The following is a 57,389-nucleotide window of genomic DNA, read 5'->3' as shown; positions in this document are numbered from 1 at the left end:
GGCAGGGGCCGTAAGAAGAATTCGGCGGCGTCCTACTCTCCCACAGGGTCCCCCCTGCAGTACCATCGGCGCTGAAAGGCTTAGCTTCCGGGTTCGGAATGGAGCCGGGCGTTTCCCTCTCGCTATGACCACCGAAATGATCGGGCCGGGCAATTGCTCGAAAGCACTGCCTACGCCTCGCTGTAAATCATAGCAGGAGGAAAAGCGAACGGATTCCGCGGTCCCGAGGGGCCGGTCGCGTCCGGGGGGTCGGGCCGACCGGCGGGCGGTGTCCACCCACCGGCTCGCGTCGACCCGCTCGGAGGGGGAGCCGGCACACCGAGGGGGCGCGTCACGCAGCATGCGCGCCCTGTCCGTCGTGTCCACGCCCGTGCGCACACCACCGACCCCACCCCTGTGCGCCGACCGCCCAAAAACCGACCGATAAGGTGTTAATCCAACATTCATCCATGCCGCATAGCCTCCGGGGGCTAGCCTCATGCTGAACGTCATCGTCCGACCGGGAGGCGAAAGCCCCGTGCAAGGCACTGTCACCACACCAGGCGGTTCCACGGTGCCCGGCGGCCAGGGCGAGGCGTTCCTGCTCGTCGTGGACGACGAGCCCAACATCCGCGAGCTGCTCTCCGCCTCGCTGCGCTTCTCCGGCTTCCGCGTCGCCTCCGCCGCCACCGGCACCGAGGCGCTCGAACTGGTCGCCGCCGAGCGCCCGGACCTGGTCGTCCTCGACGTGATGCTCCCCGACCTCGACGGCTTCACCGTCGTCGAGAAGCTGCGCGAGCGCACCAGCCGCGGGCAGATAGCCGGGCCGGCCCACGGGCACCCCGCCGACCACCTGCCGGTGCTCTTCCTCACCGCCAAGGACGGCGTCGGCGACAAGGTCCAGGGCCTGGCCGCCGGGGCGGACGACTACGTCACCAAGCCCTTCAGCCTGGAGGAGCTGATCGCCCGGATCCGCGCCATCCTGCGCCGGGCCGGCGGGCCCGCCGAGGACGGCCGACTGGTCGTCGCCGACCTCAGCCTCGACCCGGTCGCCCACGAGGTCACCCGGGGCGGCACCCCGGTCTCGCTCTCCCCGACCGAGTTCAAGCTGCTGCACTACCTGATGGCCAACGTCGGCCGGGTGGTCTCCAAGTCGCAGATCCTCGACCACGTCTGGGCCTACGACTTCGGCGGGGACCTCTCCATCGTCGAGTCGTACATCTCCTACCTGCGCCGCAAGCTCGACTCCGGCCCGGCGCACGGCCCCAAGCTGATCCACACCGTGCGCGGCATCGGCTACGCCCTGCGCCGCCCCCCGCAGGGCTGACCGGTCCCGCTCGTGCCCGCCCGCTTCTCCTCCCGGCTGTCGCTGCGCGCCCGGCTGCTGGTGCTCGTGTTCGCGCTGGTCGCCACCGGGCTCGCGGTCAGCGACACCTTCGTGCTCGGCGCCGTACGGACCCAGCTGGTGGAGCAACTGGACGAACAGCTCCAGCGGTACGGGCTGCCGCTCTCCCGCAAGCCCCCGAGCCAGGTGGTCGCGCCGGCCGCGGGGAAGCCCCTGGTCGCCGGGCGGCGGGTCAGCCTGCCCAGCCAGTACCTGGTGCAGTACCTCTCCTCGGACGGCAAGGTCCAGGCGCTGATGCGCCAGCCCGTCTCGGACAGCGACCCGGCGCCCCAGCTGGCCGGACTGGACCCGACCCGGACCGCCCCCGACGTCCCCTTCGACCTGCCCGACCAGCGCGGCCGGCACAGCTGGCGGGTGCTGGTGCTGCCGCTCCAGGCCCCCCGCGGGCAGGCCGCCAACCCCAGCGCGTACGCCTCGCCGGCGGTCACCCCGACCTACGTCATGGTGGCGGTCTCCCGCGAGGACATCGACGCCACCATCGGCAGGCTGAGCACCTCCTTCCTGGCCATCGGCGGCGGCGTCCTGGTGCTGATCGCCGCGCTCGGCTTCTTCGCGGTGCGCGCCGGGCTGCGGCCGCTGCGCCGGATCGAGGCGGGCGCCGAGCGGATCGCGGCCGGCGAGCTGTCGCACCGGATGCCGGAGCTCTCCCCGGGCACCGAGGTCGGCCGGCTGTCGATCGCGCTCAACGGGATGCTCACCCAGATCGAGGCGGCCTTCGCGGCCCGCGCCGAGTCCGAGGCCCGGATGCGGCGCTTCGTCGCGGACGCCTCGCACGAGCTGCGCACCCCGCTGGCCGGCATCCGCGGCTTCGCCGAGCTGTACCGGATGGGCGCGCTGCCCACCGAGGCCGACGTCAAGCGGACCATGACCCGGATCGAGAGCGAGGCCGACCGGATGGGCGCCCTGGTCGAGGACCTGCTGGTGCTCGCCCGGCTGGACGAGGAGCGCCCGCTCGACCTCGCCCCGATGGACCTGCGCACCCTCGCCGCCGACGCGCTGCACGACCTCACCGCCCTCGACCCGAGCCGCCCGGTCGCGCTCACCGGCCCGGCCGGCACCGGCGCGCCCGGCGCGGCGCCCGTCCTCGGCGACGAGGCGCGGCTGCGGCAGGTGGTCACCAACCTGGTCGGCAACGCGGTCAAGCACACCCCGGCCGGCACGCCGGTCCGGATCGGGGTGGGCGCCGGCCCCGGCGGCGTCTGCCTGCTGGAGGTCGCCGACTCCGGCCCGGGCCTCACCGAGGAGCAGGCCCAGCGGGTCTTCGACCGGTTCTTCCGGGTCGACGCCTCCCGCAGCCGCGACAACGGCGGCGGCGCCGGCCTCGGCCTCGCCATCGCCACCGCCCTCACCCGCGCCCACGGCGGCACCCTCACCCTGCACACCGCCCCGGGCGAGGGCGCCACCTTCCGCGTCGAACTCCCCCGGCAGCGCTGACCGGATTCCCGCGGGGCCGAATGCCGCGAATTCGGCCCCGCCGACCCGAATGCCACGAATTCGGCCCCGCCGACCCGAATGCCACGAATTCGGGCGTTCGGGGCGCGCTTTTGCCCCGGCTTTGTCGACTCGTCAATTCCCCGGCGAACCCGGAAGGTTCGGCGCCCGGTCATTGCCGGAATCCGGCATGGAGCGTTAAGAATGCGTGTGCCTATGATCGGCGTCGTCCGGCCGTGAGGAACCCTCCGGCCGTGACCCTTGCTTTTCCTTTCGACCCGAAAGGGGTCATCGTGAACCTCCGCCGTTCGCTGGTCTCGGCCGTCCTCGTCGCCGCCGTCGTCTCGCCCGCCGCCGTGCTCTCCGCCGCGCCCGCCTTCGCGGAGTCGGCGTCGGTGACGCAGACCCGGAGCGACAGCGGCTCGATCGCCGAGCTGGAGCAGGCCGCCGCGGCCGCGGCCAAGGCCCACACGGCGGCCGTCGCGAACGAGGCCGAGGTCACGACCGAGGCCACCGCGTTCCTGAAGGACCCGCAGCCCTACCAGGGCAGGCTCCAGGAGGCGCGGGCCGCCGCCAAGCAGGCCGCCGCGACCAGGGAGACCACCGACAAGGAGGCCGAGGAGGCCGCCCGGGCGTACGGCACCGCCAAGGAGGAGGACCTCCCCAAGGCCAGGGAGCGGATGCTGAAGGCGTTCGAGGCCGCCAACGCCGCCACCGCCGCGGACGAGAAGGCCAAGGCCGCCGTGACCGCCGCGGGCAAGGCCCTGGACGACGCCAAGGTCGAGGCGTTCCGGCGGATCTCCACGGCCCAGGAGGCCACCAAGGCCGCGGCCGCCACCAAGGCCGCCGCGGACAAGGCGCTCGCCGACGCCCGGGCCGCCGCCGCGAAGCCGGTCGAGAAGCCCGTCGAGAAGCCGGCGGAGCAGCCCGCCGCCGGCACCCCGGCCTCGGACACCGCCGCGACCAAGGCGTCCACCGCGACCAGGGCCACCACCGCCTCGAACAGGTCGACCACCTCGACCAGCACCGCGACCACCACGCAGGCCGCCACCACCGGCTCGGCCACCGAACTCGCCGACACCGGTTCCAACCCCGCCACCCCGTACCTCGCCCTGGGCTCCGGCCTCGCCCTCGGCCTCGGCGCCGCCGCCCTCTACGTCTCCCGCCGCAAGCCGGCCCGCTCGGCTTCCTGACCCACCAGGTCCGCGCCCGCCCGAAAGGCGGGCGCGACCACCCCCGAACCGCAGGACAGGCCCCGGCCCGTCCTGCGGTTCCGGCGTTCCCGGCCCCGAAACTCCTCGATCGAGTGAACCCGTTGCCGTTCACCCGGCCGACCCCCAGGTCGCGTGCGACCGTGCTGCCGTTGCTCGCGCGGGCTCGCGCGGGCTGATCACTGGACGGGAAATTGGGGTGTTCCGATGAGCGCGGTTGCTGTTGAGGAGACCGGCGTGGACCTGGACCAGGCGCTGTGGGAGATGTGGAAGTCCATGGACGTCCCCCAGGGCTACCGCGTGGAGATCATCGAGGGGTTCGACGCCGTCACCGTCCTCACCGGCCCCGACCCCGAGCGCCGTGCCTACGCGACCTCGACCCGGGTCCCGTACGGCAAGGAGGCCGTGATCCCCGAGGGCCCCGCCAAGGGCTTCGTGATCGGTCCCGAGATCACCGGTGAGCGCCGTGGCTGAACGCGGCGCGTCGTTCAGGCGGGACCTGTCGGAGTGGCGGATCGTGCTGGTCGCGTGGCGGCTGCTGGTGCTGCAGGCGGCGGATCCGGTGGTGGCGGCGGGGATGGCGGAGCACTCGACGTACCGGGCGCACCCGTGGCGGCGGGTGGAGCACACGCTGGGCAGCGGGCGACGGCTGTTCTACCAGGACGCGGACGCGCTGCGCCGGGAGGTCGCGCGGCTGGAGCGGGCGCACAAGCGGATCCGGGGGACGGGGCCGGACGGGCGGCCGTACGACGCCGGGGACGCGGCGACCAGGGCGTGGGTGCTGCTGACGCTCTTCGAGGGCGTGGTCGCGATGCGCCGGCTGGGCGGGGACCGGTACGACGCGGGGGAGTTGGCGCAGGCGTACGCGGAGTTCCGGGAGGCGGTCGCCGTCTTCGACCTCCCGAAGGGCGAGATCCCGGAAACCGTGGGGGAGTTGCCGGCCTACTTCGCCCGGTACGCGCGGGAGCGGCTGGAGCACACCGAGGCGGCGCGCCACCTGTTGGACGACCTGCTGCGCGAGGCGCCCGCGCCGCGCCGGCTCCGGTTCCTCGGCGACGCGGGTTGGCGGGTGGTGCGGGTGGTGGTCGCCCGGGCGATCCGCGAGCTGACGGTGGCGGACCTGCCGCCGGCGGTGCGGGAGCGGTTCGGGCTGGTCCGGACCCGGCGGGCCGCGCTGCTGTCCGCCGTGCTGCACCGCGGTGCCGGTGCGGTCGTCCCGCTCCTCCCGGACCGGCTGCGCTACCGCTCCCCGGAGGAGCACCGGGCGCCGAAGCGCCACCGCCCGCACCGGGACGGCCGGGGGCCCCGGCTGGACCGCTTCTTCCGCGAGGTGCTCGACCAGACCGGCGACGGCTTCATCACCGCGCACGACCTGCGGGCGATGGCGCACAACGTGTGCTGGCAGCTGGAGTTGGACGAGGCGGGCGAGGCCCGGGTGTACGAGGCCTTCGACAGCTGGTGGGAGCAGCTGCGCGCGGTGATGGACGCGAACGGGGACGGGAGGGTCAGCCGGGAGGAGTTCGTGGCGGCGACCCTGGCCGGCCTGGACCGGGACGAGGCCTACCTGGAGCGGGGGCTGCTGCCCGCGCTGCGGGCGGTGTTCACCGCGGCCGACACCGACGGCAGCGGCTTCCTGGAGTTCGACGAGTACCGCGCGGTGTTCGGCGGGCCGCGCGTGCACCCGGCGGAGCTGTCGCACGGTTTCCGCCGGCTGGACGCCGACGGGGACGGGCGGATCACCCGGGAGGAGTTCCTGGCCGGATTCACCGGGTTCTTCACGGCCCGCGCCGATTCCGTCCCGGGCACCGAGCTGCTCGGCCGCCCGTAGGGCGTGGCCCGCGGGTCCCGGCCGACTCGGCCAGACCCGCGGGCCCCGGCGGCGGCCCGCAGAGGCGAGTCCGAGGACAGGCCCTAGCACGCGGATCCCGTCGGGGCGACCGGGTCGCGGGCCTGTCAAGCGCCGGTTCGGCCAACAACTTCCGGCCGTCCGCCCGGTCGTTCGTTGCCCCGGCCCGCGGTGGGTCCGCAGACTGTGCGGACCGCGCCGCGGCCCGTGACGCAGCGCACAGCCTGTCAATCCCACCCCACCTGCGGTTCCCCCGTAAGGATGGTGGATACTGCTCCTTGTGAACGTGTTCACGTTCACAAGCGGACAAGCTTGCGTGGTTGAGCAACGGTCTACGGCTATAGATGAAGTTTGTCCGGAAGATGCCCGTCGTCACGCGGGCAGGTTGGGAGAGAGGGCGACGTGGAACTGGCAATCGCTCACGAAACCATCGCGCGATGGCAATTCGGCATCACCACCGTCTACCACTTCCTCTTCGTCCCGCTCACGATCAGCCTGGCCGCGATCGTGGCCGGTCTGGAGACCGCCTGGGTGCGGACGAACAAGGAGAAGTACTTCCACGCCACCAAGTTCTGGGGAAAGCTCTTCCTCATCAACATCGCGATGGGCGTGGTCACCGGCATCGTCCAGGAGTTCCAGTTCGGCATGAACTGGTCCGACTACTCCCGCTTCGTCGGCGACGTCTTCGGAGCCCCGCTCGCGATGGAGGCGCTGATCGCCTTCTTCTTCGAGTCCACCTTCATCGGCCTGTGGATCTTCGGCTGGGACAAGCTGCCGAGGAAGATCCACTGCGCCTGCATGTGGATGGTGGCGCTGGGCACCGTGCTCTCGGGCTACTTCATCCTGGCCGCCAACTCCTGGATGCAGCACCCGGTCGGCTACGCGATCGACCCGGTCACCGGCAAGGCCCAACTGACGGACGTCGTCCGGGTGCTGTTCCAGAACACCACCCTGGTGGTCGTCTTCCACACCCTGACCGCCGCCTTCCTCACCGGCGCGGCCTTCGTCGTCGGCATCGCCTCCTTCCACCTCTGGAAGGCCAAGCGCAAGCCCGAGACCGCCGACCCGAAGAAGACCGCCGCGATGCGCACCTCGCTGCGGCTCGGCCTGGTGCTCGCGGTCGTCTTCGGCGCCGGCACCGCGCTCAGCGGCGATACCCTGGGCAAGGTCATGTTCGAGCAGCAGCCGATGAAGATGGCCGCCGCCGAGGCGCTGTGGGAGACCCAGGCGCCGGCGCCGTTCTCGGTCTTCGCGGTCGGGGACGTCAGCAAGGGCCACAACTCGGTCGCCCTGGAGATCCCCGGGATACTCTCCTTCCTCGCCCACAGCGACTTCAGCTCGTCCGTCCCCGGCATCAACGACACCGCCGCCGCCGAGGCCGCCCAGCACGGCGGCGACCCCAAGGACTACATCCCGAGCATCTTCGTCACCTACTGGGGCTTCCGCCTCATGATCGGCTTCGGGATGACCTCCTTCCTGGCCGGCCTGATCGGCCTGTGGACCACCCGGAAGAAGCTCTTCCTGCACCCCGAGTTCCGCACCGGCGAGACCGAGGTGCCCCGGCTGATGCTCACCCCCAGGCGCGAGCTGGGGCCGCAGCTGACCAAGTGGAGCTGGCGGATCGGCATCCTGACCATGGGCTTCCCGCTGATCGCCAACAGCTTCGGCTGGATCTTCACCGAGATGGGCCGTCAGCCCTGGGCCGTCTTCGGCCTGATGACCACGGCCAGCGCGGTCTCCCCCAACGTCAGCGTCGGCACCCAGATCGGCGCGCTGGCCACCTTCACCACGCTGTACGCGATCCTCGCCGTCATCGAGGTCCGGCTGCTGGTCAAGTACGCCAAGGCCGGCCCGGTGGTGACCGAGCAGCCGCCCACCAAGGACCCGTCGTTGCGCGGACCGTCCTCGGACGAGGACGCCGACAAGCCGCTCGCCTTCGCCTACTGAGGCGCCGGGACACCGGGGAACTGAGGATCTGACATGCAACTCCACGACGTCTGGTTCGTGCTGATCGCGGTCCTGTGGATCGGCTACTTCTTCCTGGAGGGCTTCGACTTCGGGATCGGCGTGCTGACCAAGCCGCTGGCCCGCAACACCGCCGAGCGGCGGGTGCTGATCAACACCATCGGCCCGGTCTGGGACGGCAACGAGGTCTGGCTGCTGACCGCCGGCGGCGCCACCTTCGCGGCCTTCCCGGACTGGTACGCGACGCTCTTCAGCGGCTTCTACATCCCGCTGCTGGTCATCCTGGTCTGCCTGATCGTCCGCGGGGTGGCCTTCGAGTACCGGGCCAAGAACGACGGCGCCCGCTGGCAGCGGAACTGGGAGGAGGCCATCTTCTGGACCTCCCTCCTCCCGGCCTTCCTCTGGGGCGTGGCCTTCGCCAACATCGTGCGCGGCGTGGACATCGACGCGCAGAAGAACTACGTCGGCACCCTCTGGGACCTGCTGAACCCGTACGCGCTGCTCGGCGGCCTGGTGACGCTCGCCCTGTTCACCCTGCACGGCTCGGTGTTCGCCGCGCTCAAGACGGTCGGCGAGATCCGCGAGCGGGCCCGCAGGTCCGCCCTGGTCTCCGGCCTGGCGACCGCCGTGCTGGCGCTGGCCTTCCTGACCTGGACCCAGGTCGACCACGGCAACGGCCGCAGCCTCGCCGCGATGATCGTCGCGGTGGTTGCCCTGCTCGGGGCCCTGGCGGCCAACCAGCTCGGCCGCGAGGGGTGGGCGTTCAGCCTCTCCGGGGCGACCATCGTGGCCGCGGTCGCGATGCTCTTCCTGGCGCTCTTCCCGGACGTCATGCCCTCCACCCTGAACCCGGAGTGGAGCCTGACCGTCAGCAACGCCGCGTCCTCGCCGTACACGCTGAAGGTGATGACCGTCGTGGCGGCGATCTTCACCCCGCTGGTGCTGCTCTACCAGGGCTGGACGTACTGGGTGTTCCGCAAGCGGATCGGCGTCCAGCACATCCCCGGGCACAACCCGGCCGCCCCGCTCGACCAGGCCTGACGCCGTGAAGCCGGTCGACCCCCGACTCCTCGGGTACGCCCGCACCACCAGGGCCTTCCTCGCCGGATCCGTGCTGCTCGGCGCGGTCGGCGCGGCCCTGGTGGTCGCCCAGGCGAGTCTGATCGCCGAGATCGTCGTCCGCGCCTTCCAGCGCGGGGCGACGCTCGGCGAGCTGACCACGCCGCTGCTGCTGCTCGCCCTGACCGCGGTCGGGCGCGGGCTGGTCGGCTGGCTCACCGAACTCACCGCCCACCGGTCCGTCGCCCGGGTGAAGTCCACCCTGCGGCGCCGGCTGCTCGACCACGCCACCGCGCTCGGCCCGTCCTACCTGGCGGGCCGGCGCACCGGCGAACTCACCACCCTCGCCACCCGCGGCATCGACGCGCTGGACGACTACTTCGCCCGCTACCTGCCGCAGCTGGCGCTGGCCGTGGTCGTCCCGGTGATCGTGCTGCTGCGGATCGTCGGCGCCGACTTCACCTCGGCCGCGGTCATCGCCGGGACGCTGCCGCTGATCCCGCTGTTCATGGTGCTGATCGGGATGGCCACCCAGTCCCGGATGGACCGGCAGTGGAACACCCTGTCCCGGCTCTCCCACCACTTCCTCGACGTGGTCGCCGGACTGCCCACCCTCAAGGTGTTCAACCGGGCCCGCACCCAGGCCGCCACCATCGCCCGGATCACCGCCGACTACCGCCGGGCCACCCTGCGCACCCTGCGGATCGCCTTCGTCTCCTCCTTCACCCTGGAGCTGCTCTCCACCCTGTCCGTCGCGCTGGTCGCCGTCACCGTCGGCTTCCGGCTGGTGGACGGCACGCTCGACCTGGAGACCGGGCTGCTGATCCTGGTGCTCGCCCCCGAGGTGTACTTCCCGATCCGCCAGGTCGGCGCGCTCTACCACTCCAGCGTCGAGGGGCTGACCGCCGCCGACGAGCTGTTCCGGGTGCTGGAGACCCCGCTGCCCGCCGCCGGCACCACCCCGGCGCCCGACCTCGCGAGCGCCGTGATCGCCGCCGAGGGCCTGGTCGTCCGGCACCCCGGGCGCACCGAGCCCGCGCTGGACGGCGCCGCGCTGACCCTGCGCCCGGGCTCCAGCACGGCGCTCACCGGCCCCAGCGGCGCCGGCAAGTCCACCCTGCTGGCCGTGCTGCTCGGCCTCACCGCCCCGTCGTCGGGCACCGTCCGGATCACCGCCGCCGACGGCCGTACGACGTACGACCTGGCCGAGCTGGAGCCGGAGAGCTGGCGGCGGCAGATCGCCTGGGTGCCGCAGCACCCGCACCTGTTCGCCGGGACGGTCGCCGAGAACCTGCGGCTCTACCGGCCGGAGGCCACCGACGAGCAGCTGTGGACGGCGCTGCGGGCCGCGCACGCGCTCGACTTCGTGACCGACCTGGCCGCCGTCCTGGGGGAGGACGGCGCCGGGCTCTCCGCCGGGCAGCGCCAGCGCCTCGCCCTCGCCCGGGTGCTGCTCGCCGAGGACCGGCCGCTGGTGCTGCTGGACGAGCCGACCGCCAACCTGGACGGCGCCTCCGAGGCGGCCGTGGTGGACGCCGTCCGGGCGCTCGCCGCCGACCCGGCGCGCACCGTGCTGGTGGTCGCGCACCGGCCCGCCCTGCTGGCCGTCGCCGACCGGCGGGTACGGCTGGCGGGAGCCCCGGCGGCCGCCGCCCCGGCCGCCCCGGTGGCGCCGCTCGCCCACAGCGGCCGCCCCACGCCCGCCCCCGCCGTCGCCGAGGAGCCCCGGCCCGAGGGCGGCGGCACCCCCCGGCTGGCGCTCTCGATCCTGCTCGGCGCGCTCGCCCTCGGCTGCGCCGTCGCGCTGATGGCCACCTCCGGCTACCTGATCTCCCGGGCCTCCGAGATGCCGCCGGTGCTCTACCTGATGATGGCCGTCACCTCGGTACGGGCCTTCGGCATCGGCCGCAGCGTCTTCCGCTACGCCGAGCGGCTGGTCTCGCACGACGCGGTGCTGCGCACCCTCGGCACCCTGCGGGCCGCCGTCTACCGGCGGCTGAGCGCGCTCGCCCCGGCCGGACTGCCCGCCTTCCGGCGCGGCGACCTGCTCTCCCGGCTGGTCGCCGACGTGGACGCCGTCCAGGACCACTACCTGCGCTGGCGGCTGCCGGCCGCGGTGGCCGGCCTGGTCGCGCTGGCCTCGACCGCGGCGATGGCCGCCTTCCTGCCGGCCGCCGGGCTGGTGCTCGGCCTCGGACTGCTGCTCGCGGGCGGGCTGGTGCCCGCCCTGGCCGCCCGCTGGTCGGCCGGCGCCGAGCGGCGCCAGGCCCCGGCGCGCGGGCGCCTGGCCACCGCCGTGGTGGACGCCTTCACCGGCACCGCCGAGCTCACCGTGGCCGGCGCGCTGCCCGGCCGGCTGGCCGCCGTCCGTAGCGCCGACGCCGCGCTGACCGGGCTGGCCGCCCGCTCGGCCGCCACCACGGCGCTCGGCACCGGGCTGATCGCCCTGCTCACCGGGCTGACCGTGACCGCCGCGGCCGCCGTCGGCGTCCAGGGGGTGCGCGACGGGGTGCTGGCGCCGGTCTGCCTGGCCGTGGTGGTGCTGACCCCGCTGGCCGTCTTCGAGGCCGTCACCGGGATGCCGCTCGCCGTCCAGGCCCGCCAGCGCAGCCGCGCCGCGCGGGCCCGGCTGGACGAGGTGCTCTCCGCCGAACCCCCGGTCGCCGAGCCCGCCGAACCGGTGGCACTGCCCGAGCGGCCGCTGCCCGTCGCGGTGCGCGGGCTGACCGTACGGCACCCCGGGCAGACGGCGGACGCGCTCGCGGGGGTGGACCTCGACCTCGCGGCCGGCCGCCGGATCGCCGTGGTCGGCCCGTCCGGCTCCGGCAAGACCACCCTCGCCCAGGCGCTGCTGCGCTTCCTGGAGCCGAGCGCCGGGACGGTGCGGTTCGCCGACGGCCGCCCCGAGGCCGTGGACAGCCGCGCGCTGGCGGGCGAGTCCGTCCGCCGGGTGATCGGGCTCTGCGCCCAGGACGCCCACGTCTTCGACAGCTCGCTGCGGGAGAACCTGCGGCTGGCCCGGCCGGCGGCGGGGGAGGAGGAGCTGCGCGCCGCGCTGGCCGCCGCCCGGCTGCTGGAGTGGACCGAGGGCCTGCCGGACGGCCTGGACACCATGGTCGGCGAGCACGGCGCCCGGCTCTCCGGCGGCCAGCGCCGGCGGCTGGCGCTCGCCCGGGCGCTGCTCGCGGACTTCCCCGTGCTGGTCCTGGACGAGCCCGCCGAGCACCTCGACCTGCCCACCGCCGACGCCCTCACCGCCGACCTGCTGGCCGCCACCGCGGGCCGCACCACCGTGCTGATCACCCACCGGCTGGCCGGGCTGGACGACACCACGGTGGACGAGGTGCTGGTGCTGGACGGCGGACGGGTGGCCGAGCGGGGCCGCTGGTCGGAGCTGGTCGCCGACCCGGACGGGCGGCTGCACGCGATGTGGCGGCGGGAGCGGGAGGCGGACGGGCTGCTGGAGCCGGTTCCGGCCGCCGCCGGCCGGGCCGTCACCCGTTAGTCGCGCCGTCCTTCGGCTGAAAAGCGTACAAACGTAGGCTTTCTTCATGGACCCCACGCCGGACCTCCCGCCCGACCCCGCTCTAGGCCTCCCGTCGGACCCCGTTCCGGGCCTTCCGTCGGACCCCGCTCCGGGCCTCCCGTCGGACCTCCCCGGGGCCGCCGCCGAGCAGACGCCCCACCAGGTGCCGGAGATCGCCTCGCTCGGGCTGGACACCCTGGTCACCGAGGTCGCCGAGCGCCTGCAGTCGGCCGCCGCGGTCACCGACCGGATGCAGCGGCTGCTGGAGGCGGTGGTCTCGATCGGGGCCGGGCTGGACCTGCACGCCACCCTGCACCGGATCGCCGTGGGCGCCGCCGAACTGGTCGACGCCCGCTACGCGGCGCTCGGCGTGATCGCCCCCGGCGGCACCGGCCTGGCCGACTTCATCCACGTCGGGGTCGACGACGAGACCGCCGCCGAGATCGGCGAACTGCCCGCCGGCCGGGGCATCCTCGGCGCGCTCATCGACCGCCCCGAGCCGCTGCGGCTGGCCGACCTCCGCACCGACCCGCGCTCCTCCGGCTTCCCGCCGCACCACCCCTGCATGAGGACCTTCCTGGGCGTGCCGATCCGGGTCCGCGCGGAGGTGTTCGGCAACCTCTACCTCACCGAGAAGAAGGGCGGCGGCGCCTTCACCCCCGAGGACGAGCAGGTGGTGCACGCGCTCGCCGCGGCGGCCGGCGTGGCCATCGAGAACTCCCGGCTGTACGAGGAGGGCCGCCGCCGCGAACGCTGGATCGCCGGCGCCGCCGCCGTCGCCACCGCCCTGCTCTCCGCCGAGCAGGCCGAGAGCGCGCTGACCGTCGCCGCCGAGCAGGTACGGGAGCTGGCGGACGCCGCGCTCGGCATGATCCTGCTGCCGACCGGCCCGGAGGGCGGCGGCGAGGGCGACGGGCAGATGCGGGTCGCGCACGCCTCCGGCGAACTGGCCGAGTACGTCCGCGGCGAACTGCTGCCCAGGGAGAGCTTCGCGGCGCGGCTGCTCGCGGGGGAGAGCGTCTACCTGGACGACATGTCCAGCGACCCGACCGTGGTGATCCGGCTCGCCCGCCGCTTCGGCCCGTCCATGGCCGTGCCGATGGTCGCCGCCGGGCGGGTGCTCGGCGGGCTCTGCGTCTGGCGCCCGCACGGCGCGGTGCCGTTCACCGACAGCGAGAAGCAGCTCGCCGAGACCTTCGCCTCGCAGGCCGCGCTGGCCCTGCGGCTCGCCGAGGGCCAGCGCGACCAGCAGCGGCTGGCCGTCTTCCAGGACCGCGACCGGATCGCCCGCGACCTGCACGACCTGGTGATCCAACGGCTGTTCGCCACCGGGATGATGCTGGAGAGCGCCGCCCGGCGGGCCGTCGTCCCCGAGGTCAGGGTCGGCATCGGCAAGGCGGTGGACGAGCTGGACGCCACCATCCAGGAGGTCCGCACCACCATCTACGCCCTCCAGCACGACGACCACGGCGACGCGCCGGACACCCTGCGCACCCGGGTGCTGCGGGAGGCCAGCCAGGCCGCGGCCGCGCTCGGCTTCAAGCCCTCGGTGAGCTTCGTCGGGCCGGTGGAGAGCCTGGTCGGGGAGAAGACCGGCCGTCAACTGCTCGCCGCCCTGCGCGAGATGCTCTCCAACACGGCCCGGCACGCGCGCGCCTCCCGGGTCGGTGTGGAGATCGACGCGACCACCCACCTGGGCGAGGACGGCCGCCCGGTGGGCGGCGACCCGGACTCGCTGGACCGGGGCGGCCGGCCCGGCGTGCTGCTCACCGTGACCGACGACGGGGTGGGCATCCCGGCCGGCGGCCGGCGCAGCGGCCTGCTCAACCTCACCCGGCGCGCCGAGGCGCTCGGCGGCGACGCCTGGCACGAGAGCGGGCCGTACCGCAAGGGCACGATGGTGCGCTGGACGGCCCGGCTCTGAGGGTTCCGACCGGGACTACCACCAAGAACCGGTGAAAGTTAAACGAGAGAGAACTTCCCGACCAACAGCGCAAGTTGTGAACGTTCTGGGCTTTCGGGGGCTCCGTGTGCACACATAGCTTTGCTCCGCTCGGAGGGGAAACCGGAGGGCAACCGGACGGAGGGGGCAGTGAACGCTGCCGGCCGCGGTCACACCGCAGCAGGGGCAAGTCGAGGGGGTTTCCGCGCCGAACGGGCAGCGGACGGGCGCTACCGCTGGCAACTGAAGGCGTCCAACGGCCGGGTGGTCGCGATCACCCCGGCCGCGTTCGAGACGGCGGGCGAGGCCGAGCGGGGCTTCGACGGCCTGCGCGCCGCGGCGCCCGGGCTCACCGCGCGCATCACCCACGTACGGGAGGGCATCGGCTGGATCTGGGTCGTCCCGGGCTCGCGCGCCCTCCCCGAGGTGCGCTCCAGCCGCGCGTACGAGCGGTACGCGACCTGCCAGAACGCCTTCCGGCGGTTCGTGGTGCTGCTCTCCAAGCAGCCTCCGCACGAACTCCCGGAGCCCGCCGTACCGTTGAGACGCCCCGATGGCCGCTGAGCGACGCGGCCCGCGACTGCTGATCGTGCCGGCGGCCGACCGCTGCCTCGGCTGGGCACTGCGGGCCGCCAACGGGAGGCCGCTCGGGGTCGGCGTACGGACGTACCGCAGCGAGGACGAACTCGCCGAGGCCGTCCGGGTGCTGCTGATCGAACGGGCCGCGCTGCGGTGCTCGGTCGGGCAGTCCGAAGGGCGTCAGTGGGTCTGGGCCGCCTACCTCCCGGTGCGCAGCACCCGGCCGGGGGCGGCCGACGCCGTCCCGGTCGCCCGCAGCGCCCGGGGATACCTGCGGCGGGACCAGTGCCAGGCGGGGATCGAGGGGTTCCTGGCCGGACTGCAGTGGGTGGGGCAGGAGTTGCGGCGATCGGGGCGGGACGGCCGCCGGCCGTTGTAGGAGACCGTGTGCATGGCGGTCCGTCGAACGCGACGGACCGCCATGTCGGCGTGTCCGGAGGCGTGTCCGGGGCGTATCCCGGGCGTATCCGGAGCATGTCCGGGGGCGGGTCCGGAGGCGGCGGTTCCGTCCACGGCCCCCGTCCGTGCAGTTCCGGTGAAGGGCAGGTTTCCGGCAACACCCCGAGCAGCTTCCTGGAGAAGAACGTCGACCGGGTTCGGAGGGCCGGTAGTGCCCCTGTCACGTGCACGCTGACCAGTGGCTAAACCTCGTCGAACCGATGAGTCGACATTCCCCGGCCGGACCCGGCCTCCCTTCCGGCGGAACCTCCCCGCCGGACAGGATCGGCACTGCCGGCGAGGCCGCAGCGGACGCGGCCACACGGCCCCGAACTCCCGAACGGAGTACGGGTTTCACGCGATGTACGTCTCTCCCCCGGAGGAAGAGGAACATGCGTAAGACCGCTGCCAAGCTGCTCACCGTCGCCGCCCTGGCGACCTCCATCGCGACCGTCGCCGGCGGCACCGCCGTCGCCGACCCGGCCGCCGGCGTGACGCCGCGCGCCATCGACTTCGTGGGCACCGGCTCCGACACCACCCAGGCCGTCGTGAACCAGCTCGCCGCCGACTACAACGCGTCGCTGACCGACCCGAACGCCCCCCGCGTCTACAGCTGGGACGCGACCCCCACCGGCACCACCATCACCCCCAAGGCCGGTTCCGCCGCGATCGCCCGCCCGAACGGCTCCGGCGCCGGCATCAAGGCGCTGACCACCTACACCAACACCACGGTGGACTTCGCCCGCTCCTCGCGTGGCCCGCAGGCGAGCGACCCGAGCAGCGACGACTTCGTCAGCCTGGCGAAGGACGCCGTCGCCTGGGCCGCCCCGGCCACCGGCAACGCCCCGGCGAACCTGAGCACCGCGAACCTGAAGGACATCTACACCTGCGCGGTCACCACCTGGAACCAGATCGACCCGTCGCTGCCGAACGCCACCATCAAGCCCTTCCTGCCGCAGGCCGACTCGGGCACCCGCTCGTTCTTCCTGACCACCATCGGTGGCGGCGCCGCGGTCACCCCCGGTGGCTGCGTCACCAGCGGCACCCAGGAGAACCAGGGCAGCGACACGGCCCTGGCCGACGTCAACGCGCTGGTCCCCTACTCCGTGGCCCACTACATCGGCCAGGTCTACTACGGCAAGGGCACCGGCGCCGACGTCCAGGGCCCGCTGACCATCCGCAACGTCGACGGCGTCACCGGCGGCCCGGTGGACACCACGGCCAAGACGATCAGCGCTGCCTTCGCGGCCACCCCGTACTCCCGCGTGGTCTACAACGTCTTCCGTGACAGCGAGTGGACCTCGAACGCCACCCTGCGCGCCATCTTCGGCAAGGGCGGCTGGCTCTGCACCAACGGCGCCAACGACATCAAGAGCTTCGGCTTCCTGCCGCTGTCCTCCTTCGCCTGTGGCTCCGTCACCCACTCCTGATCCACCCCGCACCACACCGGCGGCCGCGGGGCCTCGCCCCGCGGCCGCCGGGCCACCCTCACCACGACCGGACGCCGGAGGCGGGCCGATGCGCAGGGCCATGACCATGCTGGGCGGTGCCGCCGCGATCGCCGTCCTGGCGACGACCACCGTCGGCGGTACCGCGCTCGCCGACCCGGCGGCCGGTGTCACACCGCGTGCCGTCGACGTCGTGGGTGTCGGCGACGGGGCCACCCAGATCCTGATGAACCGGATCGCGAGCGGCTACAACGCCTCGCTGACGGATCCGGCGACACCGAGGCTGTACAGCTGGGACACGCGTCCGAGCGGGACCATCACCACCAAGTCGGGTGCCACGACGATCGCCCGGCCCGCGGACCAGCACGCCGGCATGGTCGCGCTGAACGGCCGCACCGGCACCACCGTGGACTTCGCCCGCGCGTCACGCGGCCCGCAGCAGGACGACCTCTCGACGGACGACTTCGTGGCCATCGCCTGGGACGCCGTCGCCTGGGCCGCCCCGGCCACCGGAAACGCCCCGGCGAACCTGAGCACCGGGAACCTGAAGGACATCTACACCTGCGCGGTCACCACCTGGAACCAGATCGACCCGGCGCTGCCGAACGCCACCATCAAGGCCTACCTTCCCCCGTCCGGGACAGGTCTGAGGGCGCACTTCCTGCTCACGATCGGTCGCGGCTACGCGGTCACCCCCGGTGCCTGCGTCACCAGCGGCATCCGGGAGAACCAGGGCAGCGACCCGCTCCTGGCCGACCCCGACGCGTTGATCCCCTACTCGACGGGCTACTACATCGGCCAGGCGTACCAGGGACAGGGCGGTGGTGAGGACGTGCCGGGTGCCCTGACCCTGAGGTCCGTCGACGGCATCGCGCCCATCGACCCGCAGACCAGGACGATCTCGGCCTCCGTCGTCACGGCGCCGTACGGGGTCGTGCTGTCGAACGTCCTGCGCGACGCGGAGCTGTACGCCGACAACACCCGTGGTGCCGCGCTGCGCGGCATCTTCGGCCGCGGCGGCTGGATCTGCCGCAACGGCGCGGACGCCATCAGGAAGTCCGGCTTCGTCCCGTTGCCGCAGATCGCCTGCGGCTCCGTCACCCATTCCTGAGCCCCGCCGAACCGCACCACCCGCACATCACCTCTCCCTCTCCCAAGGAGTCCAGCATGTCCCGCATCAGCGCCCGCCTGGCCGCTACCGGTGCCGCCGTCGTCCTCTCCCTGACCGCCGTGAGCGGCGTCGCCGTCGCCGACACGGCCACCACCCCGGCCGCCGGCCAGGCCGTGATCACCACCGACGTCAACTTCCTGACGAACGCCGCGCTCAACGGCATCGTGATCATCCCGCTGCAGCCCGCGGACCCGGCGTACGACCAGACGGCGGGCCTCACCGTGACGCTTCCGGTGACCGGCGGCGCCGCGAACATCCCGAACTTCTACGGCGACGTGCAGTTCGGCGGCGGCCTGCTCTTCCTGAACCTCAAGACCGGCAAGAGCGTGGCCTTCAAGCAGCTCGACTTCTCGGTCGACAACGGCTACTTCACCGCCGTTCCGAACGGCTCGACCACGCCGGTCCCGCTGCTCGACCCGTCCGGCGACAACGTGATCACCCGCAGCGGCCTCACCCAGAACCTGACCTCCTCCAGCTTCGAGGTGGACGCGGCCGGCGCGCAGTACCTCGACACCAAGCTGGGCACCGGCTACTTCACCGCCGGCCAGAAGATCGGCAAGCTCGCGCTGTCCTACACCCCGGCGCACTGAACCACCCGGTACCGCTCACCCGGTACTGAACCGCAGGTCGGCGGGCCCGCGCCTCGGCGCGGGCCCTTCGCTTGCGGAGTTCCCAACTCCGGTACGGAGTCGTCGCGTTGTGGTCTCGTACATCTGGTCGACCGGATCCCGCCATGTCCGGCTGGCCGAATAGTACGCACGGAACCGTCCGTCCCCAGCGCGATCGACGCCCTCGTGCCGCCTCCCTCGGCGGCCCGCATCTCCCGGAGGCCTCGCCATGAGAAACCGCGTACCCGACCCGAGAGGCCCAGGGAGGTGGCGCCGTCGACTACCGGCCCTGGTCCTCGCCAAGGCCGTGGTGGCGGCGCTCGCCGTCATTCCGATCGGGTTGGGCGCGGCGCCACAGGCGCACGCCGACTCGGCGGTGACCGTCCCGGGCCCGAAGGTCTGGATTCCGTCCGCCAAGAAGTACGGCACCGAGGGCAGCGTGACCGTCTCCCAGACGGCGAACCTGACCAACCAGGTCCTCCAGGTCTCCTGGAGCGGCTTCACCCCGACGGTCTACCTGGGCACCAACGATCCCGCACCGACGGCACAGTCGCTGTCGACCCACATCCTCTACGCGGTGCGGATCTACCAGTGCCGGGGCACCGACCCGGCGGTGACGGACTGTTACGGCAGCACCCTCTACGGCGGCGACCGGACGAAGGGCTTCGAGCAGCCGCCCCGGCCGACGCGCACGGAGGTGCCGGAGTGGCCCACCAACCAGGTGATCGCCGCCACCGGCCCGGACGGCTCGGGCAGCGCCTCGATCGAGGTGTGGAGCGCGAAGGAGAGCTCCACGCTCGGCTGTGACGCGACCCACCCCTGTTCCCTGGTGGTCGAGCCGAACTACGGCGGCGACCCGCTGGACCTCTTCCAGGTCCTCGACGGCAAGGCCGACTGCGAGTTCCACGATCTGGACGCCGACCCGGACGGCTACACCGCCGCCGACGGGATCATGACCCCAGGCAACCAGAACTGGAAGACGGGCAACCGGACCAGCGAGCAGTGCGCCTGGCAGCACCGGACGGTGGTCCCGCTGTCCTTCGCGCCCACGGCGGACTCCTGCACGGTGAGCAACCAGGCCTTCGGTGCCGCCGGTCTGGAGATGGCCAACCGGGCCATGCAGCAGTGGCGGGCCGGCCTGTGCCTGGGCGACTCGCCGATGACCGTGGGCTACGTCCCCTCCGGTGGTGAGCCGCAGGCCCGTGCCGCGTTCCTGGGGGGCAGCAGCAGCACGGAGGTCGCGCTGACGGCGCGGCCCGACCGGTCGCCGCCCACCCGTCCGTACGTCTACGCTCCGCTCGCGACGACCGGCATCTCGGTCACGTACCTGATCGACGACCCGAAGACCGGTCGGCAGATCCGCGACATGAAGCTGAACGCCCGGCTGATCGCCAAGCTGCTCACCCAGTCCTACGCCTCGCCGGGCATGAGCATCCCCTCCGTGGCCGGCAACTCGACCTGCCTCTACACCGACCCCGAGTTCAAGCAGCTGAACCCGGAGACGGCGGCCAACGGGATCCACTGGCCGACGAGCTGCGGCGGCACCCTGACGGTCTACCCCGGTGTTCCCGGTGGCACCACCGACTTCACCTACCAGCTGACCTCGTGGCTCGCCGCCGATCCGGACGCGAGCCGCTTCCTCGACGGTGAGCCGGACCCGTGGGGCATGCGCGTCGACAGCTTCTACCTGAAGCCGAAGTTCGCCGGCTACCCGGCTGAGGCGTTCCAGGTCCAGGACTACTCCGGGCCCGCGCAGGGCAGTGCCGGAGTCGACTTCAAGCACTGGAAGCAGTACGAGTGGAACCCCTCGCTCGACGGTCTCGGGCGGGTGGCGCGCAACCTGATGCAGTACCAGCCGAACTGCCAGCAGCCGAACAGCGAGTCCGACGGCAGCCACAAGCCCTGTTTCACGCAGATCCCCGGCGTGCGCTCGCTGCTCGCCATCATGGACACCGCCCAGGCCAAGGCGTTCTCGCTCCCCGAGGCCTCGCTGCTCAACCCGGCCGGCTCCTTCGTGTCGCCCGGCACGGCCGGCTTCCAGGCCGCCGTCGGCGACATGCCGACCGACGCCGCCACCGGGGTCCAGCAGCTGCCCTACGGCACGCCGGACACCGCGTTCTCGCGTGACCAGCGGGCGTACCCGCTGACCGCGGTGCAGTACGCGATGGTGCCGACCGGCGGCGTGCCCGCCGAGAAGGCCGCGTCGATCTCGCAGTTCCTCAAGACCGTGACCACCGACGGCCAGACCTACGGCCTCGCGCCGGGGCAGCTCGCCCAGGGCTACCTCGCGCTGACCGGCGCCCAGCGGCAGCAGGCCCAGGAGGCCGTGCAGCACGTCGCGGCCCAGGACGGCAAGCTGCCCGGCAACCAGACCGCCCCTCCGCCCGGCGGCGAGCCGGGCACCCCGGAGAGCGGCAACGGTTCCTCCGGCTCCGGCGGCACGGGCGACGGCACCACCCCGGTGAGCAGCTCCGGCACCGGCGGCACCACCGCCGACGGCAACTCCGGCGGCACCGGCTTCGGCTCCTCCGACGGCCTGTCCGGCGGCGGCCTCTCCGGCACCGGCTCCACCGGGACCGGCACGGCCGGCGGTGCCGCGGCTCCCGGCGCGGCCGGCGGCGCCAAGCCCGGCGCGGGCGCCGCGCCCTCCGGCAACGCGATCGCCGCGGCCCCGGTCGGCACCCCGGTGCCCGACCGTCCCGGCACCGCCCGCCTGCTGCTGCCCGTCGCGCTGATCGCCGGCCTGGTGCTGCTGGTCGGAGGACCGGCCGCGCTGGTCCTGGGCGGTACCCCGGCCGGGGCGAAGGTGCTGACCGGCGCCCGCGCCCAGTGGTCGCGACTGCGCCGCAAGTAGGAACCCGCGCTCGGCGGGGCCGCCGTTCCGGCCCCGCCGAGCGCTTTCCCTCCCGCCGAGGCAGCGCCCCGGTCCCTCACCGAGCACGCCCGTTCCCGAGCACGGAGAGCACACCATGACATCCGCCGCCGAGCCCGCGGCACCGTACGCCGGGGCACCACGCCAACCCGACCACGGGCCCGACCAGGACGTGCCCCGCACGATCACCTCCCCCGCGACCCCGGGCGACCGGGTGTTCCGCGGCGTGCTGCGGCTGGCCGGCTTCTCGGTCTTCGCGATCATGGGACTGATCGCCTTCTTCCTGATCCTGCGCGGCTCCGACGCGCTGCGCGCCGTCGGCCTGTCCTTCCTGACCGAGCAGAAGTGGCAGACCGCCGCCCACAACTTCGGCATCGCCGCCGTCCTGCCCAACGGCCTGCTGATCGCGGTGATCGCGCTGGTCATCGCCGTCCCGGTGGCGATCGGCACCGCGATCTTCATCTCCGAGTACGCCCCGGTGCGGCTGCGGGCCGCCCTGGTCTCGCTGATCGACCTGATGGCGGCGATCCCCAGCATCGTCTACGGCCTGTGGGGCCTGTTCTTCCTGCAGCCGCGGATCATCGGCTTCGTCCGCTGGCTGGCCAACCACCTGGGGGAGTACATCCCCTTCCTCAAGGTGCGGACCGGCGACATCGGCACCTCGTACACCTCGTCGACCTTCATCGCCGGCGTGGTGGTCTCCCTGATGATCATCCCGATCGTGACCTCGCTCAGCCGGGAGGTGTTCTCCCAGGCCCCGCAGGGCGAGCGGGAGGGCGCGTACGCGCTCGGCTCGACCCGGTGGGGGATGGTCCGCGCGGTCGTCCTGCCGTTCGGCAAGGGCGGGGTCATCGGCGCGGTGATGCTGGGCTTCGGCCGGGCGATGGGCGAGACGATCGCCGTCGCGCTGATCATCTCGCCGAACTTCAAGGCCATCACCCACATCCTGGAGAACGGCGCCAACTCGATCTCCGCGCTGATCGCGCTGCGCTTCGGCGAGTCGGACGCGCTGTCGCTCTCCGCGCTGATGGCCGCCGGCCTGGTGCTGTTCGCGCTCACCCTGCTGGTCAACGTGCTGGCCGGGATCGTCATCAACCGCTCGCGCTCCGGCGCCGCGACGGCGGACTGAGCATGACCGACCGTCAGTCCGCCCACAGGGCACGCAGCCGTCCGCACCGTGAAGGGACCATCCGATGACCACGCTCGACCTGCCGCCGGTCGCGGCGTCCGGGCCCGCCGGCGAGCCCTCGCCCCCCGCGTCCCCCGGGCCCGCCGGGCCCGCCGCGGCCGGGACCCCGGGCCCCGAGAAGAAGCTGCGGATCGGCGGCGTCACCCGCGACGACGTCCTCACCGTGGCGGGTGCGGCGGTCGGCTCGCTCGCGCTGGACTGGGTGCTCTACGAGCGGGTGCTGCCGTTCAGCGGCGCCTTCGGCTTCCTGCTCTGCTGGTACCTGCTCTTCCTGGCCGGCTACTACCTGCTCGGCCGGCTCCAGTGGAACCCGATGATGGTGCGGGACCGGCTGGTCGCCGTGGTCGCCTGGAGCTCCGGGCTGCTGGTGGTCGCGCTGACCGCCGACCAGATCGGCTACGTCGCCAGCCGGGGCTGGGAGGCGGCCCAGCACCTCAACTTCTTCACCGAGTCGATGGAGCGCACCGGCCCGCTCGACCCGCTCACCTCCGGCGGCGCGCTCAACGCGATCGTCGGTTCGCTCGAACAGCTGGGCCTGGCCTCCCTGTTCGCCGTTCCGCTGGGCATCGCCGCGGCCGTCTTCATGTCCGAGGTCGGCGGCCGGGCGGCCCGCCCGGTGCGCACCCTGGTCGAGGCGATGACGGCGCTGCCGTCCATCGTGGCCGGCCTGTTCGTCTACGGCATCGTGATCCTCACCTTCGGCTTCGAGAAGAGCGGCTTCGCGGCCTCGCTCGCGCTCACCGTGATGATGATGCCGATCGTCACCCGGGCCGCCGAGGTGGTCATCCGGCTGGTGCCCGGCACCCTGCGGGAGGCCTCCTACGCGCTCGGCGGCAGCCAGTGGCGCACGGTGTGGAACGTGGTGCTGCCGACCGCCCGGCCCGGTCTGGTGACCGCGGTGGTGCTCGGCATGGCGCGCGGCGTCGGCGAGACCTCGCCGGTGCTGCTGACCTCCGGCTTCACCCCGCGGTTCAACGCCAGCCCGTTCGACGCGCAGCAGGTGTCGCTGCCGCTGTACATCTGGAACTACGTCAAGCAGCCGTACGACGGGATGATCGCGCGCGGCTTCGCGGCCGGCCTGACCCTGATGGCCGTGGTGCTGATCCTCTTCGTCACCGCGCGCATGCTCGGCGGCCGCCGTCCCGGGCAGCTGACCCGGGCCCAGAAGCGCCGGATCAACCGGGAGGCCCGCCGCCAGGAGGCGGCCGCCCTCGGGGGCATCGCCCGTCCGTACGCCCTCCACTCGCAGGCGAAGCACTGATGTCCAGACCAACCACCCTCCGTACCAGAGGAGTTCACATGTCCAGGGGCCTCAGTCGCTCCGTGGCCCGGCTGCTGGCGGGGACGATGTCCCTGATGCTCGCGGCGGCCTCCCCGCTGCTGGGGCAGTCCCCGGCGTTCGCGGCCTCCGTCTCGCTGAGCGCGGACGGCTCCAGTTGGGCCGGTCCTGCCATCGACCAGTGGCGGCAGGACGTCTCCCCGCAGGGCATCCAGATCAACTTCAGCCCGGTCGGCTCCGCGGCCGGCCGCACCGCCTGGTCGAACGGGCAGGACGACTTCACGGCCTCGGACGTGCCGTTCCGCTCGGGGCAGGACAGCGGGGTGGGGCAGGGCGGCCAGGCGTCCGGGACCGGAAGCGCGGAGAAGCCCACCTGGGGCTTCTCCTACGTCCCGATCACCGCGGGCGGCACCACCTTCATGTACAACCTGGTGGTCGGCGGCAAGCAGGTCCGCGACCTGCGGCTCTCCCCGCAGACCGTCGTGGACATCTTCACCAACAAGATCACCAACTGGAACGACCCGAAGATCACCAACGACTACGGCAAGCCGCTGCCCAGCCTGCCGATCACCCCGGTGGTCCGCTCCGACGGCTCCGGCGCCACCGCGCAGTTCACCCGCTGGATGGAGCACACCCACAAGGACCAGTGGGACGCCTACTGCAAGTCCGTCAACGGCGTGAGCTGCGGTGACTACACCGAGTTCTTCCCGCCCTCCGGCCGGATGACCGCGCAGAACGGCTCCGACGTGGTGGCCGGCTACATCAAGTCCCCGACCAACGTCGGCACCATCGGCTACGACGAGTACGCCTTCGCCAAGCGCAGCAACTGGCCGGTCGTGAAGGTGCTCAACCAGGCCGGCTACTACGCGCTGCCGACCGCCTCCAACGTCGCCGTCGCGCTCACCGCCGCCAAGATCCGCGGCGTGGACGACGGCACCCCCGCGAACGACCCGAACTACCTGCAGCAGAACCTCGACGGCGTCTACACCATGGACGACCCGCGCGCCTACCCGATCTCCAGCTACAGCTACCTGATCGTGCCGCGCGCCGGAGCCTCGGCACCCCCGCCGCCGCGCTTCAACAACGACAAGGGCTCCGCGCTCAGCCGCTTCCTCTCCTACGTGCTGTGCGAGGGCCAGGGCAAGGCGGACGACCTCGGCTACTCGCCGATCCCGCGCGGCCTGGTCAAGGGCGGTCTGCTGCAGACCAGGAACATCCCCGGCAACGCCAGCCCGGTCGACCCCGACACCCTCGCCAACTGCGCCAACCCGACCTTCAACTCGGCCGGGGAGCTGACCGTCCTCAAGAACGCCCCGATGCCGAGCCCCTGCGACAAGGCGGGCAGCCCGCTGGACTGCACCGTGAAGGACGGCCAGCCCGTCAAGACCGGCTCCGGCTCGGGCGGTTCCGGCGGCGCGGCCGGCGGCTCCGGCGGTGCGGCGGGCGGCTCCGGCGGCACCGGCGGGTCCGGTGGCACCGGGGGCACCGGTACCGGCGGTGCGGCGGGCGGCACCGGCGGCGCGGGTACGGCCGGCGGTGCCGGCGACCCGAACGCCGCCGGAGCGGCCGGCGGCGACCCGAACGCGCCCGGCGCCGGTGACGGCACCGAGGACGTGATCGACCCGCAGACCGGCCAGGTGGTCGCCCGCGGCCGCGGCGGCGCCGCCACCGAGGTGGCCGCCAACGTGGTCGAGATCAGCGGCAAGCCCGAGGACTGGATGCTGTCCTCCCTCACCGCGCTGGAACTGCTCGCCGTGGTGCTCGTCCCGCCGCTGCTCGGCCGCCGTCTGCTGCGCCGCCGCAACGGCTCGGGCGGCACCTCGTGACGGCCCCGGTGCTGGAGAAGCCGGTCGAGCGGAGCGCCCCGGCGCAGCCGGCCGCCCCCGCCGCCCCCGCCGCGTCCGACGCCCCGGTCCGGCCCGCCGTCTCCCCCGGGCGGCGGCGGTTCCTCCAGGGCGCCTGGGCGGTCAGCCTGGCGGCCGCGCTGGTGCTCGGCTTCGTCGGGTACCTGTTCACGCTGTCGCACGTCCAGCAGCGGCACTACCAGTCCACCGGGTACAAGACCTTCCGCGACCAGCTGGCCCGGGCGGTCGCCCCGACCGGCGCGGCCGCCGACGGCGCCCCGGTGGCGCTGCTGGACATCCCGGCGATCGGTCTGCACCAGGCCGTGGTGGTCGAGGGCACCACCGGCCGGGACCTGATGCGCGGCCCCGGCCACCGCCGGGACACCGCGCTGCCCGGCCAGCGCGGGGTCACCGTGCTCTTCGGCCGCGGCGCCACCTTCGGCGCGCCGTTCGCCGACCTGTCCAAGCTGCGGGTCGGCGACAAGATCGAGACCACCACCGGCCAGGGCAAGTTCAGCTACACCGTCAACGTGTACGGCGACGGCGACCACCCGATCGTCGACCCGGCGGCCGGCAACCGGATGGTGCTGGTCACCGGCGACTCCGACTGGATCCCCGGCTCCACCGTGCTGATCGGCGCCCGGCTGGACGGCGACCCGGAACAGAACCCCGGCCGCCGGCCCGCCACCGTCCCGTACGACAAGGCGCTGGCCGCGGACAAGGGCGCGCTGGCCACCCTCCAGCTCTGGTCGCTCGGCCTGCTCGGCGCGGTGGCCGGCGCCCTGGTGCTGGCCCGGTACTGGCGGCGCTCGGCCGCCTACCTGAGCCTCGCGCCGGTGGTCGGCGCGCTGCTCTGGGCGGTCTACGAGAACGCCGCCGCCCTGCTGCCCAACCTCTACTGACGCGCGCCCGGAGGACCGTTCCGATGACCGACGCACCACTGACCGACACCCCGCAGGCCGAGTTCTCACCGACCGACCCGGTCGCCGACACCATCACCCTCCCCCCGGTCGCCCCCGACCCGTACGCGGACCAGCCGTACGGGCAGGACGCGGACGGCCACCCCGACGGCGGGCCGCTCGCCGGGCTGGAGACCCGGGAGGTCTCCGCCTGGTTCGGCAGCCGCAAGGTACTGGAGCGGGTCTCGCTGGCGATGCCGGCCGGCGAGGTCACCGCGCTGATCGGCCCGTCCGGCTGCGGCAAGTCCACCTACCTGCGGATCCTCAACCGGATGCACGAGATGGTGCGCGGCGCCGCCCTCGCCGGCGAGGTGCTGCTGGACGGCGACGACGTCTACCGGCCCGGCCGCCGGCCCGCCGAGGTGCGGCGCCGGATCGGCATGGTGTTCCAGCGGCCCAACCCGTTCCCGGCGATGTCCATCCAGGACAACGTCTCCAGCGGGCTCAAGCTGGCCGGGATCAAGGTCTCCAAGGAGGAGCGCCAGCACCTGGTGGAGACCAGCCTGCGCCGGGCCGGGCTCTGGGACGAGGTGTCCACCCGGCTGCACACCCCGGGCGGGGCGCTCTCCGGCGGCCAGCAGCAACGCCTGTGCATCGCACGCTCGTTGGCCGTCTCGCCGGACATCCTGCTGATGGACGAGCCGTGCTCCGCGCTCGACCCGACCTCCACCCGCCGGGTCGAGGAGACCATCGCCGAACTGCGCGGGCGGCTCACCATCGTGATCGTCACCCACAACATGCAGCAGGCCCAGCGCGTCTCGCAGACCTGCGCGTTCTTCCTGGCCACCCACGACACCCCGGGGCGGATCGTCGAGGCCGGGCCGACCGGGCAGATCTTCGGCAGCCCGCGCGACCAGCGGACCTCGGACTACGTCAACGGCCGCTTCGGCTAGGGCCTGTCCTCGGCCACCGACCGGCTGGAGGAGCCCCGGGTTCAGCCGAGCCCGAGCAGCTCCTCCAGCACCGCCGCGACGCCGTCCTGCTCGTTGCTCACGGTGTGCAGCGGCACCGCCGCCAGCACCTGCGGGTGCGCGTTGGCGACGGCGTACGCGGTGCCGGCCCAGGCCAGCATCTCCAGGTCGTTCGGCATGTCGCCGAAGGCCACCACCTCGCTCCGGTCGATCCCGTGCCCGGCGCACCAGCGGGCCAGCGTGCTGGCCTTGGTGACGCCGGGCGCGCTGATCTCCAGCAGCGGGATCGACGCGGAGCGGGTGATCTCGGCCAGGTGCCCGGCCGCCGCCCTGGCCTCGGCGAGGAACTTGTCCGGGTCGAGGTCCGGGTGCTTGGCCAGCAGCTTGAACAGGCCGCGGACCGACCCGCCGGCCCCCAGCAGCTCCTCCGCCGGGCCGACCTCGTGCTCCATCTCGTCGCCCCACATCGGCACCGCGTAGCCGGCCTCGCGGGCCCAGCCGCCCGGGTACTCGAAGGCGAACGCGGTGCCGGGCAGCGCGGCCCGCAGCGTCTCGACCACCGCCAGGGTGGTCTCCACCGGCAGCGGGAAGGTCTCCAGCAGCTCGCCGCGCCGCACGTCCACCACCGCGCCGCCGTTGGAGCAGATCGCCACCCCGTGGCCGCCGATGTGCGGGCTCACCTGCCGCATCCAGCGCGGCGGCCGCCCGGTCACGAACACCACCCGCACCCCGGCCGCCTCGGCCGCCGCCAGCGCCGCGGCGGTGCGGTCGGTGACGGTGCCGCCGGAGCAGAGCAGGGTGCCGTCCAGGTCGGTGGCGATGAGGCGGGGCGCGGTGCGGGATTCGGTCACCGGTCCATCTTCGCCCATCGGCGCGGCCGGGGCACCGGCCCGGGGCCGCGGCCTCCGGACGCCCCCGCAGTGATCAAGCCCTTCATGCGCCGTTTCCGGCCGATCCGCCCGTACCTGGGGTGTTCGGCCGACCACGGCGGGCATGACTGCCCACGGCAACCCCGTCGGCAGGAAGAGCCATGCCCACACGCCAGCTCCGTGACCAGCCGCCCCCGACCGCCCGCCCCGACACCCGCGACCCGCAGGCCACCGAAGCGCCGCGGGCACCCGAAGCCTCGCGCGACCCGGTCCTGCTCGGCGACGTCCTCTTCCACACCCTCGCCGACCTCGCCCGCCGCACCTCCGCCCCGTCCCTCCCCGCCCAGCGCACCCGCCCGCACCCGTGACCGCGCCGCGCGGACGTAGGGTCGGGGGCATGCGACTGAGCACCGTGATCCTCCCCGTCCACCGGTGGAGCGAGGGGCAGAAGACCTGGCGGCGGGCCGAGGAACTCGGCTTCCACACCGCGTACACCTACGACCACCTCTCCTGGCGGTCCTTCCAGGACGAGCCCTGGTTCGGCTCGCTGCCGACGCTGACGGCGGCCGCCTGCGCCACCGAGCGGCTGCGCCTCGGCACGCTGGTCACCTCGCCGAACTTCCGGCACCCGGTGACGCTGGCGAAGGAGCTGATCACGCTGGACGACGTGTCCGGCGGGCGGGTCACGCTGGGCATCGGGGCCGGCGGGACGGGCTTCGACGCGACGGCGCTGGGCCAGGAGGCGTGGTCGCCGAAGGAGCGGGCGGACCGGTTCGGGGAGTTCGTGCCGCTGCTGGACGAGCTGCTGACCAACGACGCCACGACCCGTGAGGGGACGTACTACTCGGCGGTCGAGGCGCGGAACATCCCGGGCTGCGTGCAGACCCCGCGGGTGCCGTTCTACGTGGCCGCCGCCGGCCCGCGCGGGATGCGGCTGGCCGCCGAGCACGGGCAGGGCTGGGTGACGTACGGCGACCCGAAGGGCCCGGCGGACGTGCCGGTGGCGGAGGCGCCCGGCGTGGTCGCCGCGCAGATCGGGAAGCTGACGGCGGCCTGCGAGGCCGTCGGGCGGGACGCCGGGACGCTGGAGAAGGTGCTGCTCCAGGGGTCGACGGCGGAGAAGCCGCTGCAGTCGGTGGACGCCTTCGTCGACTGGGCGGGCACCTACCGGGAGGTGGGCATCACCGAGCTGGTGATCCACTGGCCGATCCCCGACTCGATCTTCGAGAACGACCTCACCGTGTTCGAACGGATCGCCACCGAGGGCCTCGCCCAGCTGGGCTGAGGCCGCGGGCCCACGGAGCCGGAGCACCCCCCCCGGGGAGCTCCGGCTCCGTCATGTCGTCGGCTGGCGCTAGGATCTGGCCGATTTCCCGGGGGATGGTTCTGGAGTCCGTGATTCCGCATGCCCCGGCCGCGTGTGTCGAGTCCGAGACGAAGGACAGCATGACCAGAGACATATCCCGAGGCGCTCGGCTGCGCCGGGCCACCGCGGTGGCCCTGACGGCGGTGACCGGCCTCGCGGCGGCGGGCCTCGCCGCCCCGGCGGCCTCGGCCGACGCGGGCCCGGTCCACAGCGTGATCTCCACCGGTGCGGTGTGGACCGCCGACACCCGCGTCTACCTCCAGCCGGACGGCGGGGACCGGACGTTCTGGTTCTTCGTCAAGGGGACGGGGATGACCGGCGGGAACAGCGTCACCTTCACCTCCTCGACGGACCCCTCGCAGACCGTGAAGGCGAGCTTCGGCGGCGACGGGCAGGGCGCGCCCTGCTGGACGCCCCAGGGGTCGCCGAACAGCAACTGCCGGGTGACGGTGCACTTCCCGGGCGGCAGCGCGCCGGGCCACTGGGAGATGACCCAGGTGGAGCTGGCCCAGCCCGACGGCTCGGTGTACCGGCAGCCGGTGACGTCCGCCATCGGGACCCAGCTGAAGGTGCCGTCGGTGGAGCTGACGGCCGGCGCCAACCCGATCCAGGCCTCCGGGTTCACACTGGGCGCCACCACGGCGGACAACCGGGCCCAGGCCCAGACCGTGACGATGTCGATGAAGGCCACCGACACCGCCGGCCGGATCACCCAGGTCGGCCCCGAGCTGACCGGGGACTGCTGGGGCAACGTCGGCGACCTCTCCTGGTCGGGCGACACGGTCACCATGAAGATCACGGTGCCGACCAGCGCCACGACCCCGTGCGTGGTCACCTCCGTCCGGGTGACCGACGACAGCCAGCGGAACTTCGAGGCCAAGGCCCCGGCCGGGCTGGTCATCACCCCGCTGCAAACCCCGGCCACCGCCCTGACGATCGGTGACGTGTCCTTCCAGCGCCGGCTGTCGCCGGACGGGGGCACCGTGCCGGTCTCCTTCCCGGTGTCCGACACGGTCCCGATCTCCCAGGTCGCGGTGACGGCCCACGGCCCGGTCGCCCCGGGCTGCGCGCCGACCGCCTCGACCACCGTCCCGCCCGGCACCCTCACGACGAACGTCTCGCTGTACCTGCCGTTCGCCGCGGCCGGGACGACCCCGGACGGCTCGAAGCCGACGGGCTGCCAGCCCGGCCTGTACGCGCTGGAGATCGCCGTCACCGACGCGAACGGCACCCACAGCTACGGCGCGGTCGGCACCCCGCTGGCCAAGCCGCTGGACATCTCGGTGGGCAGCGCGGGCACCTACGTGGCGATGGCGCCGCAGCGCCTGCTGGACACCCGGACCACCGGGACGCTCCGGGGCCGCGGCGTCACCCCGCTGAAGGTCGCGGGCACCGCGGGCATCCCGGCCGACGCCGTCGCCGTGGTCATGAACGTCACCGCGACCAACGCCAAGGACACCGGGTTCGTCACCGTCTACCCGGCCGGCGGGTCCGCCCCCGTCACCTCCAACCTGAACCACACCGCGGGGCAGACCGTCCCCAACGCGGTGACGGTCCAGCTCGGGGCCGGCGGCGCCGTCGAGCTGCTCAACGGCTCGGACGGCGACCTCGACCTGATCGCCGACGTCACCGGCTACTACGTCCCGGACACCACGGGCGCCGTCTACACCGGCTTCACCCCCAAGCGGGTGCTGGACACCCGGCCCACCCACGTGCCGTCCCGCGGCACGGTCACGGTGAACCTGTGCAACCAGGCCCGGATCCCGTACAACGCGACGGCGGCCGCGCTCAACGTGACCGTCACCGACCCCAAGGACGTCGGCTTCCTGACGGTCTACCCGCACGGCCAGGCGCTGCCGAACGCGTCGACCCTCAACTTCACCCCCGGGCAGACGATCTCCAACATGGCGGTCGCCCGGCTCGGCGACGGCTGCCTGGTGGACGTCTTCAGCTCGGCCTTCGCGCCGGTCGACATCGTGGTCGACACCTCGGGCTACTTCGTCCCGGACGACAGCGGCCAGACCACCGACGGCGTGCTGGTCACCGGCACCCCCGTGCGGCAGTACGACAGCCGCCAGGGCGGTGGCCCGGTCCCCGGCGGCAGCTCCCTGCTCGGCTGGGGCCTGAAGCCGCGCGACTGGGGCATCGGCTCGCTGCTGCTCAACGTGACGGTCACCAACCCGACCGCGGACAGCTTCGTCACCGTCTACCCGGACGGCGGGCCGGCGGACTCGGCCCCGACCGGTGCCGGGCTGCCGGACGCCTCGAACCTGAACTTCACCGCGGGCCAGACCATCCCCAACATGGTCAACGCCTCGGTCGGGGCCAACGGGTACGTGGACTTCTTCAACCACGTCGGCAGCACCGACCTGGTGGTCGACATGTTCGGGTACTACACCACGGGCGTCGGCGCGAAGTCGGCCGCGGCCACCGCCAGGTCGGCCGCCGTCGCGCCGTCCGCCGCGGCACCCGGGACGGTCGCGCTGCCGGAGGCGAACCCGCTGCGGCTGCCGGTCGCGGCCGCGCGGACGGCGGCGGGCCGCCCCTGATCCACCGCCCGACCCGGGCGACCTGACGGACCGACGGGTGCCGCTCCTCGAAGGAGCGGCACCCGTCGCCGTCGCGGCGGTCGAAGGGGGCCCGGCGCCGGGCGGCTCACACCACGTCGAGCCGCTCGGCGCCGCCCGCGCAGCCGAGCTGCTGCCCGGCGGCGCGCTCGGCGAAGCCGCGGGCGGCCTCGCCCATCCGCTTGCGGCCGGGCCCGTCCGGGAGGAGCTTCCCGTCCTTGCCGGTGAGCCTGAGGACGGCGCGGTAGCCGGTGCGCCGGCCGTCCACGGTGCACTCGAAGCCCACCGCGCCGAGGCTGTCGCCGCCGGAGAGCACGCCGCCGAACGACGCCTCGGCGGTCAGCAGCCGGCCGTCCCCGCCGTTGACCGAGCAGCGTACGGAGGCCGGGGCGTCGGGGGTCGCCGCCCGGTAGGCCGTCTCCACGAAGACCCGGGGGGCGCCGCCGAGCAGCCCGGTGACGGCCGGGTCGTCGAGCAGGCCGCGGCACTCGCCGTGCGACAGGGCGACGGCCGGCGGCCGGTAGGCGGTGTGGTCGAGGTAGAGGTGCCAGCCGAGCAGGCCGCCGCCGAGCAGCAGCGCGGACCCGCCCGCGATCAGGGCCCGGGGGTGCTTCACCGGCAGAGCTCCTTCGTCTTCGCCGCCAGCGCGGCGCGGGTGACCTCTTCGAGCGCCTGTCGGCCGTCCGCCCCGTCGGCGCGGGCCGCCTCCCCGGCGGTGACCCGCACCTCGATGTAGCCGCTGGGCCCGGTCACGCAGTACTGGGCCGCGGTGGCGCCGCCCGGCCAGGCCGCGGACAGGCCGGGCAGGTCGAGCGGGCGGGCGTCCGGGCGGGTGGCCTCCGCGGCGGCCAGGGCGAGTTCCCCCTCGTGCCGGACGGCGGTGAGGGTGAGCACGGCGCGGCCGTCGATCCGGACGGCGCAGCTCTGCTGGTCGGTGTCGCGGACGCCGGAGCTGGTCCGCTCCTCGGAGTCCTGGTCACCGGGCGGCAGCAGCCGTCCGAGCGGGGTGTCGGCGCCGGTGGGCAGGCGGCAGAGGTGGGCGGACCGGCCGGGGGGCTCGGACGGGCGGTGGTCCTGCCAGTCCCGGTAGCCGACGAACCCGGCGGCGGCCACCGCCACGACCAGCACGGCGGGCAGCAGCAGCGGGTCGTGCAGCCGCCCGGCCCAGCGGCCCGCGAGGAGCCGGGCCCAGCGGGCCGCGGGCCCGGCTCCGGACCCGCTCACGCGTCGCCCTTCGCGTTGGTGGACGAGTTGTTCGCCGTCCCGCGCGACATGCCCTGGAGCGCGCTGTCGCGGGCGCTGTTGGCGAGCCGGTCGATGTCCTGGCGGGCGATCCCGGTGCCGCTGCCGGCGTCCCGGACCGCCTGGTCGGCCCCCCGCGCGACCCGGCCCTCGGCCTCGGCGGTGTGGTTGCGGCTCTCCTGGCGCCCGTCCTCGGTGGTGTCCTTCTTGTTGGCCTCGATGACGCTGTCGGCGATCGAGTCGACGATCTGGTCCGCGATCTCGCCGCCGAGCGGGATCTTCTCGGTCACGCTGCCGATGACGGCGTTGAAGGCGTCCTTGCCGTAGCCGACGTTCTTCTCCAGCGCGTCGTTGAACTCCTTGTCGGAGGCGGCGTGTTCGTTGTGCACCTCGTCGATGCGGGCCTGGTTGAGGTAGCCGCTGACGACGCCGCCGGACTCGGCGTTGTGCTTGATGTCCGACTCCAGCCGGGCGAAGTCGGTCTGCCCGCTGTCCAGGTGGCCGCGGATGAGGGCGGTGGTGTACGCCTGGTTGGCGTTGGTCACCGCGCCGTAGGCGTCCGGGTCGCGGCCGAGGGCGTCGAGCAGCCCGGCCACGGAGGAGGCGTCGAGGGAGGCCGGGGAGCCGTTGACCGGCAGGTCGGTGCCGTGGGAGAGCGAGTTCTGCACGTCGCCGATGTACTCGGCGGTCATGTGCCCGAGGCTGCCCCGCATGGCGGCGAGCTTGCCGTCGCCCTTGATGTCGTCCAGTGCCCCGTCGTCGCCGTGCCGGCCGAAGGTGTCCACGACCCGCTTCATCAGGTCGGCCTGCTCGGTGGTGTGCCGGTCCGGGGGGACGGGGCCCGGCTCGTCGTACGGGTGGCCGGTGGTGGCGGCCTCCAGGGCGCGGCCGAAGGCGGCCGGACCGGCCTGCTTGCTCGCGTCCCACACCTTGGAGTCCCGGGAGGTGGTGTCCGGGATCCAGTCCTTGTCGTGGGAGTAGTAGGAGAAGTAGTCCGAGGGCTTCGGCTTGCCGCCCTGGTTGACCGTGCCGTCCTGGTTGTAGGCGGTCGGCTGCTCGGTGAAGAACCTGTTGGCCGCGTCCGGGCTGTGCGCGAGCGCCTCCAGGATGGCCGTGGTGGGGCGGAAGCCGGCGCCCGCCTCGTCGCCGCCGGTCAGGTTGAAGCCCTGGATCTTGGAGCCGGGCATCGGGGCCGGCCAGTACCGGTCCTGGGTGTCGAGCTGGGTGACGTGCTCGGCGATCGGGTTGATGAAGTGGGCGTCGTAGTTCCCGTTCATCAGGATGCCGGAGAGCACCTGGTAGCCGTACGGCACGTAGTCCAGGCCGGAGGCCCGGTACGGCTTGTCCCAGACCGGCTGGGAGCCGGCCTTGCGCAGCGCGGCGGCCCACTCGTCGGACAGGTGCGGCTCGTTGGTGCTGCGGGTGGCGGTGGCCAGGCCGAGTCCGAGGTTCTTCTGGAGGTCCTGGTAGGCCTTCCAGCGCGAGTCCTTGTCGTCACGGGGGTGCGCCGGGTCGCCGACCATGCTGTTCCAGGACTTGATCAGGCCGTCCGGGCCGAGGTCCTGGTAGAACGTGGTGGCGAACTTCGGGTCGTTGCCGTGCGAGGCCAACAGCGAGTTCAGCTCGGTGAGTTCGGGCTCGGTGATGTCCCCGCCCCGGGCCGCGAGCTGGGCGGCGCGCCGGCCGTCGGCCTCCGGGCCGCCGCCGATGGCCTTGCCGTTGAAGGACTTCTGACCGTCCGTCATGCTGTCGGCGCGCAGCGCCCAGGCGATCCGCTCGTCGGCGGCGGTGGCCTCGGCGACGGCGGAGTCGATCGCCTTGCGGGCGGCCTCCGCCTTGTCGCCCCACTCCTTCTGGTAGTCCCGGAGGGCCTCGTAGTCGTGCCGGGTGGCGTTGTCGGCCGGGGGCCAGCTCACGGTGCCGTTCTCGGTGACGGTCAGCCCGGCCGTCCGGGCGTCGGCGACCGCCTTGTCCAGCTTGGTCTTCGCGGCCTTGAACTCGGTGGACGCCTCGGTGAGGATCGAGGCGAAGGCGTTGGCCTCGGTGACGGCGGCGGTCAGCTGCTCGTTGGTGCGCTGGAGGCCGGGGCGGGCCTGGTCGGCGGCGGGGCCGCTCCAGCAGGCGGAGTCGACCTGGGCGATCACCGTGGTGTCCCAGTCGCCGTCCATCGCGTGGAGCTTCTGGGCGACGGTGGTCCAGGCGGTGGCGGCGGTGTCCAGGACGCCGAAGTCGGCGGTGCTGAGCTCGTGGAAGTCGACCATCTCGGTGGTCCTCTCAGTTGCCGAGGTCGTGCTGGACGGCCGACTCGTTCTGCCGGTAGTTGGCGGCGGTGGCGCGCAGCGCCTGGGTGGTCTGCCCGATGGTGCCGCCGAGGGCGGCGACGCACTGGTCCCAGGTGCCGGCGGCGCCCGCCGCGGCCTTGCCGGTGCTCCAATTGGCCAGCGAGGTGGACACCTTGGCGGTGGCCTCGTCGGCGCCCCGGCCCTCGGTGTTGAGGCGGGCGTGGATCTGGTCGGAGTTGTTCCCCGCGGTGGTGAGCGCGTTGGTGTCGGCGCTGAAGCCGCCCCCGCCCCCGCCCCCGCCTCCGCCGCCGGACGCCGAGGCCGAGTTGAGCTCTGTGCGGGCCGCTTCCCGGGCGCGGGCCGAGTCGGTCAGGTTCCCGTCCGCGTCGTAGGCCCAAGGGTTCATCATCCGGTCGAACGCGGTCGCCCGATCAGACATGTCGATCGTCCCCCTCCGTGCCGGGGCGCTGCTCCGGCACCCCCGTTGGCAAAGAGTCAGGCAAGTGTGTAAAGAGATTCGACAAAGGGTACAGGTGGATTCCGCTTTTTCTAACCCCTAGGGGTGAGGGGCTCCGACGTCATACCGCAGCAGCAGACGGCCTCGTCATTCCAGCTCATGACCCGTACCGCACAAGGCCGTTACGTTTGGTCCCGTGTCCACAGCTGTCATCAAGACGGACGGCCTCACCAAGAGGTATCCCCGTGTCACCGCGCTCGACCAGCTCACCGTCGAGGTGCGGCCGGGTGTGGTCGGTCTGGTCGGGGCCAACGGCGCGGGCAAGTCCACTCTCATCAAGATCCTGCTCGGGCTCGCCCCGGCGACCTCCGGCCGCGGCGAGGTCCTCGGCCTGGACGTCGCCACCCAGGGCTCCGAGATCCGCGCGCAGGTCGGCTACATGCCCGAGCACGACTGCCTGCCACCGGACGTCTCCGCGACGGAGTTCGTGGTGCACATGGCGCGGATGGCGGGCCTGCCCGCCACCGCCGCCCGTGAGCGCACCGCGGACACCCTGCGGCACGTCGGCCTGTACGAGGAGCGGTACCGCCCGATGGGCGGCTACTCGACCGGCATGAAGCAGCGGGTCAAACTCGCCCAGGCGCTGGTGCACGACCCGAAACTGGTACTGCTGGACGAGCCGACCAACGGCCTCGACCCGGCCGGCCGGGACGAGATGCTGGCGCTGATCCGCCGGGTGCACACCGACTTCGGCATCTCGGTGCTGGTCACCACCCACCTGCTCGGCGAGCTGGAGCGGACCTGCGACCACCTGGTCGTGATCGACGGCGGCAAGCTGCTGCGCTCCTCCTCCACCGCCTCCTTCACCGAGGCGACGGCCGTCCTCGCGGTCGAGGTCGGCGACTTCGCGGAGGACCACGGCCGCGAGCCGGGTCCGGCGGTCCGCGAGCGGCTCGCCGCGGCCGGACTGTCCGTCCAGCCCGAGGGCTCGCACCTGCTGCTGGTCCGGCTGGCCGACGAGTCGACGTACGACACCATCCGCGACGCCGTCGCCGGACTCGGCCTCGGCCTGGTCCGGCTGGAGCAGCGCCGGCACCGGGTCGCCGAGCTCTTCACCGACGCCCAGGACACCGAGCAGAGCAAGGGAGGGACGAACGATGCCGCTGCCTCCTGAGACCAGGTCCGCCGACACCGGCGTCATCCACGACATCGGCTACCGCGGCTACACCGGCCCCCGGCTCGGCCGCAGCTACGCCACCCGCGCGCTCTTCACCCAGAGCCTGCGCGCCGCGTACGGCCTCGGCCGCTCCGGCAAGTCCAAGGTGCTGCCGATGCTGGTGCTGGGCGTGATCACCGTGCCCGCGCTGATCTTCGTGGCGGTCTCGGTCGTGATGAAGCGCGACGAGCTGCCGGTCGAGTACGCGGGCTACCTCTCCATCTTCAGCCTGGTGATCTCGGTCTTCCTCGCCTCCCAGGCGCCGGTCCTGCTCTCCCGGGACCTGCGCTACCAGACCGTCCCGCTGTACTTCTCCCGCCCGATCACCCGCACCGACTACGTCCGGGCCAAGTTCGGCGCCATGGTCTGCGCCCAACTGCTGCTGATGGCATCCCCGTTGCTGGTGCTGTACATCGGCGCGCTGCTCGCCGGGATGGACTTCGGGCACAACACCGCGCACTTCCTGTACGGCCTGGTCGCGGCCGTGCTGTACGCCCTGGTGCCGACCTCGGTGGCCGTGGTGATCGCGGCCGCCACCCCGCGCCGCGGCTTCGGCGTGGCCGCCATCATGGGCTACCTGGCGGTCAGCGCCGCGCTGGGAGCGGCCGCGGTCGGGATCAGCAACCGCAGCACGACCGGCTCCGACGCCCCGCAGTGGATGTCGCTGATCTCGCCCACCGACCTGGTGGAGTCCCTGGTCAACGAGCTGTTCGGGCTCGGCGACGGCTTCGACCGCCGGCACGCCCCGGGCGGCCTCGGTCTGGCGGTGTTCGCGCTCGTCGCGGTGGCCATGGTGGTCGGCTCGTACCGGCTGCTGCTGCGCCGCTACCGGAACGTCTGAGAGGGCGGCATGGCCACCATCAGCATCGACAAGGTCTCCCGCTGGTTCGGGAACGTGGTCGCGGTCAACGACATCACCATGACCATCGGCCCCGGCATCACCGGCCTGCTCGGTCCCAACGGGGCGGGCAAGTCCACCCTCATCCACATGATGAGCGGCTTCCTGGCCCCCTCCAGCGGCTCCGTGACCCTGGACGGCGCGCCGATCTGGCGCAACCAGCAGGTGTACAAGCAGATCGGCCTGGTGCCCGAGCGGGAGTCGATGTACGACTACCTGACCGGCTGGGAGTTCGTCCTCGCCAACGCCGAACTGCACGGCCTGCCCCAGCCGGGCGCCGCCGCCCGCCGGGCGCTGGACCTGGTGGAGATGGACTACGCCAAGGACCGCCGCACCGGCACCTACTCCAAGGGCATGAAGCAGCGGGTCAAGATGGCCTCCGCGCTGGTCCACGACCCGTCCGTCCTGCTGCTCGACGAGCCCTTCAACGGCATGGACCCGCGCCAGCGGCTCCAGCTGATGGACCTGCTGCGCCGCTTCGGCGCCGACGGCCGGACGGTGCTGTTCTCCTCCCACATCCTGGAGGAGGTCGAGCAGCTGGCCCGGCACATCGAGGTGGTGGTCGCCGGACGGCACGCCGCCTCGGGCGACTTCCGCAAGATCCGCCGGCTGATGACCGACCGCCCGCACCGCTACCTGGTCCGCTCCAGCGACGACCGCCGGCTCGCCGCCGCGCTGATCGCCGACGGCTCGACCAGCGGTATCGAGGTGGACGAGCGGGAGCGGGCGCTGCGGATCGAAGCGGTGAACTTCCAGGGCTTCACCACCCTGCTGCCCAGGGTCGCCCGGGAGGCCGGCATCCGGCTGTACACCGTCTCCCCGGCGGACGAATCGCTGGAGAGCGTCTTCTCCTACCTGGTCTCCGCGTGAGCGCCGTCGGCAGGACCACTGTCGGCGGGACCGCTGCCGCCAGGACCGTTGTTGCCCAGGAAGGGGCCGACCGACCATGAACCCCACCGTCGCCAGGCTGACCCTGCGCGGGCTGCTGGGGCGCCGCCGCGGCCTGCTGCTGCTGGTGGCCCCCGCCCTGCTGCTGGTCGTCGCGGCCGTCGCGAGCGTGTCCAGCGCCGACCCGCACGACATGGCCAACAACATCCTCGGCGCCCTCGGCCTCGGCACCCTGATCCCGATCCTCGGACTGGTGGTCGGCACCGGGGTGATCGCCAACGAGATCGACGACGGCTCGATCGTCTACCTGCTCGCCAAGCCGCTGCCCCGGTGGCGGATCGTGACCACCAAGCTGGTCGTCGCGATCGGCGTCACCTGGCTGTTCTCGGTCGTCCCGACGCTGCTGGCCGGGCTGCTGCTGGTCGGCACCCAGGACGGCGTGGCGCTCGGCTACACCGTGGCCGTGCTGGTCGCCGGGGCCGCGTACAGCGCGCTGTTCCTGCTGCTCGGCGTGGTCACCCGGCACGCGGTCGTGGCCGGTCTGGCGTACGCCCTGATCTGGGAGTCGACGGTCGGCAACTTCGTCGAGGGCGCCCGGACGCTGAGCATCCAGCAGTGGGGCCGCTCGGTGGCCGAGGCGGTCGCGGGACAGAACGCGATCAGCTCGGACGTCTCGCTCGGAGCGGCCGTGCCGCTGCTGCTGGTGGTCACCGTCGCGGCGACGGTGCTCGCCTCGGTGAAGCTGGCCGGGATGACCCTCGCCGGCGAGGAGTGAGCCCCGTACGGCACAAGCGGTGAGCCCTGGAAACCGCCGTGAGGGTGTCCGGGGCTCACCGCCGTCCGGAGCTGTAGTGCGCGCGCTCGGCTCAGAGGGTGCGGTTGCGGCCCGCGCCCCAGCCGGCCGCGCCGACCACCAGGACCAGCACCAGCATCAGCACCAGGGGGGTCTCCCAGCCGCCGGTCAGCTGGCGCAGCGCACCCGCGCCGACCGGGCCGGCCGCCGCGACCAGGTAGCCGATCGCCTGCGACATCCCGCCCAGCTGGGCGGCACCGGCCGCGGTGTCGGTGCGCAGCACGATGAACGCCAGGCCCAGGCCCAGCGAACCGCCCTGGGCCACACCCAGGATCGTCGCCGACACCCACGCGGCGGAGACCGGCGCGACCAGCAGCATCGCGATGCCCAGCCCGTTCAGGGCGACCATGACCACCGCCAGCGCGCGCTGGCTGGTCATCCGGCCGGCCATCAGCGGCACCAGGAAGGCGCCCGCCACCTGCACCAGGTTGGAGAAGGCGAAGACCAGACCGGCCTGGCCGCGGTCCATGCCGTGCTCGGCCAGGATCGTCGGCATCCAGGCGACCAGGGTGTAGACCAGCAGCGACGAGATGCCCATGAAGAGGCTGATCTGCCAGGCCAGCGCGGACTTCCAGATGCCCTCGATCGGCTTGGCCGGCGCGGCGGCCGCGGCCACCGCCCCCTGCCGCTCCTGGCGGGAGCGCAGCACCTGCGGCAGCCAGGCCACCGCCGCGACCAGCGCGAGCAGCGACCAGGCGCCGAGCGAGGCCCGCCAGCCGCCGCCGAGCGCGTGCTCCAGCGGGACGGAGGTGCCGGCCGCGAGCGTGGCGCCGACCAGCATGGTGGTCGAGTAGACGCCGGTCATGGTGGCCGCGCGGTCCGGGAACTCGCGCTTGACCAGGCCCGGCATCGACACGTTCAGCACCGCGATCGCCACGCCGATCACCACGCAGCCCGCGTACAGGGCCGCCACCGAGGGCAGCACCCGCAGCAGCACGCCCGCGCCCAGCACCAGCACCGCGCCGAGCACCACCCGCTCGGCGCCGAAACGGCGGGTCAGCCGGGGGGTGAGCGGGGCGCCGACGCCCTGGAACAGCACCGGGACGGTGGTGATCAGACCGCTCGCGGTGGCGGAGAGGCCGAAGGTCCGCTGGATCTCGCCGACCATCGGGGAGACCGCGGCCAGACAGGCGCGCATGTTCAGCGCGACCAGCACGATGCCGGTCAGCAGCAGCAGCGGATGGGCCAGCCGGACGCGGCCGGGGAGCGGGGCAGGAGCGGTGACAACCGGCTGCTGGGCACGGGTGACGGCCATGGGTGTGCTGTTCTTTCGTGAATGTGCGGGGGAAGCGGACGGCGGAAGGGAGGCTCGCGCCGTCCTACTTCCGGGCCGCGATGGCCGCGAGCAGCTGCTCGACGGCCGCGGTCGGGCCGGCGAGCAGCGCACGACACGCCGCCTCGGCCCGGTCCGGGTCACCGCTCTCGATCGCGTCGACCAGCGCCTCGTGGGTGGCCACGACCGCCTCGGGCATGTCGTGGTCGCCGAAGGCGGAGGTCATCGCCTCGCGGACGGAGGCACCGAAGTAGCGGTACACCTCGGCCAGCGCGGGGTTGTGCGCGGCCTCGACGACGGCGGTGTGGAACTCCAGGTCGTGCTCGACGGTGGCCTCGCGGCTCGCCCGCTCGGGGTGCGCCGCGAACACCTCGGCCTCACGGGCCAGGGCGGCGCGCATCCGCCGGACGTCCTCGGGGGTGTGCCGCAGCGCGGCCAGCCGGGCGCCCTCGGTCTCCAGCGCCGCACGGACCTCCAGGACGTCCCGGATGCCGGAGCGCTGGACGCCGCGCAGCACGGACGCCGGGTCGCTGGTGGAGCGGACGAACGTCCCCTCGCCCTGCCGGGAGACCAGCATCCCGGCGTGCACCAGCACCCGGATCGCCTCCCGCACGGTGTTCCGCCCGACGCGCAGCTGCTCGGCCAGCTCGTGCTCGGTGGGAATCCGCGACCCCACCGGCCACGCCCCACCGGCCAGCTGCTCCCGCAACTGCTCGATCGCGGTGTCCACCAGGGAACGCCGCCCGGCCGCCTGCAGACCGCCGCTCATGCCGGACCTCCCTTGCCACCGCACACGCCGAAACCAGTCGTCGGTCATCCTACAACCGCTTGCCCGGTCATCCTACAACCCACCCCTGACCAGCCCCTGAACCCCCCGATCGGCCTCACCCCACCCGCCGCCGGGGGCGCGTCTCCTCCGCAGACAGCAGTTCCCCGCGCCCCAGCAGGGGCGCGGGGAACTGCGCGGGGCGGAAGGCCGCAGCGGATGGCCCGAGCGCCGGCGGTTCTCCGGCTTCGGGCGGGGTTACGGGGTGTGCGAGCCCGGGGCACGGCGCACAAGGGCCGCGCCGGAGGCGTCAGCGCTGCGGGTAGAGGTGCTCCAGGACCGCGGCGACGCCGTCCTCGTCGTTGCTGGTGGTGACGGTGTCGGCGACGGCGAGGAGTTCCTCGTGGGCGTTGGCCATGGCGACGCCGTGGGCGGCCCAGCCGAACATCGGGACGTCGTTGGGCATGTCGCCGAAGGCGATGGTGTCGGCGGCGCGGACGCCCAGGCGGCGGGCGGCGACGGCCAGGCCGGTGGCCTTGGAGAGGCCGAGCGGGAGCAGCTCGACCACGCCGGCGCCGGCCATCACCACGCCGACCAGGTCGCCGGCGGCGCGGCGGGCGGCCTCGGCGAGGGCGTCGTCGGTGAGGGCGTGGTGCTGGATGTACAGCTTGCTGAGCGGGGAGTCGTACAGCCCGCCGCGGTCGACCCGGACGACCGGCAGGTCGGAGCCGATCAGCAGCTCGTAGCCGGGGCCGGCCAGCACCTGGCCGTCGAGGCCGTCCTGGTTGGCGGCGATGGCCAGCGGGCCGGTCTCGGCCTCGATCTTCTCGATCGCGAGCGCGGCGAGCCGCCGGTCCAGGGTGAGCGAGGTGAGCAGCTTGTGCGCGCCGGCGTCGTACACCTGGGCGCCCTGGCCGCAGACCGCTATCCCGGTGTAGCCGATCTCGTCGAAGACCGGGCGGGCCCAGACCGCGGAGCGCCCGGTGACGATGATGTGCAGCGCGCCCGCGCCGGTGGCCGCGGCCAGGGCGGCGCGGGTGCGCTCGGAGACGGTCTCCCCGCTGGTGAGCAGGGTGCCGTCGAGGTCAGTGGCGACCAGCCGGTAGGGCAGGTCGCCACCGTCGGGGGAGACGGGGCTGGGGCTGGTGGTGCTCATGGGCCGTACGTCTCCCGGGAGTGTCGCAGGTGGTGCTGGGCGGGCCGGCTTACTTGACCGGCTCGAGGACGGTCCGTCCGCCGAGGTACGGCCGCAGCGCCTCGGGCACGACGACCGAGCCGTCGGCCTGCTGGTGGTTCTCCAGGATCGCCACGATGGTGCGCGGGACGGCGACCAGGGTGCCGTTCAGGGTGGCGAGCGGGCGGGTCTTGCCCTCCTCGCGCATCCGGATCGACAGCCGGCGGGCCTGGTACTCGGTGGTGTTGGAGGTCGAGGTGACCTCGCGGTACTTGCCCTGGGTGGGGATCCACGCCTCGATGTCGAACTTGCGCGCGGCCGAGGCGCCGAGGTCGCCGGAGGCGACGTCGATCACCCGGTACGGCAGCTCCAGCGCGTTGAGGAAGTCCTTCTCCCACTGGAGCAGGCGCCGGTGCTCGTTCTCCGCGTCCTCGGGAGTGGTGTAGACGAACATCTCCACCTTCTCGAACTGGTGGACGCGGATGATGCCGCGGGTGTCCTTGCCGTAGGTGCCGGCCTCGCGGCGGAAGCAGGACGAGTAGCCGGCGTAGCGCAGCGGCAGCTTGTCGGCGTCGAGGATCTCGTCCATGTGGTACGCCGCGAGCGGGACCTCGCTGGTGCCGACCAGGTACCGGTCGTCCTCGGCGAGGTGGTACACGTTCTCGGCGGCCTGGCCGAGGAAGCCGGTGCCGTCCATGGCGGCCGGGCGGACCAGGGTCGGGGTGATCATCGGGATGAAGCCGGCCGCGGTGGCCTGGGCGATCGCCATGTTGACCAGGGCGAGCTCCAGCAGCGCGCCGACGCCGGTCAGGTAGTAGGAGCGGGCACCGGCGACCTTGGCGCCGCGCTCGGTGTCGATCGCGCCGAGGATCTGGCCGAGCTCGACGTGGTCGCGGGGCTCGAAGCCCTCGGCGGCGAAGTCGCGCGGGGTGCCGATCTCCTCGAGGGTGACGAAGTCCTCCTCGCCGCCGACCGGGGCGGCCGGGTCGATGAGGTTCGCCAGGGAGCGGAGCAGGCGGTCGGCCTCCTCCTTGGCCGCTCCCTGCTCGGCGTCGGCGGCCTTGACCTCGGCGGCCAGGTCCTTGGTGCGCTGGAGCAGGGCGGCCTTCTCGTCGCCCTTGGCCTGGGCGACCTGCTTGCCGAGCACCCGCTGCTCGCTGCGCAGTTCGTCGAAGCGGCTGCCCGAGGACCGGCGCCGCTCATCGGCGGAGAGGAGGGCGTCGACCAGGTCGACGTCCTCGCCACGGACGCGCTGCGAGGCGCGCACTCGGTCAGGGTCCTCACGGAGCAGGCGAAGGTCAATCACAGGCCCAAGCGTACCGGGAGACCGTTCCTCCACCGGTACGGCTTTTTCCCTGGGGATAACTCGTCCGTGCCTGTGGATAACTCCTGTGGGGAACTTCCCGCCGCCGGGTTATCCACAGGCCGGGCCCCGGGCCTGTGGATCAAAGGGGAGGATTGCCTTCCGCGTGAACGAACCAGGGAATTGAGGTTTCAAACCTCAATCAACCTTCTCGGGTGAGGGAATTGAAGCACTCGGACGGGTGATTTGCTGGCAACCGGGTGACTCTGGTCCGATTGGTCATCTCTGCGACGCAAACCGATGGTCCGACCGGGTCTGGGCAATGGCTATACCGGTTTGTCGACTCGTCCCCAGGCCTGTGGATAACTCCGGGCTGTGGACAGCGGGGAGCCCTGTGGACAGCGGTCTCCGGCCCCGACGGCCCCTGTGGACGACGGTGCGGTCACCCGCCCGGGCCGCCCGGGCCGGGCGAAAACAGTCGGAAAAGTCCGGAAGGACTCGAGGAGAAGCTCAGATGTCCCCGCGGCCGTCGAGCGCGCGGGAGAGCCAGTCCGCCGCCGAGGTGAAATCCCCGTCCGAGGTCCCCGGTCGGCGGTGGGTGGACTCCTGCCGGTCGGCGCGCGGATAGGAGCCGAGGTACCGCACCTGCGGGCAGATCCGCTTGAGCCCCATCATCGCCTCGCCGACCCGGCGCTCGGACAGGTGGCCCTCGCAGTCGATCAGGAAGCAGTAGCTGCCCATGCCCTCGCCGGTCGGGCGGGACTCGATCCGCATCAGGTTGACCCCGCGCACCGCGAACTCCTGGAGCAGTTCCAGCAGCGCGCCCGGGTGGTCGTCCGGCAGCCAGACCACCATCGAGGTCTTGTCCGCGCCCGTCGGCGAGGAGACCCGCCCCGGGCGGCCGACCAGGACGAACCGGGTGGCCGCGCTCTTCGCGTCCGCGATCTCCTTGACCAGCGGCTCCAGCCCGTAGATCGGCGCCGCGAACTCGCCCGCGAACGCGCCGTCGTAGCGGCCCTCGGCGACCAGCCGGGCGCCGTCCGCGTTGGAGGCCGCCGACTCCCAGTCCGCCTCCGGCAGGTTGGCCGCCAGCCAGCGCCGCACCTGCGGCTGGGCCACCGGGTGGCTGGTCACCGTCTTGATCCCGGACAGCTCGGTGCCCGGCCGCACCAGCAGCGCGAAGGTGATCGGCAGCAGCACCTCACGGTAGATCATCAGCGGTGTGCCGGAGGCGAGTTCGTCGTTGGTCGCGGTGACCGCGCCCTCCACCGAGTTCTCGATCGGGACGAACGCCCCGGCCGCCTCCCCGCCGCGCACCGCGTCCAGCGCCAGCGCCACCGAGGACAGCGGCACCAGCTCCCGGGTCGCCGCCTCGGGCAGGGTGTGCAGGGCCGCCTCGGTGAACGTGCCGGCCGGTCCGAGGTAGGTGTAGCGGGTGGCCGACATGACGCCTCCGTGGGGTTCCGGGGTACTGCGCGGGCAGGGTGTGCCGAAGCAGTCACCCTAACGATTCAACGGCCCCGGCGGCCAAGCGTTCCAGTGGCCGGGACCGCGGCGGTGGATCCCGGGGGTCCGCCGTCGGACCCCCGGGGAACCGTCCGGGGAACTACCCCTCCAGCAGCTGCCGGCCGAGGTAGCCGCCGGGCGGCGCGCCCGGCGGCAGCGCGTACAGGCCGCTCGCCTCGTGCCGCAGGAAGCGGGAGAGGCCGTCGCCCCGGGAGAGCTTGCGCTGCACGGGGGTGAAGCCCTTGCCCGGGTCGTTCTGGAAGGCGAGGAAGAGCAGCCCGGCGTCCGGTGAGCCGTCCGGCAGCAGCCCGTCGTGGTACGAGAAGCCGCGCCGCAGCATCGCCGCCCCGCCGTTGGCCGCCGGGGCGGCGACCCGGATGTGCGCGTCGGCGGGGATCGCCAGGGTGCCGTCCGGGCCCTGCGCTGCGAGGTCGACCGGGGAGCGCTCGCCGGCCCCGGCGGGCGCGCCGAGCGGGGCGCCGTCCGACTTGCGCCGCCCGATCACCCGTTCCTGCCGGTCCACCGGCAGCGCCTCCCAGTTGTCCAGCAGCATCCGGATCCGCCGGAACACCAGGTACGAGCCGCCGGCCAGCCAGGCCGGCTGGTCGCCACCGGCGGCGCAGAACACCTTGGCGGCGAAGCCGTCCTCGTCCGGCCGGGGGTTGTTGGTGCCGTCGATCTGGCCCATCAGGTTGCGCCCGGTCACCGGTTGGGCGGCGGCGCCGGGGGTGCGGGCGAAGCCGGCCGACTGCCAGCGCAGCGCCGCCGTACCGGCCGCCAGCCGCTGGAGCACCCGCAGGGCGTGCACCGCGACCAGGGCGTCGTCCGCGCCGATCTGGACGAACAGGTCGCCGTCGCCGCGGGCCGGGTCGAGCGCGTCGCCGGGGAAGGCGGGCAGCGGTGCGAGCCCGGGCGGGCGGCGGTCGGCCAGCCCGGCCTTGTCGAACAGCGTGGCGCCGAAGCCGACCGTGACGGTGAGCGAGCAGGGTCCGGCGTCCAGCGCGACCTGGTTGTCGAACTCCTCGGACGGCTCCCCGGCGGTCAGCCGGTCGGCCGCCTTCGTCCAGCGCTGGAGCAGGGTGCGCAGCCCGTCCCGGCCGACGCCCTCGGCCAGGTCGAAGGCGGCCAGCTGGACCCTGGCCTGCGGCGGGTCGGTGATCCCGGCCTGGTGCTCGCCGCGGAACGGCACCCGGGCCGCGCCCAGCGCGCCGCCCGGGCCGGCCGCGGCCCGGCCGCTCCGGTCGGGACGGTCGTAGGCGACCGCCCCGGCGACGCCCGCGCCGGCCCCGACCAGCAGCCCGGCCCCGGCGGTGCCGAGCAGCGCCCGCCGGGTGAAGCCCGCGGGCCCCGCCGAAGCGTGGTCCGCCGGGCCGTGGTCCGCCGGGTTGCGGCCCGTCGAAGCGTGCTCCGTCGACATGTCGGTCACCCCGCTCACCCGATCTTGAACTGCTGGGTCGGGGTGGTCTGGTCGATGTCGGAGGAGCGGATCTGCACCGACACCACCCAGGTGCCCGCCAGCGGCAGCTGCGCGGTGCCGCTCCAGCGGCCGGTGCCCTCCGGGGTGAGCGCGACCGGCAGCGGGCCGAGGTCGCGGTCCGGCAGGGTGAAGGCGAGCTCCACCTCGGGGACGTCCACCGGCTGCCCGTCCGCGCCGTCCAGCGCGAGCTTCACCTCGTTCGGCCCGGTCCGGGCCGGGTTGAGGGTGACGGTCGCGGTGCCCTTGGCGTTCGGCGTCCGGCCCTTGGTGTCGTACGGGAGCTTGAGGTCGACGGTGCGGCCCGGCTCGGTCTGCGGCGCCGCGGCGGCCCCGTCGGCGGCCGGAGCGGCGGCCGCACCGGCCTTGACCTCGCCCGCCACCCGCCCGGGCGGGGAGTTGGTGAGCATCGTGGTGACCACCAGCACCGCCACCGCGACCAGCGCCTCGACCAGCACCGAGCGGCGCAGCCCGGCCCGGGTCGGGGTCAGCCCGCGGTCGCGTCCGGCGCTCCGCAGCGCGGCCCGCTGGCGCTCCAGCTGCGCCTGCCGGGCCGGGTCCTCGCTGTGCGCCGCCACGGCGACCGGCTCCGGCAGCTCGGCCGGTGCGACCTCGACCGCCTCGGCCGGGGCCGAGCGCAGCCTGGCCAGCCAGGAGCGGGAGATCCAGGCGACACCCAGCATCGCGGCCACGCAGCCGCTCTTCACCAGCAGCAGCCGCCCGTACTCGGTGCCGGTCAGCGCGCCCCAGCTGCCCAGGCCCCGCCAGGACTGGTAGATCCCGGTCCCGGCCAGGACGGCCACCGAGCCGAAGGCGATCTTCGAGAAGCGGTCCACCACCTCGGCGCCGACGCCCTCGCGCAGCGCGACCAGCAGCGCGGCCAGCCCGCCCAGCCAGAGCGCCATCGCGATCAGGTGCAGGATGCCGAGCGGCAGCGCCAGCCAGACCTGGATGCCCACCGAGGCGTGGTCGGCGCCGACCCAGGTCGCCGAGAGGGCGACGGCCAGCACCAGTCCGGCCACGCCGAGGCCGAGCCGGGCCTCGCGCTGCGGCCGTTCGGCGGCCCGCCGCTCCAGCTCGCGCAGCTCGGCGGCCTCGGCGTCGTCCTCGGCGGCCGCGCCGCGCGCGAGGTCGTCGGTGCCGGCCTCCTCCTCGTCCCGCGGCTTCGGCACGACCGGCCGCGGCGGCTGCCCCAGCTGCCCGACCAGCAGCGACAGGAACACCCCGCCCGCCGCGAGCAGCAGCAGCCGGGCGGCCAGCGCGGTGCCGATCCGCTCGTCCAGCGTGGCGCGCACCAGCGACAGGTCGAAGGCCTGCCCGATCCCGGAGCCGCGCTCGTACGGGCCGCGCAGCATCAGCACCGCGACGGTGGAGACCAGCAGCGCCGTCCAGCCCGTCATCAGCAGCCGCTGCACCCGGCGCCGGGCGGTGCCGGCCGGCCAGCAGAGCAGCACGAAGGCGGCGACGCCGACCAGCAGCGCGAAGGCGGCGTACGCGACGGTGCGCCCGGTGCCGTACAGGGCGGCGACCAGGCCGTCGGCCTCGGCGCCCTGGAGCGCGGTGGCCGACACCGAGGTGTCCGAGGGCGCGCCGATGGAGAAGGTGAACGCCCCTCCGACCGGGTGGGAGTCGTCCGAGACGGCCCGCCAGGCCACCGTGTAGGTGCCGTTGGCGAGTCCGTCGCGCAGCCCGACCCGGGCGGTGTTGCCCTTGCCGTCGGCGTGCGCCGGGTTGCCGGTGTCCACGGCCTTGCCGGCCGGGTCGAGCACCCGGACGGAGTCGCCGGAGAGCGAGACGGACTCGCTGAAGGTCAGCGTCACCGCCTGCGGGGCGGTGGCGACCACCGAGTTCTGCCGGGGGTCGGTGGAATCCAGGGTGGCGTGCGCGGAGGCCGGCCCGGCGCCCGCGAGCATCAGCGCGAGCAACGCGCCGAGCACTCCGAGCACCCCGGCGATCCGGCGGTGGGTGGCCTTCTCCAGGCCGGCCGACTGCATGGTGGCGGTCCCCTTAACTCTGGCCGGGGCGGTAGGTGAGCTCCTTGACCGGCACCTTGACCGAGATGGTGCCGGACTTGGCGAAGGTGAGGTCCAGCTCCAGCTCGTCGCCGAGGACCGGGGCCTTCTGCCACCCCATGATCATGAGGTGGTTGCCGCCCCGGGCGAGCTGCAGCGCGCCGTGCGCGGGGACGTCGAGGCTGTCCACCTGCTCCATGGTCGACGCGCTCGAGCGGTGCATGGTGACCGACTCGGCGGCCGGGCTGCTCACCTTGAGCAGCTGGTCCTGACCGCCGTCGTTGCGGACGGTCAGGTAGCCGGCCGCCATGCCGCCGGCCGGGGGGAGCGGGATGTAGGAGTCGGCGACGCTGAGCCTGGCCGGTCCGGCGGCGGCACCGTCCTGGCCGCCCGCGCCGCCGCCCGTCCCGCAGGCGGCCAGGATGGCGCCGCCGCCCAGGGCCGTGGCGACGACGGCGCCGAGCAGGGCGCTGCGGCGGAAGCGGCCGGTCCCGGTCTGCGCCGGGGTCACGCCGCGACCCCCTTGGCGAGCAGCGGCAGGTCGTGCTCGTAGGTCTTCTCCTCGGTGCCGCTCATGTAGAGCACGTGCGCCTTGTCGTCCGAGGGGAGGAAGGCCAGCACCTGCGCGCCGTGGGTGGAGGTGACCGTGCCGTCCGCGTTGACGACCGGGTCCTCGATCATGATGCCGAGCGACCTGGCGGCGGTCTTCACCTTGGCCAGGTCCCCGGTGAGGCCTATGAAGTCGCTGCCCATCGAGTCCAGCCAGGTGCGCAGCACCTGGGGGGTGTCGCGCTGCGGGTCGGTGGAGACGAAGACGACGTTGACCTTCTGCCGCTCCTCCGCGGGGAGCGCCTTCATCGCGACGCCGATGTCGCCCATGGTGGTCGGGCAGACGTCCGGGCAGCTGGTGTACCCGAAGAACAGCAGGGTGGCCTTGCCGTTGGTCTGCTGGCGCAGGTCGAAGGGCTGGCCGGCGGTGTCGGTCAGCTGGAGGTCCGGCTTCTCGAAGTTCTTGGCGAGCTTGGTGCCCTGGTACGGGGTGTCCTCCTTCTGCCGGGTGACCTTGGCGGCGGTGGAGCCGCCGCCGGAGGAGCCGCAGGCGGAGAGGGTCAGGGCGGCGGCCAGCGCGAGGGCGGCCGCGCCGGCCAGGCGGGTGGTGCGGGGCATGGGAGTTCCGATCGTGCGGGGTGGGCCACCGGTGGGGCCCGTACCCGTGGTCCGGGTACGGGCCCCGCCGGCGTGGGGTCAGGAGGCGGTGTTGCCGCTCTTGCGGCGCAGGCCGAGCACACCGACGGCGGTGCCGATCACACCGACGACGATGCCGACCACGCCCAGGGTGCGGGCGGTGGAGTCGCTGGACTTGGCGTCGCCGGCGGCGGCGGCCTGGTCGGAGCTGCCCCCGTGGGCGCCCGCGGCCGGGGAGGCGGTGACGCCGTGGCCGTCACCCTCGGCGGCCTTGGTGAGCTTCAGGACGGGCGCGGGCTTGGCCGGCTCGGGCTGGCCGTCCTTGGTCTCGTCGATCCAGCGGGCGATGTCGCCGTTGTCGTAGGTCTGGAGGGTCTTGAAGACCAGGTTGTCGGTGTCGGTCGGCAGCGGGCCGAGCGAGACCCGGAACTCCTGGAACTGGCCGGGGGCGATCTTGGTGCCGGCGTCGGCGGTCCAGGTGATCTTGGAGACGGCCTCGGTGACGTCGTTGCCGTGCACCTTGATCGGCTTGTCGAGCTTGGCCTTCTCGACCGCGGCGGTCCAGCCCGGCAGCGGCAGGGTCCGGACCGAGGCCAGCGGGTGGTCCAGCGGGAGGTTGACCTCCAGCTTCACCGTGCCCGCCGTGTCGCTCTCGTTCGGCACCCGGAAGTCGACGGCCGTGTAGCCGCCCTGGGCGGCCGCACCCGGGTTCACGGTGACGTGCGCGAAGGCGGGGCCGGCCAGCGCCACCACGGACGCGGCGGCGGTGAGGGCGACGGCGGCGAGACGGCGGGCGGGAAGGGAACGCATGATGCGGGTCTCCGATCGGAGCTCGGCGGCAGCCGGAACCGGCGACGGACGGGAGCCGTGCCGCGGGGGCCGCGGGGGTGGGGACGCGGGGGTGGAGCCTCGGGCCGCCCCCGTGGTCGGGGGAACGGCCGGACGGTACGCACGCCGGGCACCCGGGACGGCCGAGGGCCGCCAGGAAACGCCGGTCAGTACGCGAGGGCCCCGCACGGCGGGCCGCGCCGCACCACGCTGTGCCGCAGCACGGCACCCGCCGGGAGCGGGCTCTCCCCGCCCCGGGCACCGAACCGGCGGGCCGGGCCGGCCGTCCCGAACAGACCGCGCAGCAACGCGGCCACCAGCGCGAACGCCGTACGCAGCGGCGCCGCCCAGTGCTCCCGGGCGGCCGTGGCGGCCACCCGCAGCAGCTGCCACAGGGCCGCCTCGCCGCGCCGCAGCCACCAGCCCGCGACCAGCGCGGCGCCGAGGTGCCCGGCCAGCATCGACGGCGTCATGCCGAAGACCCCGGCCTGCCACCAGGGCGCGGCGGCGAACGCGTGCGGGTCCAGGCCCGCGGAGGAGACCAGCTGCTCCGGGGACGGGCTGCCCGGCAGGCCGAGCAGCGTGCCGGGGCGGGCCTCGTTGCAGATCAGCCGGCCGGCCACCTGCGGCACCGTCAGCGGACCGGAGCCCCCGTGGTGCATGCCGGCCATGGAGCCGCCGAAACCGTTGAAACCGTGGAAGAGGCAGTGCAGTCCGAGCTGCCCGGCACCGAGCGCCCCGGCGATGGCCGCCAGCGAACGCTCCCGCCCGCCGCAGACCACCGCGAACGCCAGCACCGCGGCGAAGCCCAGCGCCAGCGCGGTCGGCGGCACGTTCCCGCCACCCGCCAGGGCGTGCCCGGCGGCGGCTATCAGGGTGCACACCAGCGCGAACGGGACCGCCCGGGCAAGCCGCAGGTCCCAGGCGGCGGACCCCACCGGCTGGGCCGGTCCGGGGGCGCCCGGGAGCGGGGCGGCGGCGAGGGCAGTCATGGCCGGGCCATCCTCTCATTGCGTACGCCGCCGACACGGGCAGGGTGGGAAATCCCTACGAATGCCCCTTTCGGCGGCGCGTGCGAGGGGGCGTACGTGTCGCCCGGCACAGACCCCGGCCCCCGGTCCATCCGCCGAACGGGCGGTAGCGGCCCCCGGGCACGGTTCGCCGGGGAATCGCCCGGAGATACCTAGTTGTATGTGGAGCCGCAGCCAGGAGGGACCTCCCGTGGACATCTGGTGGACTCTGCACCTCAAGCGCGACCCGGCCAGCGTTCCGCTGGCCCGGCGCATCCTGCTCGGTGCGATGGCGACCGCGGGCGTCGACCCGCAGATCGCGGACGACCTCGGCGTCGCCCTCACCGAGGCCTGCGCCAACGCCGTCGAGCACGGCGCCACCGGGCGGCCCGACGACGGCTTCCAGGTCACCGCCTCGATCTGCGGCGACCGGCTGCGGATCGAGGTCACCGACTCGGGGCCCGGCCTGCCGGCCCCCGCCCCCGCCGGGGCCGCTGCCGCCGTCCGCCGCACCCCCGCCCCGGACCAGGCCCGTCCGGCGGTGGCCGGCCGGGCGCCCCGCCGCACCCGCCGCGGCCGCGCCACCGTCCCGGCCCGCGTCCTCGCCGCCTACGGCCCCCGCCGCGACGGCCACCCGTACGACACCCACGTCCTGCCCTGTCGCCCCAGCGTCCCCACCCTGCGCCCGGTCGACCTGGACACCCTCCCGGACCTCACCGCCGAGTCCGGCCGGGGCCTCTTCCTCATCCACGCCCTCACCGACCACGTCCAGCTGCGCAACCACCCGCTGCGCGGGGCGATCGTCAGCTTCGACAAGATCCTCAAGTGGCAGGACGACGCGCTGCTGCGGGCGGCTTCGTAGGGCGGGCTTCGTTGTAGGGGACGGCGGGGGAGCCGGGGTCGGTCAGTGGCGCAGGGCTTCGGCCGGTTCGACGGCGGCGGCCCGGAGGGCCGGGTAGAGGCCGGCCAGTAGGCCCACCAGGCTGCCGGCCAGCGGTGCGGGCAGGACCGTCCAGGGCTGGAGCAGGGCGGTCCAGTCGCGGGCCAGCGCGACCAGCACCACGACGGCGACGCCGATCGCGGTGCCGATCAGCCCGCCGAGGGTGCCGAGCACGGTGGACTCGGTGAGGAACTGGGCCGCGATGTGCCGGGGCCGGGCGCCCAGGGCGCGCCGCAGGCCGATCTCGCCGGTGCGCTCCAGGACGGCGACCAGCGTGGTGTTGGCGATGCCGACCGCGCCGATCACCAGGCAGATGGCGGCCAGCAGCAGGAACAGCCCGGTGAGGTCGGTGGAGACGGAGTCCCGCAGGGTGTGCGGGTCGGGCGGGGCGAGGGCCTCGAAGTCCCTGGGGGCCTCCGGGCGCAGGGCGGTCGGGGCCTGGGAGGCGACCAGGGCGGCCGCGCCGGTCCGGGTGCGGACCACCATCCGGGCCCGGCCGTTCTCCCCGGGCGGCGGGTTGCCCCAGAGCGTCCGAGCGGTGGTGGTGGGCACCATGACGTCGAGCGCGGTCTCGGGCAGTCGGGCGCTGCCGTCGATGATGCCGATGACGGTGAAGCCGACGCCGTTGACGAACACCGCGGGGTGGGCGTCGAGGCGGCTGATGCCGAGCCGTCCGGCGGCGGCCGAGCCCAGGACCGCGACGCGCAGGCCGCGTTCGCTGTGGAAGGCGTTGTAGACGGTGCCGGCGGAGACCCGGGCCTCGATCGCGTCGAAGCCGCCGGGGGAGAGCGCCAGGACGTTGAGCCCGGCGCCGGAGCCGGTGCCGGGCACCGGGGAGGTGGAGATCTTCGGCTCGGTCAGCGGCGCGCTCCAGTAGACCCCGGCCGCGACCGCGCCGTTGAGCCGGCCCACCCGGCGGTCGGCGTCCTCGGGGAAGTCCATGGCGGCCCGGTGCTGGCCGTTGCCGAGGACCACCTCCGCTCCGCGGCCGACCAGGGTGACCGTGGTGTTCTGCAGGGCCGAGAAGCGCTTGCCGATCTGGCCGGTGGCGCTGGAGGTGAGCCCGAGGACGGCGACGAAGGCGCCGACGCCGAGGACGGTGCCCAGCAGGGTGAGCACCGACCGGCCGGGCCGCTGCACCATGCCGGACAGCGCCTCGCTCAGCAGGTCGGTCAACCCGAGCCGGGAGAGCGGGACTTCGGTGGACGTGGCGCGCCTCCTCACCGTTCGACCGCCGCCCCGGTCGCGCTCAGCCGGCCGTCCCGGATGGTGATGGTCCGCCGGGCCCGTTCGGCGACCTCGCGGTCATGGGTGATGACCAGCAGGGTCAGGCCGCTCCCGTGCAGTTCCTCGAACAGCTCCATGACCCGCAGGGCCGTCGCCGAGTCGAGGTTCCCGGTCGGCTCGTCGCACAGCAGGAGCGACGGCCGGTTCACCAACGCCCTTGCCACCGCGACGCGTTGGCGTTCGCCGCCGGACATCCTGGAGGGCAGGGCCTCGGCCCGGTGGCCGAGGCCGACCTGGTCCAGGACCCGTCGGGCGGCGTCGGCCCGGCCCGCCCTGGCCGATCCGTTGTAGACCTGGGCGAGCATCACGTTCTCCAGTGCGGTCCGGTACGGCAGCAGGTGGAAGGACTGGAAGACGAAGCCGATCCGGCGCCCGCGGAGCGCGGTGCGGCGGGCCTCGGAGAGCGCGCCGGTGTCGATGCCGTCGAGTTCGTACGTGCCGCCGCTGGGCCGGTCGAGCAGGCCGAGCAGGTTGAGGAAGGTCGACTTGCCGGAGCCCGAGGGGCCGATCACGGCGGCATACTCGCCGCGGGCGACCTCCAGGTCGAGGGGGTGCAGGGCGGTGACCGGCGGTGGGCCGGGGAAGGTGCGGAACGCTCCGCGCAGCCGGATCACCGGGGTGTCGCGGTCGGCTCCGGCGCGGTCTGTCCCGGCCCCGCTCACCGGCCGACCACGACCTGCTCGCCGGGCTTGAGCTCGGCCCCGGCGGCGGGCTTGACCTCGACGAAGCCGTCCGCGGCGACGCCCGCCGTCACCTCCACGGTGCGCCGGGTGCCGTCGGTGCCCGCGACGGACACCGAGGTCCGGCCGTCGACGCCCGAGCTGATGGCCGAGGAGGGTACGGCGAGCACCTCGCCCTGGGTGGAGGCGGCGACCACGGTGATCCGGACGTCCTGGCCCTCCAGGGCCGGGTCCCAGGGGGCGTCGGGGGTGACGACGAGCGGGACGTAGGGGTCGGTGCCGGCGCCCGGGGCCGCCGGTGCCGCGCTGGCGGCGCCGCCCCCGCCGCCACCGGGGCTTCCCGGGGTGACGAGCGCGCCCACCGAGCCGACCTTGGCGGCGAGTTGGATGCCCGTGGTCTCGGACAGCACGGTGACGTCCATGCCGGGCTTGACCAGCGGGGCGTCGCCGGGGAGCAGGTGGCCGGTCAGGTTGAGGCCGCCGGCGGTAAGGGTGAGGACCGGGGCCGTCACCTTGTCGCCGACCCTGGCGCCGACGGCGCCCACCCGGGCCGGCAGTGCGGGCAGGAAGACCACCTCGGCGGCGGGCAGTTGGGGGCCGTCCTTGGCCTGGGCGCGGGCCAGGTCCTGTTGCTTGGCGGTGAGATCGGCGCGGGCCCGGGCGAGCGCGGCGGCACCCCCGGAACCGGCGCCACCGGAACCGGCGCCACCGGAACCGGCACCTCCGGCGGGTGCGCCGGTCCCGGTGGCTCCCGGGGCCGGTGCGCCGTTCTTGCCGGCCGCCGGGGCCGTGGTGGCCGGAGTGGCCGCCGCGGTCGGCTCGCCGCCGCCGCGGGCGGGCTGGCTCTCCAGGTCCCGAACGGCCTGTTTGGCCTGGTCCACGGCCTGCTGGGCGGTCCGGACAGCGGTGGCGGTCTGGTCGCCGGTGGTGGCCGCGGGGTAGCCGAGCTTCTGGTAGAGCCTGGCCACGGCGGCCTTGGTGGCGGCCCCGAAGTACCCCTTGTCGTCGCCGCCCGGGTAGTACCCCATGTCCCGGAGCACGTCCTGCAGTTGGCCGATGTCGCCGCCGGACTCGCCCGGTGCCATGTCGCGGTAGGCGGGTGTCGAGCCGGGCAGGGCGATCACCGGCCGTCCGGACACCTCGGCCAGCACCTGCCCGGAGTCCACCGCGTCCCCGCTGTTGACCTTCAGCGCCGTCACGATCGGGGTGCCGCCGCCCGGGCCGCCGGCGCTGGCCGAGACCGCGCCCGGCTGCACCGGGAAGGACTGGCCGGCCGTGAACACCCCGCGCAGGACGGTGGTGTTGGAGAGCACCCGCTGCACCACTGGTGCCGTGAGCACCGAGGCGGGCGGCGCCTTGGCGTCGGCGGCGGCCTGCTCCGGCGAGCGGATCAGGGTGGCGGCCCACATCCCGCCCCCGGCGGTGACCGCCGCGACCAGGGCGATCACGACGATCAGCCGCCGCCGTCGACGCGGGGTGGACCCGGCCGGGGTGGCGGGTTCCGCTGCGGTGGCCTCGGGCTCGGGTGTTTCCACGGCTTCCATTTCCGGTACGTCTTCCGGTGCTTCGCGCTCGGACGGGGGTCAGCTGCTGCGGGGCGGGGCGGCGGTGCCCCCGGGGCACGGCAGCGGGTTCTGGATGTCCGTGACCT

48 protein-coding genes and 1 rRNA gene (1 of these 49 cut by a window edge) are annotated in these 57,389 nt (G+C 73.7%); 28 read left to right on the top strand and 21 right to left on the bottom strand.

The window, feature by feature from the left end:
- Positions 1-19: 19 nt before the first annotated feature.
- Positions 20-136, bottom strand: a 5S ribosomal RNA gene (rrf, locus tag ACWDD9_RS02860).
- A gap of 381 nt (positions 137-517) precedes the next feature.
- On the opposite strand from rrf, the gene ACWDD9_RS02855 reads away from it, so the two are divergent.
- The 20 genes from ACWDD9_RS02855 (at position 518) to ACWDD9_RS02760 (ending at position 27,644) form a co-directional block, all read left to right on the top strand.
- Positions 518-1,306: a response regulator transcription factor gene (locus ACWDD9_RS02855; RefSeq protein WP_304414264.1), complete on the top strand. Its 789-nt coding sequence runs from the start codon at positions 518-520 to the stop codon at positions 1,304-1,306.
- A 12-nt stretch (positions 1,307-1,318) separates the two neighbouring features.
- Positions 1,319-2,818, top strand: coding sequence for a sensor histidine kinase (locus ACWDD9_RS02850; RefSeq protein ID WP_117488840.1), 1,500 nt, complete (start codon positions 1,319-1,321; stop codon positions 2,816-2,818).
- A gap of 290 nt (positions 2,819-3,108) precedes the next feature.
- Positions 3,109-4,008: an LAETG motif-containing sortase-dependent surface protein gene (locus tag ACWDD9_RS02845; protein ID WP_449810642.1), complete on the top strand. Its 900-nt coding sequence runs from the start codon at positions 3,109-3,111 to the stop codon at positions 4,006-4,008.
- A gap of 255 nt (positions 4,009-4,263) precedes the next feature.
- The gene (locus ACWDD9_RS02840) at positions 4,264-4,500 is read left to right on the top strand and encodes a hypothetical protein (protein ID WP_449810641.1); all 237 of its coding nucleotides are present in this window, start codon (positions 4,264-4,266) and stop codon (positions 4,498-4,500) included.
- Positions 4,493-5,854, top strand: a complete 1,362-nt coding sequence (locus ACWDD9_RS02835; protein WP_241852820.1) for an EF-hand domain-containing protein — start codon at positions 4,493-4,495, stop codon at positions 5,852-5,854. Before ACWDD9_RS02840 ends, ACWDD9_RS02835 begins: the two co-directional genes overlap by 8 nt.
- Before the next feature lie 420 nt (positions 5,855-6,274).
- Complete coding sequence (locus tag ACWDD9_RS02830) at positions 6,275-7,819, top strand: cytochrome ubiquinol oxidase subunit I (RefSeq protein ID WP_049651270.1); 1,545 nt, start codon at positions 6,275-6,277, stop codon at positions 7,817-7,819.
- Between the two features lie 33 nt (positions 7,820-7,852).
- Entirely contained in the window at positions 7,853-8,878 is a 1,026-nt protein-coding gene (gene cydB / locus ACWDD9_RS02825) for a cytochrome d ubiquinol oxidase subunit II (protein ID WP_074002005.1), read from the top strand.
- A gap of 4 nt (positions 8,879-8,882) precedes the next feature.
- On the top strand, positions 8,883-12,401 hold the full coding sequence (gene cydD / locus ACWDD9_RS02820; RefSeq protein ID WP_449810640.1) for a thiol reductant ABC exporter subunit CydD: 3,519 nt from the start codon (positions 8,883-8,885) through the stop codon (positions 12,399-12,401).
- A gap of 46 nt (positions 12,402-12,447) precedes the next feature.
- Positions 12,448-14,346: a GAF domain-containing sensor histidine kinase gene (locus tag ACWDD9_RS02815; protein WP_449810639.1), complete on the top strand. Its 1,899-nt coding sequence runs from the start codon at positions 12,448-12,450 to the stop codon at positions 14,344-14,346.
- Positions 14,347-14,514: 168 nt separating this feature from the next.
- A complete protein-coding gene (locus ACWDD9_RS02810) occupies positions 14,515-14,928 on the top strand; it encodes a DUF1508 domain-containing protein (protein ID WP_449810638.1) in 414 nt (137 codons plus the stop codon).
- Complete coding sequence (locus ACWDD9_RS02805) at positions 14,918-15,322, top strand: hypothetical protein (RefSeq protein ID WP_049655595.1); 405 nt, start codon at positions 14,918-14,920, stop codon at positions 15,320-15,322. The genes ACWDD9_RS02810 and ACWDD9_RS02805 overlap by 11 nt, the downstream gene beginning before the upstream one ends.
- Before the next feature lie 451 nt (positions 15,323-15,773).
- Positions 15,774-16,811, top strand: coding sequence for a PstS family phosphate ABC transporter substrate-binding protein (locus ACWDD9_RS02800; RefSeq protein ID WP_449810637.1), 1,038 nt, complete (start codon positions 15,774-15,776; stop codon positions 16,809-16,811).
- 88 nt (positions 16,812-16,899) lie between these two features.
- Positions 16,900-17,940: a substrate-binding domain-containing protein gene (locus ACWDD9_RS02795; protein WP_449810636.1), complete on the top strand. Its 1,041-nt coding sequence runs from the start codon at positions 16,900-16,902 to the stop codon at positions 17,938-17,940.
- Between the two features lie 56 nt (positions 17,941-17,996).
- Positions 17,997-18,590 (top strand): hypothetical protein, encoded by a 594-nt coding sequence (locus ACWDD9_RS02790; protein ID WP_074002009.1) that lies wholly within the window; start codon positions 17,997-17,999, stop codon positions 18,588-18,590.
- A 247-nt stretch (positions 18,591-18,837) separates the two neighbouring features.
- Positions 18,838-21,462, top strand: a complete 2,625-nt coding sequence (locus tag ACWDD9_RS02785) for a hypothetical protein (RefSeq protein ID WP_449810635.1) — start codon at positions 18,838-18,840, stop codon at positions 21,460-21,462.
- Between the two features lie 115 nt (positions 21,463-21,577).
- Positions 21,578-22,609: a phosphate ABC transporter permease subunit PstC gene (gene pstC, locus ACWDD9_RS02780; RefSeq protein WP_049661130.1), complete on the top strand. Its 1,032-nt coding sequence runs from the start codon at positions 21,578-21,580 to the stop codon at positions 22,607-22,609.
- Positions 22,610-22,673: 64 nt separating this feature from the next.
- Entirely contained in the window at positions 22,674-23,930 is a 1,257-nt protein-coding gene (gene pstA, locus ACWDD9_RS02775; RefSeq protein ID WP_117488857.1) for a phosphate ABC transporter permease PstA, read from the top strand.
- A gap of 38 nt (positions 23,931-23,968) precedes the next feature.
- Entirely contained in the window at positions 23,969-25,774 is a 1,806-nt protein-coding gene (locus ACWDD9_RS02770; protein ID WP_079272017.1) for a phosphate ABC transporter substrate-binding protein PstS, read from the top strand.
- Positions 25,771-26,694 (top strand): sortase, encoded by a 924-nt coding sequence (locus ACWDD9_RS02765; protein ID WP_380744332.1) that lies wholly within the window; start codon positions 25,771-25,773, stop codon positions 26,692-26,694. The genes ACWDD9_RS02770 and ACWDD9_RS02765 overlap by 4 nt, the downstream gene beginning before the upstream one ends.
- Before the next feature lie 23 nt (positions 26,695-26,717).
- Positions 26,718-27,644 (top strand): phosphate ABC transporter ATP-binding protein, encoded by a 927-nt coding sequence (locus ACWDD9_RS02760; RefSeq protein ID WP_079272019.1) that lies wholly within the window; start codon positions 26,718-26,720, stop codon positions 27,642-27,644.
- A gap of 41 nt (positions 27,645-27,685) precedes the next feature.
- On the opposite strand, the gene ACWDD9_RS02755 is transcribed toward ACWDD9_RS02760, so the two are convergent.
- Positions 27,686-28,531, bottom strand: a complete 846-nt coding sequence (locus ACWDD9_RS02755) for an HAD family hydrolase (RefSeq protein WP_074002012.1) — start codon at positions 28,529-28,531, stop codon at positions 27,686-27,688.
- 161 nt (positions 28,532-28,692) lie between these two features.
- Between ACWDD9_RS02755 and ACWDD9_RS02750 the strand changes: the two genes are divergently transcribed.
- The 3 genes from ACWDD9_RS02750 (at position 28,693) to ACWDD9_RS02740 (ending at position 32,446) form a co-directional block, all read left to right on the top strand.
- Positions 28,693-28,899, top strand: coding sequence for a hypothetical protein (locus ACWDD9_RS02750; RefSeq protein ID WP_380780131.1), 207 nt, complete (start codon positions 28,693-28,695; stop codon positions 28,897-28,899).
- 29 nt (positions 28,900-28,928) lie between these two features.
- Positions 28,929-29,816 carry an LLM class flavin-dependent oxidoreductase gene (locus tag ACWDD9_RS02745; RefSeq protein WP_074002014.1) on the top strand — a complete coding sequence of 296 codons (888 nt, stop codon included), beginning with the start codon at positions 28,929-28,931 and terminating at the stop codon, positions 29,814-29,816.
- A gap of 161 nt (positions 29,817-29,977) precedes the next feature.
- Positions 29,978-32,446: a hypothetical protein gene (locus ACWDD9_RS02740; protein ID WP_449810634.1), complete on the top strand. Its 2,469-nt coding sequence runs from the start codon at positions 29,978-29,980 to the stop codon at positions 32,444-32,446.
- 106 nt (positions 32,447-32,552) lie between these two features.
- Here ACWDD9_RS02740 and ACWDD9_RS02735 read toward each other — a convergent pair whose 3' ends face one another.
- From ACWDD9_RS02735 to ACWDD9_RS02720, 4 genes are read right to left on the bottom strand one after another with little or no spacing between them, the layout of a single operon-like run.
- Positions 32,553-33,080: a hypothetical protein gene (locus tag ACWDD9_RS02735; protein WP_117488865.1), complete on the bottom strand. Its 528-nt coding sequence runs from the start codon at positions 33,078-33,080 to the stop codon at positions 32,553-32,555.
- Positions 33,077-33,688: a hypothetical protein gene (locus ACWDD9_RS02730; protein WP_449810633.1), complete on the bottom strand. Its 612-nt coding sequence runs from the start codon at positions 33,686-33,688 to the stop codon at positions 33,077-33,079. The genes ACWDD9_RS02735 and ACWDD9_RS02730 overlap by 4 nt, the downstream gene beginning before the upstream one ends.
- Positions 33,685-35,967, bottom strand: a complete 2,283-nt coding sequence (locus ACWDD9_RS02725) for a hypothetical protein (protein WP_449810632.1) — start codon at positions 35,965-35,967, stop codon at positions 33,685-33,687. Before ACWDD9_RS02725 ends, ACWDD9_RS02730 begins: the two co-directional genes overlap by 4 nt.
- 13 nt (positions 35,968-35,980) lie before the next feature.
- On the bottom strand, positions 35,981-36,427 hold the full coding sequence (locus tag ACWDD9_RS02720) for a hypothetical protein (protein WP_449810631.1): 447 nt from the start codon (positions 36,425-36,427) through the stop codon (positions 35,981-35,983).
- A 214-nt stretch (positions 36,428-36,641) separates the two neighbouring features.
- On the opposite strand from ACWDD9_RS02720, the gene ACWDD9_RS02715 reads away from it, so the two are divergent.
- The 4 genes from ACWDD9_RS02715 to ACWDD9_RS02700 all read left to right on the top strand — a co-directional run bounded on the left by ACWDD9_RS02715 (position 36,642) and on the right by ACWDD9_RS02700 (position 40,222).
- Entirely contained in the window at positions 36,642-37,619 is a 978-nt protein-coding gene (locus ACWDD9_RS02715; RefSeq protein ID WP_449810630.1) for an ABC transporter ATP-binding protein, read from the top strand.
- Positions 37,603-38,502, top strand: a complete 900-nt coding sequence (locus ACWDD9_RS02710) for an ABC transporter permease (protein ID WP_074002019.1) — start codon at positions 37,603-37,605, stop codon at positions 38,500-38,502. The genes ACWDD9_RS02715 and ACWDD9_RS02710 overlap by 17 nt, the downstream gene beginning before the upstream one ends.
- Before the next feature lie 9 nt (positions 38,503-38,511).
- Positions 38,512-39,429: an ABC transporter ATP-binding protein gene (locus ACWDD9_RS02705; RefSeq protein WP_049652871.1), complete on the top strand. Its 918-nt coding sequence runs from the start codon at positions 38,512-38,514 to the stop codon at positions 39,427-39,429.
- Positions 39,430-39,505: 76 nt separating this feature from the next.
- Positions 39,506-40,222: an ABC transporter permease gene (locus tag ACWDD9_RS02700; protein ID WP_049652868.1), complete on the top strand. Its 717-nt coding sequence runs from the start codon at positions 39,506-39,508 to the stop codon at positions 40,220-40,222.
- A 91-nt stretch (positions 40,223-40,313) separates the two neighbouring features.
- Here ACWDD9_RS02700 and ACWDD9_RS02695 read toward each other — a convergent pair whose 3' ends face one another.
- From ACWDD9_RS02695 to ACWDD9_RS02645, 11 genes are all read right to left on the bottom strand, one after another.
- The gene (locus tag ACWDD9_RS02695; protein WP_387828191.1) at positions 40,314-41,555 is read right to left on the bottom strand and encodes a CynX/NimT family MFS transporter; all 1,242 of its coding nucleotides are present in this window, start codon (positions 41,553-41,555) and stop codon (positions 40,314-40,316) included.
- 64 nt (positions 41,556-41,619) lie between these two features.
- A complete protein-coding gene (locus tag ACWDD9_RS02690; RefSeq protein WP_049652863.1) occupies positions 41,620-42,342 on the bottom strand; it encodes a FadR/GntR family transcriptional regulator in 723 nt (240 codons plus the stop codon).
- A 307-nt stretch (positions 42,343-42,649) separates the two neighbouring features.
- Positions 42,650-43,495 carry an HAD family hydrolase gene (locus ACWDD9_RS02685; protein WP_049652861.1) on the bottom strand — a complete coding sequence of 282 codons (846 nt, stop codon included), beginning with the start codon at positions 43,493-43,495 and terminating at the stop codon, positions 42,650-42,652.
- Between the two features lie 49 nt (positions 43,496-43,544).
- The gene (gene serS, locus ACWDD9_RS02680) at positions 43,545-44,819 is read right to left on the bottom strand and encodes a serine--tRNA ligase (protein WP_074002021.1); all 1,275 of its coding nucleotides are present in this window, start codon (positions 44,817-44,819) and stop codon (positions 43,545-43,547) included.
- A gap of 507 nt (positions 44,820-45,326) precedes the next feature.
- Positions 45,327-46,262, bottom strand: a complete 936-nt coding sequence (gene pheA, locus ACWDD9_RS02675) for a prephenate dehydratase (protein WP_049652857.1) — start codon at positions 46,260-46,262, stop codon at positions 45,327-45,329.
- Positions 46,263-46,422: 160 nt separating this feature from the next.
- Positions 46,423-47,739 (bottom strand): iron uptake transporter deferrochelatase/peroxidase subunit, encoded by a 1,317-nt coding sequence (gene efeB, locus ACWDD9_RS02670; RefSeq protein WP_449810629.1) that lies wholly within the window; start codon positions 47,737-47,739, stop codon positions 46,423-46,425.
- 14 nt (positions 47,740-47,753) lie between these two features.
- Positions 47,754-49,790, bottom strand: a complete 2,037-nt coding sequence (locus ACWDD9_RS02665) for a FixH family protein (protein ID WP_449810628.1) — start codon at positions 49,788-49,790, stop codon at positions 47,754-47,756.
- A gap of 13 nt (positions 49,791-49,803) precedes the next feature.
- Positions 49,804-50,319, bottom strand: a complete 516-nt coding sequence (locus ACWDD9_RS02660) for a copper chaperone PCu(A)C (protein WP_053112532.1) — start codon at positions 50,317-50,319, stop codon at positions 49,804-49,806.
- On the bottom strand, positions 50,316-50,975 hold the full coding sequence (locus ACWDD9_RS02655; RefSeq protein WP_049660017.1) for an SCO family protein: 660 nt from the start codon (positions 50,973-50,975) through the stop codon (positions 50,316-50,318). Before ACWDD9_RS02655 ends, ACWDD9_RS02660 begins: the two co-directional genes overlap by 4 nt.
- A 78-nt stretch (positions 50,976-51,053) precedes the next feature.
- Complete coding sequence (locus ACWDD9_RS02650; protein WP_387828206.1) at positions 51,054-51,803, bottom strand: YcnI family copper-binding membrane protein; 750 nt, start codon at positions 51,801-51,803, stop codon at positions 51,054-51,056.
- Between the two features lie 185 nt (positions 51,804-51,988).
- Positions 51,989-52,813, bottom strand: coding sequence for a hypothetical protein (locus tag ACWDD9_RS02645; RefSeq protein WP_079272020.1), 825 nt, complete (start codon positions 52,811-52,813; stop codon positions 51,989-51,991).
- A gap of 229 nt (positions 52,814-53,042) precedes the next feature.
- Here ACWDD9_RS02645 and ACWDD9_RS02640 point away from each other — a divergent pair, with 229 nt between their 5' ends.
- Entirely contained in the window at positions 53,043-53,693 is a 651-nt protein-coding gene (locus ACWDD9_RS02640) for an ATP-binding protein (RefSeq protein ID WP_449810627.1), read from the top strand.
- Between the two features lie 42 nt (positions 53,694-53,735).
- Here ACWDD9_RS02640 and ACWDD9_RS02635 read toward each other — a convergent pair whose 3' ends face one another.
- The 4 genes in view from ACWDD9_RS02635 to ACWDD9_RS02620 are tightly spaced (at most 39 nt apart) and all read right to left on the bottom strand, a layout consistent with a single transcriptional unit that may run on beyond the window.
- Positions 53,736-54,995, bottom strand: a complete 1,260-nt coding sequence (locus ACWDD9_RS02635) for an ABC transporter permease (protein WP_380743050.1) — start codon at positions 54,993-54,995, stop codon at positions 53,736-53,738.
- Entirely contained in the window at positions 54,992-55,720 is a 729-nt protein-coding gene (locus ACWDD9_RS02630; RefSeq protein ID WP_049657146.1) for an ABC transporter ATP-binding protein, read from the bottom strand. The genes ACWDD9_RS02635 and ACWDD9_RS02630 overlap by 4 nt, the downstream gene beginning before the upstream one ends.
- Entirely contained in the window at positions 55,717-57,282 is a 1,566-nt protein-coding gene (locus ACWDD9_RS02625) for a peptidoglycan-binding protein (protein ID WP_449810626.1), read from the bottom strand. The genes ACWDD9_RS02630 and ACWDD9_RS02625 overlap by 4 nt, the downstream gene beginning before the upstream one ends.
- A 39-nt stretch (positions 57,283-57,321) precedes the next feature.
- A protein-coding gene (locus ACWDD9_RS02620; RefSeq protein WP_449810625.1) for a hypothetical protein crosses the window boundary here: on the bottom strand, positions 57,322-57,389 show its end. 508 nt of this gene lie beyond the right edge of the window; the window shows 68 of its 576 coding nt (coding positions 509-576); its start codon lies off the right edge, out of view; it ends in the stop codon at positions 57,322-57,324.

Source organism: Kitasatospora sp. NPDC001119, assembly GCF_053598475.1.
This window is presented reverse-complemented; position numbering and strand designations above follow the sequence as displayed.

Bases quoted from the DNA above. Each gene is read 5' to 3' on its own strand.
- ACWDD9_RS02655 (WP_049660017.1), bottom strand. From the start codon at position 50,975: ATGCCCCGCACCACCCGCCTGGCCGGCGCGGCCGCCCTCGCGCTGGCC.
- ACWDD9_RS02800 (WP_449810637.1), top strand. From the start codon at position 15,774: ATGCGTAAGACCGCTGCCAAGCTGCTCACCGTCGCCGCCCTGGCGACC.
- cydB (WP_074002005.1), top strand. From the start codon at position 7,853: ATGCAACTCCACGACGTCTGGTTCGTGCTGATCGCGGTCCTGTGGATC.
- ACWDD9_RS02750 (WP_380780131.1), top strand. From the start codon at position 28,693: ATGCCCACACGCCAGCTCCGTGACCAGCCGCCCCCGACCGCCCGCCCC.
- ACWDD9_RS02685 (WP_049652861.1), bottom strand. From the start codon at position 43,495: ATGAGCACCACCAGCCCCAGCCCCGTCTCCCCCGACGGTGGCGACCTG.
- ACWDD9_RS02745 (WP_074002014.1), top strand. From the start codon at position 28,929: ATGCGACTGAGCACCGTGATCCTCCCCGTCCACCGGTGGAGCGAGGGG.
- ACWDD9_RS02740 (WP_449810634.1), top strand. From the start codon at position 29,978: ATGACCAGAGACATATCCCGAGGCGCTCGGCTGCGCCGGGCCACCGCG.
- pstC (WP_049661130.1), top strand. From the start codon at position 21,578: ATGACATCCGCCGCCGAGCCCGCGGCACCGTACGCCGGGGCACCACGC.
- ACWDD9_RS02645 (WP_079272020.1), bottom strand. From the start codon at position 52,813: ATGACTGCCCTCGCCGCCGCCCCGCTCCCGGGCGCCCCCGGACCGGCC.
- ACWDD9_RS02700 (WP_049652868.1), top strand. From the start codon at position 39,506: ATGAACCCCACCGTCGCCAGGCTGACCCTGCGCGGGCTGCTGGGGCGC.
- ACWDD9_RS02720 (WP_449810631.1), bottom strand. From the start codon at position 36,427: ATGTCTGATCGGGCGACCGCGTTCGACCGGATGATGAACCCTTGGGCC.
- ACWDD9_RS02795 (WP_449810636.1), top strand. From the start codon at position 16,900: ATGCGCAGGGCCATGACCATGCTGGGCGGTGCCGCCGCGATCGCCGTC.
- pheA (WP_049652857.1), bottom strand. From the start codon at position 46,262: ATGTCGGCCACCCGCTACACCTACCTCGGACCGGCCGGCACGTTCACC.
- ACWDD9_RS02755 (WP_074002012.1), bottom strand. From the start codon at position 28,531: ATGGGCGAAGATGGACCGGTGACCGAATCCCGCACCGCGCCCCGCCTC.
- ACWDD9_RS02725 (WP_449810632.1), bottom strand. From the start codon at position 35,967: ATGGTCGACTTCCACGAGCTCAGCACCGCCGACTTCGGCGTCCTGGAC.
- ACWDD9_RS02785 (WP_449810635.1), top strand. From the start codon at position 18,838: ATGAGAAACCGCGTACCCGACCCGAGAGGCCCAGGGAGGTGGCGCCGT.
- ACWDD9_RS02760 (WP_079272019.1), top strand. From the start codon at position 26,718: ATGACCGACGCACCACTGACCGACACCCCGCAGGCCGAGTTCTCACCG.
- ACWDD9_RS02695 (WP_387828191.1), bottom strand. From the start codon at position 41,555: ATGGCCGTCACCCGTGCCCAGCAGCCGGTTGTCACCGCTCCTGCCCCG.
- ACWDD9_RS02650 (WP_387828206.1), bottom strand. From the start codon at position 51,803: ATGCGTTCCCTTCCCGCCCGCCGTCTCGCCGCCGTCGCCCTCACCGCC.
- ACWDD9_RS02770 (WP_079272017.1), top strand. From the start codon at position 23,969: ATGTCCAGGGGCCTCAGTCGCTCCGTGGCCCGGCTGCTGGCGGGGACG.
- ACWDD9_RS02815 (WP_449810639.1), top strand. From the start codon at position 12,448: ATGGACCCCACGCCGGACCTCCCGCCCGACCCCGCTCTAGGCCTCCCG.
- ACWDD9_RS02690 (WP_049652863.1), bottom strand. From the start codon at position 42,342: ATGAGCGGCGGTCTGCAGGCGGCCGGGCGGCGTTCCCTGGTGGACACC.
- pstA (WP_117488857.1), top strand. From the start codon at position 22,674: ATGACCACGCTCGACCTGCCGCCGGTCGCGGCGTCCGGGCCCGCCGGC.
- ACWDD9_RS02805 (WP_049655595.1), top strand. From the start codon at position 14,918: ATGGCCGCTGAGCGACGCGGCCCGCGACTGCTGATCGTGCCGGCGGCC.
- ACWDD9_RS02705 (WP_049652871.1), top strand. From the start codon at position 38,512: ATGGCCACCATCAGCATCGACAAGGTCTCCCGCTGGTTCGGGAACGTG.
- ACWDD9_RS02665 (WP_449810628.1), bottom strand. From the start codon at position 49,790: ATGCAGTCGGCCGGCCTGGAGAAGGCCACCCACCGCCGGATCGCCGGG.
- efeB (WP_449810629.1), bottom strand. From the start codon at position 47,739: ATGTCGACGGAGCACGCTTCGACGGGCCGCAACCCGGCGGACCACGGC.
- ACWDD9_RS02710 (WP_074002019.1), top strand. From the start codon at position 37,603: ATGCCGCTGCCTCCTGAGACCAGGTCCGCCGACACCGGCGTCATCCAC.
- ACWDD9_RS02790 (WP_074002009.1), top strand. From the start codon at position 17,997: ATGTCCCGCATCAGCGCCCGCCTGGCCGCTACCGGTGCCGCCGTCGTC.
- ACWDD9_RS02625 (WP_449810626.1), bottom strand. From the start codon at position 57,282: ATGGAAGCCGTGGAAACACCCGAGCCCGAGGCCACCGCAGCGGAACCC.